The organism is Nonomuraea guangzhouensis, from assembly GCF_019396345.1.
Taxonomy (GTDB): Bacteria; Actinomycetota; Actinomycetes; order Streptosporangiales; family Streptosporangiaceae; genus Nonomuraea; species Nonomuraea guangzhouensis.
Genome location: NZ_JAHKRM010000041.1, coordinates 57,217 through 111,751 on the forward strand (window position 1 = coordinate 57,217; position 54,535 = coordinate 111,751).

The window sequence follows — 54,535 nt, forward strand, 5'->3', positions numbered from 1 at the left end:
GGCCGGAGGCGCGCCGGCCTCTACGGTCACACCCCCCATCAGAAGCGCACGATGGACGCGGGCGACGGATCCGCACCGTCGGCCATCTTCCGCCGGTCGGCCGCGCTGAACAGCAGCGCCCGGGAGGCCGCCGGCCGGGCGCCGGGTCGCCGCATCATCAGCGGGTCCTCGGTCGGTGTCGTGAACTGCGGCGTCATACCCCGCGTCATTATGCGCACATATTTGACCATAGCGTCCTGCGCACCGTAGCCGATGCCCTGCATCAGGGCGGCGCGCAGCGGCGGGTGCGGCACTCAGTTGTGCGGAACGGTCATGGCCGTAGTCCGGCCAGGGTGACGGCGACCAGGCGGTGGATCGCGTCGTGGCCGGGGGCGGCGCCGGCCGCCGTGAGGGCGTGCAGGCAGTAGTCGGCCAGTTCATCGGCCGGTACGTCGTCGCGCACCTCACCCGCTCGGGCGGCCTCGGCGAGCAGGTCTTGGATGAAGTCGCGTAGTCGTCGCCGCGCGCGGTCGACGTGTTCGTCGCGGTGCAGCAGCGTGGCGAGTTCGCCGCCGTGGTGCGCCGCTGAGTGGTGCTGGATCCGCGCGTAGGTCCGCAGGACGGCTTGCAGGCGTACGAGTGCCGGGTCAGCGGGGTCGTCGGCGGCGGCGAGTTGGTCGAGGTGCGTGGTGATCTGACGTTCGTGCCAGGCGGTGAGGACGGCGTGGGCGTCGGGGAAGTATTTGTACAGCGTCGCCCGGCCGATGCCGGCCCGCTCGGCGATCTGCGACATCGTCAAGGCGACCAGGCCGTGCTCCGCCACCAGCGTGGCCATGGCGTCCAGGGCCGCGTCCCGCACCGCGGCGCGATGCTTGTCGATCGTCTCGTTCCACAACTTGGGCACGGCCTCGATCATACATGCCGTTGATGCTCGAAACATAATGACGTTGACAGAGACAGTATGTATCGATAAATCTGATGTCGACAGAACGCCACCCCGGCGACCAGAAGGAATGCGATGCCGACCCTGACAGCCCAGATCGAGACCGAGCGTGCGAGCCGGTACCTCGTCCAGTTCTGCAAGCACGCCGCCGCCATGGGCCGTGGCGGCGGCGGCCACACGCCGCGCATGCACCTGCGCGGCATGATGGACCGCCGCGAGCTGCGGGTAACCGCCGAATGGTCCGACACCGACGGGACGGTCACCTTCACCCCGTGGGGCCGGTGCACGCTCACCGCCGAGGACGACGCCCTTACGCTGCTCATCGAGGCCGCCGACGAAGACGGCCTGCGTCAGATCCGGGACGTCGTCAGCCGGGACTTCGAGCGCTTCAGCCAGCGCGATCCGCTGACCGTGACCTGGCATCGGACCGAGACCTCCGACGCCGACGCTCCGGAGAAGGGCGCGTTGACACCCGCACCCCGGCGAGGCCGGCTGCGCTCCAACCTCCAGGCGATCCTGCTCGCGGCGGCCGTGGTCGTGATCATCGGCCTGCACGTCGGGCTGGCCGGCACCGTCGTGGCGAACTCGGCGTGGGCCGGCATGGCCGCCAACGTCGTCGTGGCGCTGGTGGTGCTGAAGGTCGCGTTCATCGCCCTGGCCCGCTTCGGCTTCCGGCGCCGCAAGGCCACCAAGACGCCCGACGACAGTTGAGGGAAAGCCGCGCCTGCGGTCACCTCAGCGTGGACACGCCCCACAGTTCGGCGATGCGTCCGTCTTGTACCCGGAAGATCTCCAGCATCGTCGGCGGACGCTGCCCGGCGGCATCGGCCGGGATCCCGCGCAGGGTGGTGCGGACGGCGACCTTGTCCCCGTCGACGAGCATGTCCTCGACGACCACCTCGACGTCGGGGAACCTCTCGTGGAACCGCGTCCATGATCGGGTGACGCTTTCGGCGCCGGTGGTGCCCAGGGGGTGGCTGACGAAATCCGCGGCGAAGATGCTCTCGGCGGCTCCGAAGTCATGGGTGTTGAACGCCTCGTACATGCGCCACCCAACAGCTCTGACGTCGTCGGTCATTTGCTCGCTCCTGTCTCAGGGCGGACGATCGGCCCGCCGGCCGGGTCGATCCCGGCCATGGCGGCGCGCAGGCGCTCCAGGGCACTCAGGACGATCTCCCGCTCGTGCGCGGAGATGCCGTCGAGCAGCCGCACCTGGTAGTCCTGGTGAGACCGCTCGAGGTCGGTGGCCGCCCGCTCACCGGCGGGTGTCAGGCTGGCCAGGGTGTAGCGGTTGTCCGCCGGATCGATGCGGCGGCCGACCATCCCCTCGGCCTCGAACTCTTTGATCAGCCGGGTGACGCTCGCCCCGTCCAGAGACAGGGCCTGACGCAGGTCGCTGTGACTGGTCTCCCCGTTCCTCCACAGTCGCATCAGCAACTGAAGCCTGGACGAACTCATCCCCACATGCCGCGCGAACGCCTGCCGCATCTCGGCGCAGGCACCGCCCAACTCACGGAAGAACCGGTCCTCAGAAGTCTCCACGCCTGATCTTTCTGCCGTCGGAGCGATCACCTCTACTCTTTCTAGCAACAACTCTTGATGGCATCAAGAGTATGTGACATCAAGAATTCCGGCACGCACTCAGATGGCCACCGAAACGGCGTGGCGCACCGACGCGGGATCAGCGGCCAGCGCGAGCAGGCAGTGGGCCAGGTCGGCGCGGGTCGTACTGAGACCGCCCCTGAGGTTGACGTCCCACGCCGTGCGGTAACGGCCCGTCAGCCCGCTGTCGGTGAGACGACTCGGCCGCACGATGGTCCAGTCGAGGTTCGTTGCCCGTAGCCGCCGTTCGGCTTCGCGCAGGTCGGCGTAGGAGTGCTTGAAGAGCCGCTGCACGATGAGCGGCTTGATGACGTACCGGACGAACACCCCGTCGCCCGCGTCGGTCACGAGGCCGCCGGCGCTGGTCATGAGCAGGCGCCGCGTGCGCCCACGCGCCATCGCCGTGGCGATGGCGCTGATGCTGTCGGCGCACACCGTGGTGGGCGCCCGATCGCGGGAGCCCATCGCGGACAGTACGGCATCGCGGTCCTTGACGGCGGGCGCGATGGCGTCGGGATCCATCAGGTCGGCCTGGCGGATGTCGAGGCCGGAGGGCAGGTCGGCGGGCAGCCGCCGGGGGTCGCGTACCACCGCTGTCACCTCGTGTCCGGCGGCGAGCGCCTGACGGAGCAGCTCGACACCGGTGCCTCCGGTAGCTCCGAAGATCGTCAGCTTCATGGCGCCTCCTCATCAGCCCACTGCCTATCGTGAGTGAGGACTCACTAACCCGTCAAGTCCGGACATGTTGGTACGCGACCGCGACCCTCGCCTGCGCGGGGTACGCCGACAGGAGACCTTCGGTGCGCGGGGGCGCGTCCCTCTCACGCGCGGATACGCCGTCAGGACACGTACGGCACGCGTGCCCTCGCGTCATGCAGCGCGGCGGCCCACCAGGCGAGCTGGTCGAGCAGCGTCTTGGCCGCGCCGTTCACCCCGTCGAGGTCCAGGGGGCGGCCGTCGGCGTCGAAGCGCTGCCAATGGTTGTCGAACGTGACCATGTCCCGGATGGTCGTCGCATGCACCTCCGCGAACACCTGCCGCAAGTGCTCGACGGCTCGCACCCCGCCACCGAACCCGCCATATGAGACGAACGCGACAGGCTTGGCCTGCCACTCGGTGTAGTGCCAATCGATGAAGCTCTTGAGCGAGGCCGGGAAGCTGTGGTTGTACTCGGGCGTCACCACGACGAACGCGTCCGCCGCGCCCACCCTTCTGGCCAGCTCGGCCATCGCGGGCGGGCGCGTCTCCGTGGCCACGAGATCCTCCAGACCGGCGGGCAGTGCTGCGGGGAGGGGCGTCTCGGCCAGATCGATCACATCGATGTCGAACCCGTCATGCAACCGCGCCTGCTCCGTGAACCACCGCGCGATCACCGGGCCGAACCGGCCCTCCCTGACACTGCCGATCAGCACAGCGAGCTTGAGAGTCTGTGTTCTTGTCATGCCCTCGACCCTGCCGCGCCGTCCACGACCGAGGAAGGCCGGGCTCAGACTGGCACTGACAGGGCCACGATCCGCCGGAGCCGGGCCGGTAGTGTCCGAGGCGTGAGTACGAACGAGCTGGGCGCCTTCCTGCGTGCCCGACGCGAGGCCATCACGCCTGCCGAGGCCGGGCTGCCCAGCGGCACCCGGCGGCGCACGCCCGGCCTGCGCCGCTCGGAGCTGGCCACGCTGTCCGGGATCAGCGTCGAATACCTCTCGCGCCTGGAGCAGGGCCGCGACCGCCACCCTTCGAGCCAGGTGCTCGGCGCGCTCGCCGACGCCCTGCGTCTCGGCTCGGCCGAACGCCTCCACCTGCGCCGGCTCTCCAAGGTCGTCGACGGCGACTCCCTCTGCCCGTCCGCCATCCCGCCGGCCCGCGTCGTCCGTCCGACCGTACGAGCCCTGCTCGACCGGCTCGAGCCGACGCCCGCCATTCTCGTCAACCGGCTGAGCGAGATACTCGCCCACACCACCGGCTACGAACGTCTCGCCGCCCCCGTCGGCCTGCTCGACGGGGTGCCGCCCAGCCTTGTCCGGTTCGTGTTCACCGATGTCCGGGCGCGGGCGGTGTACCCCGACTGGGAGCGGGTGGCGGATGAGCAGGTGGCCAGCCTCAAGATCGAATCGTCCCGCGCCGATCCGCATGTCCGTCACCTGTCGGAGGAGCTGACCGTCCTCGCGGGCGCCCCGTTCGCCACCCGCCTGTCGAAAGCGGCCGGCCTGCCCCAGCGCGCGGGGACGGAACGGCTGGTGCATCCCCTGGCGGGCGAGCTGCGGCTGTCGTACGAGACGCTCGACCTGCCGGACATCGAGGGCCAGCGCCTGATCGTCTACCTACCGGCCGACGAGACCACCTCGACCGCCCTCGACCGCCTCACCGGCCGCCAACCGGGAGCCCTCCGCGCGGTCACCGGCTGACGAAGGCTGCCTGATGCCAGCACGCTCCTCGATCTCCTGGGGTGACGCCCGCCCTCGCAGCCGGCGGACACCGGGCGGCTTCACGGACGCCGGCACGCTCCTCGCCCCCCGGGACGACGCCCGCCCCCACAGCCGGCGGACACCGGGCGGTTTCGCGGACGTTCGTGCGCTCCTCGACCTCATCGGACGTTCCACAGGCCCCGCGCGGCAATGTGATCATCGGTGAGGCCACGAGGGCGACCGAAGCGGCACAACCCTCCTATGCGCGGACGTCGAAGCCCAGTGCGGTGGCCACCACGGTCGCCTGGAAGGAGTCGATGATCGCCTTCTTCAACGTGACCGTCGACGGGTCCAGGTCGGACAGGTCGCTGCCCCGCAGATCGCAGCCCGTGAGGTCGGCGCCGTTCAGCCACGCCCCCGAAAGGTCGCAGCGCAACACCTCGGCCTTCTCCAACCGGGCGCCCGTCAGGTCGGCCTCGCGTAGACGTACCCCGTGAAAAGCGCTGCCCCGCAGGTCGGCGCCGGGCAGACCGGTGAACGACCAGTCGCCGCCCTCGACCTTCAGCAGCCCGTAGGAGCAGCCGTCGAACATGCTGCCCGTCATCTTGCACGCCTTGAACGTCGCGTCGAAGAACGAGCAGCGCGAGAACGTGCAGTTGAGGAACAGCGCGTCCTCGTGCTCGGACACGTTGAACCGGACACTGCTGAAGGTGCACTCCTCGAAGACGGAGCCACTGTTCGTCAACTCCGTCATGTCCACGTCGACGAACAGCACCTGATGGTAGGTCTCCTGCGCCAGGTCCCGGCCGTCCCAGTCAGCCGACCGGACCGCCGTGCGGGTTGGAAACGCGGGACGGCCCTGCCTGCGGTCGGCCGTCATCCGGCGACCTCCGTTCGGTCGATGACGACCACGGGCAGCCTCCACTGTGCCTTGCGCTGGTAGCGGTGCCCGGAAGCGCCGTCGATTTCGACGTATTTCTGGATATGCCCGGCCACCCAGCCCACCGGGCTGTCCGTGATCCCCCGCACTTCCATAAGCCCTCCTCCCGCGTCCTCGCGAGCCTCCCATGCGCCACCGACAGAATCCGCGGGCAGGATGTGGCACGGGTTCACTCGGCCCGGAAGGCCGCACCTCCGCTGCTTGAGCGCGTCGGGGAGGTCTGTCACCGGGCAATCCCTCCGCGGCTATTACCTGGATGTCTCCTGGCAAGAGACACTCCGCAGGCACGACACGCGGCCCCAGCGCGCCCAGTTCGGCCCCGATGACATGCGGCCGTGGTACCTCGAGCAGGACGTCCTGCCCGACGCAATGGAGACGATCATCGACGAGAGCAGCACACTGGACGACACCGTGAGGCTGATTGTCCGGGACGCTGGTCTTCTGGTCAGCGAGGCGACCCGCCTGTGAGCAGCCGGGCTAGCTGACGTTGACTCCAACCTTCAGGCACGCCGGGTCGATCCACCCGGCTCCCCGCGTGGGCCACGCCCAGTCGATCAGTAGAGCGCGGCCCTCGGCGATGAGCATGTTGAGCGGGTTGTAGTCGGTGGTGGTGTAAGGGTGGTGTGCGCGGGACACCATCTCCCGAAGGCGTGATCTCTACGTGCCTTACACGGTCTTGGGGAACAGCGGTGCAACCCTGACCAGCGGCCATGCCCGCCATCAGCGTCGACACCGCCGACGGGTCGCCGCAGACCCCGCCAGGCTGTCGCCATCGCTCCTGGCACCGTCGGCCACCCCGCCTACGGGGCCACCCGTAGGTTCCAGCGAAAAACAACCCTTCCGGCGCGTCACGGTGCAGAACCGTGCTGTAGGACGTGCGGGGTTCGCCGGCTGTGTGAGATATCCCTCTCCCGTCATCGTGGCGCTGGTGGACTGGGACGATGACCATGTAGCGATGACCTCCTCGCCCCGCCCGCCGCACGTCGGTGACCGACCGGATCCGACAGGCGGGACTACCGCGCTCGGTGGAGAGCCCGCTCCCGCCCGCGGGTACCTGCTGGACAACGCGCGCGCAGAGGCGGGCGAGCGATTCGTTTGGCTGGCCGAGCTGTTCGACGGTGTGACGCGGGGGCACTTCGATCGGCTGGGGGTCAGGGTCGGCTCGCGCTGCTGGGAGGTGGGGGCCGGTGGCCGCAGTATCCCGGAGGCGCTCGCGGCGGCCGTCGGTCCGACCGGGCACGTGCTGGCCACGGACATCGACCCGTCGTGGCTGAAGGCAGGCGGCGGGTACGAGGTGCGCCGGCACGACGTCGCCGCTGATCCGCCCCCGGAGCCGGGGACGTTCGATCTGGTGCACGCCCGGCTCGTGCTGATCCATGTACCCGACCGGGCTTGGGCGTTGGCCACGATGGTGGCGGCGCTGCGGCCCGGCGGCTGGCTTCTGGTCGAGGACGCCGATACCGCTCTGCAGCCACTGGCATGCCTGGACGACAGCGGCCCGGCGCAGCGGCGAGCCAACCGGATGCGCGACGCGGTCCGGGAGCTGCTGACGCGCCGCGGCGCGGACCTGCGCTACGGCCGGACACTGCCGCGGGCATTGCGTGAGGCCGGCTTGATAGATGTCGCCGCGTCGGGCTCTTTCCCGGTCGGCGGGCTGGCCTGCGACCGGCTGGAGGCGGCGACCATCCGGCACGTGCGCGGCGAGCTGCTCGCGGCCGGCCTGGCCGACGACGCCGAGATCGACGCGCACTTGGCCGCCATCCACGCGGGCAAACTCGACCTGACACTCGCGCCGCTGATCTCGGCCTGGGGACGCCGTCCAGCCGAGCACCCGCCGGCACTCGGTTAAGTGCGGATCCAGGCGCTGCCCGACCTGCCCGCATGCGCACCGGCCGGTACATGGACGACTGGGAATCCTTCATCGAGGAGGTAGCCGGGCAACGCCTGGACCGGGGAGCCATCGTGCCGGTCCACCCCTGCATGTCGCCCTGCACCGCGTCACCTACCGCTACCCCGAAGCCGGCCACGACACCCTGCACGAGGTGGACTTCGAGGTCCGCCGAGGGGAGATCGTCGCCGTGGTGGGCGAGAACGGCTCCGGCAAGATCACGCTCATGAAACTGCTGTCCGGGCTCAACCTGCCCACCCAAGGCGTGGTCACCTGGGACGGCATCAGTACGCGTGATCTGGATACGCACGCCCTTGACGGTCCTCCACTAGTGGACCGCGTCTAGGCGGACCCGCTGCTCCTCGGTCAGTTCAAGGTCCACCGCAGCGAGGTTCTCCTCCAACTGCGCCACCGACGACGCACCAGCCAGCGGGATCACCGGGAACCGGCCGCCGATCTGCCAGGCCAGCACCACCTGGTTCACGCTCGCCCCGCTCTCATTGGCGACCTGGCGCAGCACCGCCATCCGGGCAGGAGTTCCGGGGTGGTCGTAGTCCGGCGGCACCGGCTTATCCTCCCTGGTGTAGGCGCCACCTAGCAGCGGCGAGTAGGCGACCAGGGTCAGGCCAGGCTCAGCGCGTAGGTAGCTGAGCAGTTCGGCTCCGGCATGCCCGAGGCTACCGTCCTCGAAGATCGATTCGGGCATGTCGAAGCGAGGGCGCAGATGGCTGTGCTGGTACTGCAGCACCTCGTACCCGGCCACCCCCGCCGCAGCGGCCAGGGCACGGGCCCGCTCCACCCGCCAGATCGCATGGTTGCTCACCCCGAGTAGCCCAACCGTGCCCTCCGCCACCAACTCGCCGAAGCCCTCGACGGTGTTGCCGAGCGGCACTGTTCGATCCTCGATGTGCGCATAAAGCAGGTCGATCTTGTCCACGCCGAGCCGTTCCCGGCTGCGCTCGGCCGACTCCCGGATCGTCATTGCGGACAACCCCTCGGCGTTGCCGTCGTAGCTGGTGCCGGGTGCGAGCGGCCGCGCCCCCAGCTTGGTGGCGATCACGATCTCCTCGCCGATGCCCCGGCTGCGACGCCAGCGACCGAGGAGTTCCTCGCTCTGCCCGCCTTGGCTGCCGTCGGTCCAGAAAGCGTAATTGTTGGACGTGTCGATGAACGTCCCGCCGGCCTCGACATAGCGGTCGAGGATGGCGAAAGACGTCTTCTCATCGGTCACCGAGCCGAACAGCATCGCGCCGAGGGCGAGCACGCTTACCTCACGGCGAGTCGTCGAGTCGGTGCCAATCGTCCGATATTTCATGCCGTCTCTCCAGTCCGGCCCGCCGTATCCGGGCCCGAGGGAGAGTCTGGCTGCTGGAGCGAACTCCAGGTCAAGTTAGATAGGCGTAGTGGGATCCGACTGCAGCGCCGTCAGCCGCCCTGAACTCATTACCGGCAAGCAGCGCGCCAAGAACGGCCACGTTGACCACGCGCCGGGCGCCGAACCGGTCTGATTCTCAATGATATTTCCTGGCCTGACCGGCTCCCAAGTGCTGTCCAAACTGACTGGCAAACGTTGCTGCGACTCACGCAGAATCACGAGCCGAATGGTTTCGCGCAGAAGGGCTTTTTTTTCGCGCACGGTGAGCGCCGCCGTTGGTGTTCGGTTGTGATGTGCCAGCATGAGTTGGTGACCGAGCCATTGCCGCGGCCTCGTGAGGCCAGTCTTCTGGAAGTTCGCCGGCTCCGCCTGATCGAGGACGCCGCGCCGCGGGTGCCGCCTGCTGAGCGGGTGGCCATGGATCGCCTGTGGGAGGAGGCGGTCCAGGCCAACCCCTGTCTCTTCGACGGGCCGGTGGCAGCGTGCGCGGGGCTGGATCAGGATGGGCCGCACAGCGTGGTTCTCACCTGGGCGAGGACGACCTACCGCCACCGCGCTCTGCGCTGGGTTCCGGGGGCCACCTCGTGGCTGCCGTCTCTTTTCGTCGCCGTCGCGCAACCGGCGACTGATGACGGGAGCCTGCTGGTGGGGCGGATGTCGGCGTCGACGGCCACCCCTGGTCGCTGGCAGCTACCTGGTGGAGCGGTCGAACCGCCCGCCGAGGGTGCGGGCCTCGATACGGCCGCCCTGCGCTCGCACGCCGCTCGGGAGCTGGCCGAGGAGACCGGCCTCGGCACGGCGCCGAGTGACCTGTCGCTGTGGCTGGTCACGCGCGGCGAGAACGGGAGCGTGGGCGTGGTGTTCCTGGCCCCGCACCAGCCGACATCGCTGCTGCGCGAGCGGTTCGCCGCTCTGACGTCCGCCGAGGCGGCACAGGGGCGCGATCCGGAGCTGGAGCGGATCGCTTTCATCCGCTCCCCGGCCGAGGTAGCAGGACTCAAGGACGCGTGCGTGGACTACCTGGCGCCGCTCGTCCGCCACTACGTCAACTCGGGCTCCTAGAAGCGATCACTGCGGTACACCGCCATCCACGGCCTCCTGTCCATCGACCTGCCTGGCCAGTCCCCCGGAGTCCGGGCGCGCCCGGCGGAGGTTGAGGGGCTCAGGTGAAGTTGACGTCGCTGCAGAAGTAGAACGTCTGGTCCATGTGCGACGCTTTCCAGATCGTGTAGATGACGTGGCGGCCCGTGCGTCCGGCACTGGTCAGGTTATTGATCATGTACGTCTGGCCCGGCGCGTACTTGGCGGTCTCGCGGACAAGTTCCAGGTGGTTCCAGCCCAGGGCGGTGGTCGTGGCGTTGTAGCCCTGGCGGGTGATGTAGACCCTGATGTAGTCGGCGCCATGGCTGGCCTGGTCGTTCAGGCGGATGTTGAAGGTGCCGCCGAGGTTCGTCATCGTCCAGGCGCCTGGTGTGTCCATGGATCGGTAGCGGCCGTCCTGGGTCCGGCCCGCGCTGCACAGTTGGCCGTTGGGGATGACCGCCTGGTGGTTGCCGCCGACGTTGTCGCGGTAGAGGCCGTTCCAGTTCCACATGGCGTTCGTGTTGTCCTGCCATGCCTGCCAGCACATGGGGTCTTTCTGCTGCATGGTGGGGTTCTGGAAGTCGTTGCCCCAGCGTAGCCAGCAGCCGTAGTTGCGGGATGCCGGGTCGACGACGGATCCGTGGGCCGAAGCGGTGCCGGTCGGCGAGATGGCGTAGAGCGTCGCCGCGGCCAGCAGCAGGACCAGGGCGCGGAGCGCCCAGCGGGATGTACGGACTTGGGCGTGGGCCATGGTGCGGTCTCCATGTTCCGGTGGGGGTCTCGGATAGTGGGAGCGCTCCCGCGTGGCGCGACCGTATCTGACCGCATGAGTGAAGACAATGACAGGCGAGAGTCAACGCGTGCGCCAGCGCATGCGTGCCGTGGTCGATTCAGGGGGCGAGCAGCGAAAAGCAGTTCGGCGACCGAGCCGGTGATGTTACCGAGTCAGGTGAAAGTTTCAGCCGCCGATCGACGTATTTCCTTTTACCAGGTTCCACGTGAAAGTTTCACCCGATCTCGGCTGTTTCCGCTGGTACTGCGGACTGGCCGGGATGGCATGGTGAGCGGCCAGAGAAATGGCGGAGCGGTGACTTAGAGTCGAGCTTGGGAGCGCTCCCAACTTCGATCAACCAAGAATGGCGGGCCATGAGAAACGCGAGCCTGAATTGGCCGACGCGGGCGGCCGTGACGCTGCTGGTCGCCGCCCTGCTGGGCGTTCCCGGGGTGTCCAGCACGGTCGCCGGGCCGGCCGTTTTCGCGTCGGCCGCCTACCCGTACCAGGATCCGACCCTGCCCGTGCCGACCCGGGTGGCCGACCTGATGGGCCGGATGTCGCTGGAGGAGAAGCTCGGCCAGATGACGCAGGCCGAGCGCGGCTCGGTCAGCGCCGCCGACGTCACGACGTACCGGCTCGGCTCGGTGCTGTCGGGCGGCGGCTCCGGGCCGTCCCCGAACACGGCCGCGTCTTGGGCGGACATGTACGACAATTTCCAGAACGCGGCCCTGGCCACGCCGCTGGGCATCCCCCTCCTTTACGGCGTCGACGCCGTACACGGCCACAACAACGTCGTCGGCGCCACGATCTTCCCGCACAACATCGGGCTCGGCGCGACCCGGGACCCCGCGCTGGCGCAGCGGGTCGGCCGGGCCGTGGCCGAGGAGGTCTCCGGCACCGGCGTGGACTGGGATTTCGCGCCCTGCCTGTGCGTGGCACGCAACGACCGGTGGGGCCGCACGTACGAGTCCTTCGGCGAGACGCCCGAGCTGGCCTCGTCCATGGCCACGATCGTGACCGGCCTGCAGGGCGCCGTGCTGAACGGCCCGGCCTCCGTACTGGCCACGGCCAAGCACTACCTCGGCGACGGCGGCACCACGGGCGGCGTGGACCAGGGCGACACCCAGCTGTCCGAGGCCGACCTGCGGGCGATCCACCTGCCACCGTTCAGGGCCGCGGTGGAGCGCGGGGTGGGCTCGGTGATGATCTCGTTCAGCAGCTGGAACGGCGCCAAGCTGCACGGGCACCAGTACCTGATCACCACCGTGCTCAAGGGCGAGCTGGGCTTCTCCGGCCTCGTGGTCTCCGACTGGGACGGCATCGACCAGATCGACGGCGCCGCCGGCACCTCCGCGCTCGACGTGCGCACGGCCGTGAACGCCGGCATCGACATGGTGATGGTGCCCACGGCCTGGCGGCGGTTCATCGACCTGCTACGGGCCGAGGTGCAGGCGGGCCGGGTGACCACGGCCCGGGTCGACGACGCGGTCCGGCGCGTCCTGACGAAGAAGTTCGAGCTCGGCCTGTTCGAGAAACCGCTGACCGACCGGTCCTACACCGCGACCGTCGGCAGCTCGGCGCACCGCGCCCTGGCCCGCGAGGCGGTGGCCAAGTCGCAGGTCGTGCTGAAGAACGCCGGGAACATCCTGCCGCTCGCCCGGGGTGGCAAGATCTTCGTGGCGGGCAAGAGCGCGGACGACATCGGCAATCAGAGCGGCGGCTGGACGATCTCCTGGCAGGGCTCGTCCGGCGCCATCACCCCCGGCACCACCATCCTGCAGGGCATCAGGAACACCGCCGGCTCGGCCACGACCGTCACCTACAGCCGCGACGGCAGCGGCATCGACGGCTCCTATCGCGTGGCGATCGCCGTGGTCGGCGAAACGCCGTACGCCGAGGGCCAGGGTGACCGCCCAGGCGGCCTGGGCCTGGACACCACCGACCTGAACACCATCGCCACCCTGCGCGCGGCCGGGGTGCCCGTCGTGGTCGTGCTGGTCTCGGGGCGCCCCCTCGACATCGCGGCCCAGCTGCCCGGCTGGAACGCCCTGATGGCCGCCTGGCTGCCGGGCACCGAGGGCCAGGGCGTGGCCGATGTGCTGTTCGGCACGGTACAGCCCACCGGCAAGCTGCCCATGACCTGGATGAGCAGCGCCTCCCAGCAGCCGATCAACGCGGGCGACGGCAAGACACCGCTGTTTCCGTACGGCTCCGGCCTGACGTACGGGCAGTCGCAGGACGACACCAGCCCGCCCACCGCGCCCGGCACGCCGGTCGCGTCCGAGACCACCTCCTCGTCCACGAGCCTGTCGTGGTCCGCCTCGTCCGACAACGTGGGCGTGACCGGCTACGACGTGGTCCGCGTGCAGCCGGCGGGCGAGACGACGGTGGCCACGGCCACGACCGCCACGGCCACCGTCACCGGCCTGGCCGCGAATACGTCCTACACCTTCGCCGTCTACGCCAAGGACGCCGCCGGCAACCGCTCGCCGCGCTCGGGGACGGTCACCGTGACCACGCGCGCCGACGGCGGGACGGGCGGCTGCTCGGTCACCGCGACGGTGCAGAGCCAGTGGAGCACCGGGTACGTCATCCAGGTGGCGGTGACCAACACCGGCACGAGCGCCGCGAACGGCTGGGGCGTCACCTTCACCCTGCCGTCCGGCCATCAGATCACCGGGTCGTGGAACGTCTCCCTCACGGTAAGCGGCCAGGCCGCCACGGCGGGCAACGCCGCGCACAACGGGACGCTCGCGCCCGGCGCGAGCACCTCCTTCGGCTTCCAGGCCAGTCGGCCGGCCGGCGACACCCGCCTGCCATCCGGCTACGCCTGCGCGTGGAGAACCGGACCTTGAAAATTACATCGTCGAAAGCGGCCGAACGCGCAGCTCGCGGGGCCGGAGCCGCGACAGGTGACGGATCAGCTCATTGTTGACGCGTCGAAAACTGCATAGGGTGCCGTTGACGATGATCTCGACAAATCGGTCAAGGAGCCCGCCATGCGCGTGCGAACGACCCCGTCCCTGATCATGATTCTCTTAGCCGCCGTGGGGCTCGTGGTCACGATCCCCACCGCCGCGCAGGCGATCGGCGGCTTCGACTACTCCCGGGCGCAGGTGTCCACCACCGGCCTGCAGGTGCCGTGGGGGCTGGCCTTCCTGCCCGACGGCAGCGCGCTGGTCTCCGAGCGCGGCACCGCCAGGATTCTCCAAGTACGCCCGGGACAGACCCCGGTCCGGGTGGCCACCGTCAACGGGGTCTCCGCCTCCGGCGAGGGCGGGCTGCTCGGCATCGCCGTGTCGCCGACGTACGCCCAGGACCAGTGGGTCTACGCCTACTTCTCCACGAGCAGCGACAACCGGCTGGTACGGTTCCGGCTGACCGCGCCGCAGACCCAGAACGTCCTCTTCTCCGGCGTGCCGCGGGCCTCCATCCACAACGGCGGCCGCATCGCCTTCGGCCCCGACGGCCAGCTGTACCTGTCCACCGGCGACGCCGGAAACACCGCCAACGCCCAGAACCTGAACACCCCGGCGGGCAAGATCCTGCGCATGACGCCGAGCGGCGGCGTCCCGACGGACAATCCCTTCGCCGGCTCCAGGGTGTACAGCTACGGCCACCGCAACGTGCAGGGCCTGGCCTGGGACGCGCAGGGCAGGATGTACGCCTCCGAGTTCGGCCAGAACACCCGGGACGAGGTCAACCGGATCGTCGCGGGCGGCAACTACGGCTGGCCCACCTGCGAGGGCGTCTGCGGCAACCCGTCCTTCCGCGACCCGATCGCCACGTGGTCGACGGCCGAGGCGTCGCCGAGCGGGCTCGCGTACGCCAACGGCACGCTGTTCGCCGGCGCCTTGGGCGGGACCCGGCTGTGGACCGTCCCGCTGACGAGCAGCGGCGGGGCCGGGACCCCGGTCGCCGAGCTGCGGGGCGCCTACGGGCGGCTGCGCGCGGTCGCGGTGGGGCCGGACGGATGGCTGTGGGTGACGACCAGCAACCGCGACGGGCGCGGCGCCCCGGTGGCCCAGGACGACCGCATCATCCGCATCCCGCCCACCGGCACCCCCTGACGAAGGGGTCAGTGGCCGGCGTGCTCGTGGGGCTTGGCCACCACCCAGGCCCGGGCGGAGCCCACCTGCCGCTCCAGGTCGGACAGGAGGGCGGCCAGGTTCTCGTGGTCCATGTACGCGGTCTGCTCGATGCTCGATCGGTGTGTCTCCACCTGCCCCGCCAGGCTGTTGATCTTGCTCAGGGTATCGTTGAGGTCCCGACTTTCCTGCTGACTCAGATCGCACATGCCTTCACAGTAAAGAGTGTCCTTCAGGCCGTACATATGTCTGACAAGTAGGTTGTGCGTGTCCGAAGGCTGCGAGGATGGGCCTATGCGCCTCGCCCGAGCCATCGTCTTCGCGGTGGTGTGTGCCGCCGTGACGGCGGCCGGGCATGCCTTCGCGGGCGGCGCGGCGGTCGCGCCCGGCGTCATGGTGACGGGCGGGTTCGGCGCGCTCGCCCTGGCATACGTCCTGAGCGGGCGTGAGCGCGGCCCCGAGGTGGTGCTCGGCGCCACGGTGGGGGCACAGGCAGCGCTGCACAAGCTGTTCGAGCTGACCGCGCCCGGCACCGGGCACGCGCATTTCGCCGTGGGCATGGCGCTGGTCCACCTGACGATCGCCGTGCTGACGGGCTGGTGGCTGCATCGGGGTGAGAGCGCGTTCTGGCTCATGCTGCGCCTGTCGGGGCGGCCCCGGCTCGCCCTGCCGCGGCCGTTCCGAGCGATTCCCGCGATCGACCCGGCTCCGTCACGGCCGGCGCCGGCTTGGCGGGCGCCGCTCAGGCCGTCGATCACGGGTCGGATCGCGACCGCGGAGCCACGGAGAGGGCCTCCCACGAGGGGAGACACCGCATCGCCAACAATGCTTCCCTCGTCATGGAGTTCACCTTGTCTACCTTTCTTCGCAGAACCCTCGTGGCGGTGATCGGGTGCGGGCTGTTCCTGGCCGTCACCGCGCCCGCCGCCCTCGCTCACGACAGTCTCAAGAGCAGTTCGCCCGCCAAGGGCGCCACCGTGTCCAGCGTGGAGACGATCGAGCTGGAGTACTCCTCTCGCATCCGCTTCCCGCTGGTGGTGCTGCGCACCGCCGCCGGGCAGATGATCAAGCTCGGCGAGCCGCAGGCCGACGGGCCCAAGGTGCGCACCGCCGTGCCCGGCCCGCTGGCGGGCGGCTCGTACGTCATCGCCTGGCGGGTCGTCTCGTCCGACGGCCACCCGATCGAGGGCGAGATCCCCTTCACCGTGAAGGGGACCTCGTCCGGCACGACAGCGCCCGCGACGGCGGCTGCGGCCACGACCGCGCCCGCCGCCGCGGCGCAGACCTCCCGACCTGCCGCTGCGGCGCAGGGCGGGGGCGGCATCCCCGGCTGGCTCTGGGCCGGACTCGCTGCGCTGGTCGTGCTCGGTCTGGCGATCTGGCTGCTGTCCAGGCGGACGGGCGGCCCCGGCGAACCCGCCGGGCAGCCGGACGCACCGGTCGAGCAGCCGGGCGCTCCAACGGCGCCCTAGCGGCATCAGGGCACCAGCCACCCCAGCACGGGCGTCGACTGCAGGAACACCAGCACGCACAGGATGAGCAGCAACACCGCGCTCCAGCCGATCACCCGGCGGAACAGGTTGCCCTCCTCCCCCACCAGGCCGACCGCGGCCGTGCCGATGGCCAGGTTCTGGGGCGAGATCATCTTGCCCATCACCCCGCCCGCGCTGTTGGCCGCGCCGAACAGCTCCGGCGGGATGTTCAGCTGGCCCGCCGCGGTGGTCTGGAGCTTGGCGAACAGCGCGTTGGCGCCGGCGTCCGTACCGGTGATCGCGACGCCGAACCAGCCGACGACCGGTGACAGGAACGCGAAGAACGCGCCCGCGCCCGCCAGGAACAGGCCGAGCGTCTGGATCTGCCCCGAGAACTGCATGACGAAGGCCAGGGCGAAGACCGACAGGATGGTGACGATGGCCCAGCCGAACTGCCGGATCGTCGCCCCATAGGTGGCCAGCGCCGAGGCCGGGCTGATCCGCAGCACCAGGAGCGTGAGCAGCCCAGAGACGAACAGCAGCGTCCCGGGGTGCGCGGCCCACGGCAGCTCGTAGACCACGGGCACCGCCTTGCCCGCCGGGTTCACCAGGTCGAGCCCGGGCCAGGCGGGCTTGACGGTGAAACCGGCGAGGAAGGTCTTGATCGCGGGGATCTGCGCGATGGAGAACAACGCGATGATGATCGCGTACGGGGCGAAGGCCGTGAGCTTGTCTCCGGTGGTGTCGCCGCCGGGGCGGCCGTGGACGCGGACGAACGCGGGGTCGTCCACGGACCCGCCCGCGATCGGGGTGGGGCTCGGTGTGAACCCGACCGTCTCGGCCGGCTTCCAGATCTTGCCGAACGCGACCAGCACGATCGCCGAGACCAGGGCCGCCGCGATGTCCGTGAGCAGGTAGTTGACCTGCGACATCAGGATCTGCGTGGCGCCGAAGCTGATCCCGGCGACGAGCGCGGCGGGCCACGCCTGGCGCAGGCCGCGCCGCCCGTCGGCGACGTAGATCAGGATGAACGGCACGAGCAGCGCGATGAACGCGGTCTGGCGGCCCGCCATCGCGCCGAACGGCTCGGGCGGCAGTTCGGTGACGCTGCCCAGGATCGTGATCGGGTTGCCCATGCCGCCGAAGGCGACGGGCGCGGTGTTGGCGATGAGCGCGATGACCGCGGCGCGCATCGGCTCGAAGCCGAGCGCGATGAGCATGACCGCGCAGATGGCGATCGGCGAGCCACCGCCGGCCAGGGCCTCGATGAGCGCGCCGAAGGAGAACGCGATGACGATCGCGGTGATCCGCTTGTCGTCGCTGATGCCCTGGAAGGCCCGGCGCAGTACGGCGAAGTGGCCGCTGCGCTCGGTCATCTTGTAGATCCAGATGGCGTTGAAGGTGATCCACAGGATCAGCAGCACCGCCCTGGCCGCGCCGTACACGGCGGAGTCGAGTGCCTGGGCGATCGGCATGCCGTACGCGAACGGCAGGACCGCGATCAGGAAGCCGACGACCAGGCCGGAGATGCCCGCCCAGTGCGCCTTCCACTTGAAGACGCCCAGCAGCACCAGCACCGCGAGCAGGGGCAGGGCGGCAAGGAGGGCGGACAGCCATAAGGAGCCGGTGGGGTTGAAGTTCTGCTGGTACACCGTGCGCCTCCGAGGGTTAGGCGTTCCATTGGATAGAACAGTGTTCCGTGTCTAGGATCGTAGGACGCGGAACAACCGGAGGGAAGAGATGGAAATACGGCATGCCACCGCACCCGACCAGATCCACCACTTCGGCACCGCGGAGCTCCGCGCCCGCCACCTCGTCGAGGGCCTGTTCGGGCCGGAGGTGGACGGCGTCTACACCCATCAGGACCGGATGGTCGTCGCCGGGGTGCGGCCGAGCGGGAAGGCGCGGCTGACGGCGTTCGACCCGCTGCGCTCGGAGCACTTCCTGGAGCGCCGCGAGCTGGGCGTGATCAACATCGGGGAGACGGGCACCGTGGAGGTCGACGGCGTGCCGTACGAGCTGGACCCCAAGGACTGCCTGTACGTCGGCCGGGGCGCGCGCGAGGTCACGTTCGAGCGCGGCACGTTCTACCTGGTCTCCGCCCCCGCGCACGAGACGTTCCCGACCACGCACGCGCGGCTGAAGGACGTGGATCCGGTACGGCTCGGCAGCGCCGGCGGCTCGAACGACCGGACCATCTACAAGTACATCCACCTCGACGGCATCCGCAGCTGCCAGCTCGTCATGGGAGTGACCGTGCTGGAGCCGGGCAGCATGTGGAACACCATGCCGTGCCACACCCACGACCGCCGTACCGAGGTCTACCTGTACTTCGACCTGCCGCGCGAGGAGCGGGTCGTGCACCTGATGGGCCGCCCCGACGAGACCCGCAACCTGATCGTGGCCAACGAGCAGGCGGTGATCTCGCCGAGCTGGTCGGTGCACTGCGGGTTCGGCACCCGCAGCTACGCGTTCGTGTGGGCGATGGCCGGGGAGAACCAGGCGTTCGACGACATGGACCAGGTCGCGATCACCGAGATGCGGTGACGGATGGAGCTGTTCTCTTTGACCGGCCGCACGGCGCTGGTCACCGGGGCGCGCTCGGGAATCGGCCGGGCGATCGCGGTCGGCCTCGCGCGGGCCGGGGCCGACCTGATCCTGCACGGCCACCGCGACGACCTCGACGAGACCGAGCGCCAGGTGAAGCGACTCGGGAGCGACGTGGGCAAGCTCGTCCTCGATCTGGGCGACCCGGCCGCGATCAGGCCAGCGCTGGCGCCGGTCCTGGCCCGGCGCGAGGTGGACATCCTGGTCAACAACGCGGGCACGATCAGCCGGGGCTCGACCAGCCTGGACGACTGGCGCCGGGTGCTGGCCGTCAACCTGGACGCCGTGTACGTGCTCAGCCAGGCGCTGCTGGAGCACGGCGCCACGAAGGTGATCTCGATCGCGTCGCTGCTGTCGTTCCAGGGCGGCATCAACGTGGCGTCCTACGCGGCGGCCAAGCACGCGGTGGCCGGGCTGACCAAGGCGCTGTCCAACGAGTGGGCGCCGCACGGCGCGCAGGTCAACGCCATCGCCCCCGGCTACATCGCCACCGACAACACCACGGCCCTGCGGGAGGACGCGCGGCGCGAGCAGGAGATCAGGTCGCGGATCCCGGCCGGGCGCTGGGGCGACCCCGCGGACCTTGCGGGCGCGGCCGTCTTCCTCGCCTCGCGCGCCTCCGACTACGTCACGGGCCACGTGCTGGTCGTGGACGGCGGCTGGCTGGCCCGCTGAGTATGCTTGCTCGGGTGGACAACCGGCCGAGCACCGCCATCGACAAGGCGCTCTGGGTGCTGGAGGCCCTCGCCGAGCACGAGAGCGTGACCAAGATCGCGACGGCGACGGGCCTGCCCAAGTCGACGACCCACCGCATCCTGCAGTCGCTGGCCGAGCACGGCTTCGCCCGGCCCGACGGCACCGGCGGCTACCTGCCGGGCCCCAAGATCCTCACCCTGGCCGGCCGGATGCTGGCCCGCTTCGATCCGGTACGCCAGGCGTCGCCGGTGCTGCAGCGCCTGCACGACCAGACCGGCTACACCGTGCACCTGGCCGTGCTCAACGGCGACGAGGCCGTCTACGCCGCCAAGCTGGAGGGGCGCAAGCCCTACCAGATGCCCTCACGCGTCGGCATGTCGCTGTGGCTGCACACCAGCGCGATCGGCAAGGCGATGCTCGCGGCCATGTCCGACGACGAGGTGGCGGGCATCACCACCCGCACCGGGCTGACCAGGCGCACACCCGCCACGATCACCACCCAGGCCGCGCTCCGCCGCCACCTGGCGCGGGTGCGGGAGTGCGGCTTCGCGATCGACGACGAGGAGAACGAGGCGGGCATCCGCTGCGTCGGCGCGGCCGTGTTCGACCACACCGGGCACGTGGTGGCCGGGGTGAGCATCTCGACGCTGACCCACGAGCTGTCGGTCGACGACGCACAGGAGCTGGGACCGCTGGTCGCGAGCACCGCCCACGAGGTCTCCCGCACCCTGGGCGCGCCCCTGGAGCTCCCGACCGGCTAGGTCGGCCGGGCCGCTTCAGGCGGCCCGATGCTGTTCGTACAGCTGGCCGAGGCGGTCGATGCGCCAGAGCTGGCCGAGCACGACCAGCGTCGCGCCGAACACGGCGGGCCACACCTCCAGCGCGACCAGCCCCCAGGCCAGCAGCGCGAACCCGGCCGAGCCCACGCCGATGAGCAGGCGCTGCACCTTACGGTGGTCGCCGGACACCAGCGACCGGTCCTGCAGCCACATCTTCTCGCCGTAGATGCCCTTGGCCGTCCAGCTCGACGGATGCTCGATCGCCGGGAAGGCGTGCGGGTTGACGATCAGCCAGACGACGACCAGCGCCACAGGCACCAGCGACCACCAGCCGATCCACGCCCTGCTCCAGATGGCCAGCATCATGAGCGGGATCGCGGCGAACCTGGTCCAGACGCTCCACGGGTTGGCGTGCCGCTTCCACGCCTCGTCGGTCATGCCCACGGCCCGCGCGTATCTCTTCAGCCCGCTCATACGATGAGCCCCCTTGCCAGAGCGTTGATGGTGGCGTCGAGCACCTGCTCGAAGTCGGGTCCGTACCTGTCGCGGTTGACCACCAGCAGGCCCGCGGTGCGCAGCACGCCCATCAGCACCTCCGGCGGGACGTCCGCGACGATGACGCCGTCGCTCTGCCCCTGGGCGAGGTAGTCGATCAGCGGCGTCATCAGGTGCGGGGTGACCCGGGCGATCTCCTCGGGCCCGACCCTGCGGGCCACCGCCTCCAGCTCGTCGGGGCGGGTGAGCAGCCGCCGGTAGAACGGGTCGGTGGTGAGCGCCTCGACCATGCCCCGCATGAGGCCGGCCAGCGCCGCCACGCTGGGCGGCCGGTCGAGCGCGGCGGCGAGCAGCTTGCCCATCAGCGGCGCCCGGCGGACCATGACCTCCTTGTAGAGCTCCTCCTTCGACTCGAAGAACGCGTAGAAGCTGCCTTTCGCGATGCCCGAGGGGGCGACCAGCTCGTCGAGCGAGGTCTTCTTCAGCCCCTGGGTGGCGAAGAGCTCTTCGGCGGTGTCGAGCAGCCGCGCGGTGATGCGCGCCCGATCCTCCGCCGTGAACGCCACGGCCATGTGAATCCCTATGACTGGTTCGGATATTCAGTCATAGCTTAGCACCAGGCGCGTGTGCCGCTTGGTGATGACGGCCACGCCGTCCGGCGCGGGGCCGGGGTAGGCGTCTATGCGCAGGTCGCCGGCCTCCGGGCGGCCCGCCGCGTGCCACGCCTGGACGTGCGCGGCCAGCTCCGCCGCCAGCGCGGCCCCGTCCGGCCCGTATCCGCGGACGAGCAGTTCCTGCCCGGCCGGCCCGGCCCCGGGCAGCTCCGGCCCTGCCGCCGATGCGGCCCCGCCTGGCGCGTGTCCGCGAGCGAGCAGCTCCTGCCCCGCCGCCAGTACGGCCAGGCCGTCGGGGCCGGCGAGGCCCACCGTCATGCCGTACCCCTGAGTGGCCACCGGAGCCCACTCCAGCCGTCCGGCCAACGCGCACCAGCGGGGCTCGTACATCGCCAGCCACAGGCCGATCCCGCCGCCCATCAGCGACAGCCGTGGCAGCGGCGGCACGCCGGCGGCCACCTCGACGGCGGGGCCGGCCAGCATCGCCACGACGTCGCCCACCTCGCGCGGCTCCGGCAGTGTGAGCACCAGGTCGGCCTCGCCGTCCAGCATCAGCGTGACCTCGGGCCCGGCGGAGGGGCCGCGCATGCGCATGAAGCCGCACGGCTCCACCGACCGGCTGGACCAGTGGTCGCCCGCGTACTCCATGGCCACCGACACCTGCACGCCGCGCAGGTCGAGCGGCACCACGAGCCGGCCGCCCGGCGCCAGCTGCGCCAGCCAGGCCGGGGACAGGTCCCACACGCCGACGGTGGCGATCACCCGGTCGTACGGCGCCGCCTGCGGGAAGCCGGCCGCGCCGTCGGCGCACGCGACGACCACCTCGGGACAGCCGGCGTCGTCGAGATGCCGCCGGGCCGCCGCGACGACGTCGGCGTCGATGTCGACGCTGACCACATGGCCCTCCGGCCCGGTCAGGTGCGCGAGCAGGGCGGCGTTGTAGCCGGTGCCCGCGCCGATCTCCAGCACCCGGTCGCCGGGCCGGACGTCGAGCTGGTCGAGCATGATGCCCATGATCGCGGGCTGCGAGGAGGAGCTGATCGGCCGGCCCTCCTCGTCCCGTTTGGTGACGATGGGCTCGTCCCGGTAGGCCTCCGCCGGGTCGAACTCCGGCAGGAACAGATGGCGCGGGACCAGGCGGAAGCCCTCCGCCACCCGCCCGCTCACCTCCCCGCGCTCCAGCAGCTGGGCGACCATGGCCTCGCGGTGCTCGTCGAACTCCATATCCGACATGATCCCCGCGACCAGCACAGAATGCCGGTAAAGATTTCGAGTCAGAGGGTTTGACCCGCTCGATGAGGGAAGGGCGGGGAGTTCATGTACGTCGATCGTGAGGAGGAGCCGTAGTGCTCACCCTGACAACTAACGCAGCTCAGGCGATTCGTGATTTGACCGCGTCCGCTCCTGAGCCTGCCCAGAGCGGCATCCGCATCTCGTCCCAGGGAGAGGGCGCGAATTCGCTGACCCTGTCGCTGGCGAACGCGCCGGAGCCGGCCGACGAGGTCGTCGAGGCCGAGGGCGCGCGTGTGTACCTCGACCCGGTGGCCGCCACAGTCCTGGAGGACAAGTCTCTGGACGCGGGAGCGGACGACCAGGGCTCCGTGTCCTTCCTGGTGACCGACCAGCCCGTCTAGACGGGCCGCATCGGCCTGGCGGCCGGCCAGGCCGACCTGAACGGACCACCACTGGTCCGGTATGACCAGACGTATCGGACGTACCGGACCAGTGGTCTGTCAACCGTCGGTGAGCAGCTTGTGGAGGTAGTGGATCTGCTCCTCGCTCTGGAAGCCGCCACCGCCCTCGTGCCCGTTCCACGGCCAGACGCTGATCTCCTTGGGCCCGCGCCAGTGGTTGTAGGCCGCGAAGACCGTGGACGGCGGGCAGACCTGGTCCATCAGCGCCACCGAGTAGAGCGCCGGCACCTGTCCGCGGGCGGCGAAGTTCACGCCGTCGAAGTACGACAGCGTCCGGAACACCTGCTCGGCGCTGTCCCGCCGGGTGGACAGGAAGCGGACGATCTCCTGGTACGGGTCCCTGTCGGTGATCTCCACGGCCCGGCGGAAGTGGGTCAGGAACGGCACGTCGATCAGCGCCGCCTTGATCGACGGGTGCAGCGCGGCCGCCGCCTGGGCGATGCCGCCACCCTGGCTGCCGCCCGAGGCGACGATCCGCGAGGCGTCCACGGCCGGGTGCGCGGCGGCCACGTCGACCGCCCGGACCGCGTCGGTGAAGACCCGCCGGTAGTAGTACTGGTCGGGGTCGAGGATGCCGCGGGTCATCATGCCGGGGGCCTGGGCGTTGTCGCCGCCGTACGGGTCGCCGGTGACGCCGGGGCTGCCCGGGTTGGCGCCGCCGTGGCCCCGGGTCTCCATCACGAACACCGCGTAGCCCACGGCGGGCCAGCCCAGGTGATCCTTCGGGAAGCCGCGGCCGCCGCTGTAGCCGATGTAGTGCATCACGCACGGCACCGGCCCCTCCGCGCCACGCGGCACCAGGAACCAGCCATTGATCCGATGACCGCCCCAGCCCGCGAAGGAGACGTCGTACACGTCGACCGAGGCGAGCGGCAGGTCGTAGCGGGTGAACTCGGCCGCCGAGTCGAACTCGCGCGCCTCTGCCAGCGTGCGCGTCCAGAACTCGTCGAAGTCGGCGGGCTCGTCACGGTCGGGGAGATAGGAACGGAGCTGCTCAAGCGGCAGGTCGAACAGGGCCACGTAGGTCTCCAGCCTTGGTAGAGGGTGGTGCTATTTCATCGCATTGATAGGCGTTCGCGCTATTTGGGCCCCTCTACGGGGTTGACTGTGCTTTGACGGAGTGGTCCCATCTCCAGTTGTTAGGAAGCCTTCCTAACGAATTCGGATGAAGGGCCAGCCGTGCACTCTCCAGCCCGGGCTCGCTTACGCCCGCTGATCCTGCTTCCCCTCCTCACCCTCCTCGCCGCCGGCCTGACCGCGCTGCCCGCGCGGGCGGCCACGGTCCGCTACGAGGCCGAGAACGCCACCATCAGCCAAGGCGTCGTCGAGGCCAACCACACCGGCTTCTCCGGCACCGGCTTCGTCAACGGCGACAACGTCGTGGGCCCGTACACCGAGTGGACGGTCAACGCCCCCTCGGCGGGCACCGCGACGCTGGCCATCCGCTACTCCAACGGCACCACCTCGGCCCGCACCGCGGACGTCTCGGTGAACGGCACCGTCGTCTCGGCCGCCCGCTCCTTCGGCACCACCGCCAACTGGAACACCTGGGCCACCTCCACGCTGACCGCGACGCTGAACGCGGGTGACAACAAGATCCGCGTCACCTCGACGAACGCCGGCGGCAACCCGAACCTCGACTTCCTGGAGGCCACGGTCGCCGACGCCCCCGCCACCGAGTACCAGGCGGAGGCGGCCACCCTGTCGGAGGCCAGCGTGGCGACCAACCACACCGGCTACACCGGCACCGGCTTCGTCGACTACGTCAACGCCGTCGGCGGGTACATCGAGTGGAGCGTCAGCGTGGCCGACGCCGGCACCCACACCCTGACCTTCCGCTACGCCAACGGCACCGCGGTGACGCGGCCGATGGACATCGCCGTCAACGGCTCCGTGGCCGCCGCCGGCGTGAACTTCGCCAGTACCACCAACTGGGACACCTGGGCCGACGGCCAGGTCACGGTCACCCTGAACGCCGGAGTCAACACGATCCGCGCCACCGGCACCTCCGCCAACGGCGGCCCGAACGTGGACCGGCTGTCCGTCAGCGGCTCCGGCGGTCCGGACGGGCAGGCGCCGAGCGTGCCCGCGAGCCCTCGCGTCACCGGCACCTCGGCCAGCAGCATCTCGCTGGCCTGGAACGACTCCTCCGACAACGTCGGCGTGACCGGCTACAAGGTCTACGAGGGCACCACCGTGGTGGCCACCTCGCCCACGGCCAGCGCCACGATCAACGGCCTGACCTCCGGCTCCACGCACAGCTACACGGTCACCGCCGTCGACGCGGCCGGCAACGAGTCCGGCCACAGCGCCACGGTCACCGGCACCGCCACCGGCGGCACCACCGGGCCCACGGCCGACCAGCTGCTGGCCAAGGTCACGGCGTGCAGTCAGATCTCCAACGGCAAGTACAAGACCGACTCCGACGTCAGCACGGCGACGGTGGCGGTGTGCGAGAAGACCGGCGCGGTGTTCTGGAAGGGGGACATGGACATCGACTGCGACGGCGTCCGTACGACGCAGTGCAACGAGGACACCGACTGCTGCTTCCAGAACGAGACGTTCTGCCAGACCACCTCCGACGGCCCGCTCAACGCGGCGCAGCTCGCCTACATGGTGGTGCCCAGCCCCAGCAGCACCTGGGACTACCGGACCAAGGGCATCGGCTGCGGGACGGTGGTGGCGATCGTCTACAACGGCCAAGTGGAGTACGCCGTCATGGGTGATACCGGGCCGACGGGCATCATCGGCGAGGCGTCGTACCGTACGGCGGCCGACCTGGGCATCAACCCGGACCCGAGCAACGGCGGCACCGACTCCGGCGTCACCTACATCGTGTTCACCGGGTCGGGCACCAAGGTGTCGACGATCGAGAACCACACCCAGGCCGTGAACCTGGGCAGGACGCTCGCCCAGCAGTTCCTCAACAACAACTGAAACCGCTCAGCCGGGGTAGGGGCGTCCGGGTGAACGACCACGTGATCCGGATCCCGGACTCCCACCTCCGTCCCGGCCTCATCCTCGACACCCCGGCCGATCCCGCCGACTTCCTGCTGATCTTCGCCGACGGCTCGGAGTCGCGGGTGCAGCTCGTCCACGACGACACCGGACGTCCGGTGCTCCGGGTGGGCGGATACGTGACCACCCGGGGCGACGTCGTACAGGAGCGGGTGTGGACGGTGCGGGAGATGGCGCCCCGCGACGGCCACCTCCGGCTCCGGCTGGGGCACTCGATTTCCCCTTCCCACCCGGGTGGTTTGAGCTAGTTTCGGCCTGTGCGTACTTTTGCCCGACGAGCCGGCCGGCTGCTGACCGGGCTCGTGATCCTGGCGCTCTCCCCGATCCCGGGCCTGGCGGCGCTGGCCGGCATGGCGATGCTCGGCGCCGGGCCGGACGTCTTCACCGTGACGGGGCTCGCGGTGTTCGCGTCGGTGTTCTTCCTCGGCCTGCTGCTGTGCGTGCCGAGACCGCGCCCGGTCTGGGGGCGCTGGCTGCGGGCCCTGGTCATCCTGTCGGTGGAGGCCGCCGTGGTCTGGCAGGTCGCGGCCATGACCCTGCACGCGCCGCCGGGCGGGCCCGCGCCGCTGAAGCCGGTGGCCGGTCAGCGGGAGTGGCGGCTGACGACGGGCTCCGAGCTGGCCTACGTACGGCTGGCGCCCAAGCGGGACACGCGGCCGGAGCCGGTGGTGTTCCTGCACGGCGGGCCCGGACTGGCCGACCTGGCGGGCGACTCGGCCTTCTTCGCCAAGCTGGCCGCCGACGGCTACACCGTCTACGTCTACGACCAGCTCGGCACAGGCCGGTCCGGCCGGCTGGCGGACCCGCGCGGGTACGGCCTGCCCCGCGACGTGGCCGACCTGGAGGCGGTACGGCAGGAGATCGGCGCCCAACGGCTGATCCTCGTCGGCCAGGACTACGGCGCCCGGCTGGCCGCGGCCTACCTGGCGGAGCATCCCGAGCAGGTCGCCAAGGCCGTCTTCGCCGCCCCCGCCGCCCTCGACCGGCCGCAGACCGCCTCTTTCTTCACCGGCCCGGACGTTCTCTCCTCACCCCGCCTGCTCGCGGTCTACACGCTCCTGAGATCCAATCCGCAGGCCGCCCACGCCTTCGCCGGAGACCGCGAACTCGAGCACGACCACGCCGGCGGCTACGCCCGGCTGGCCCAGCGCACCGCCCCCACCGGCCTGCGGCAGGGTCTGGCCGCCTCGACGGCCCCGGCCCTGATCGTCAAAGGCGCCCGCGACCGGCAGGAGTGGTCGGCCGTGGCCGACTACCGCGCCGCCCTCCCCCGGGCCGGGGTCGCCTATCTGGCGGACGGCTCGTACCGGGGCAAGCCCTACCTGAGCACCCTGCGTGCCTTCCTGGCCGGCCGCCCGGTGCGTACGTACGACGGCGGGGGCCCGCCACCCGGCTACCTGGGCCCCCGCTGACGGCTCAGGCTTTGGGCTGCCCTGTGGTGGCGCAGTGTCCGGCCTTGGCCCCCGCCACCTTCCACTCGGCGCCGGGGAACGGCGACATGAAGTGCGTCAGCAGGTCCACCGCGTAGTCGGGCACCTGCCCGCCGGGGTCGATCAGCGAGACCATCTGCGGGCCGTCCGCGCCGCGCAGCGTGATCGAGTTCGCACCCTTGGCGGCGAAGCCCGGCTTCGCGTCAACGGTCAGGCAGGCCAGCTGCACGCCCGCCGCGCTGATCGCCTGCTTGGCGCCGATCCGGCGCATCCGCTGGTCGTATCGGCGCATGGCGAGCGAGGTGGCCGGGCCGATGCGGACGGCGTCGCTGAAGATGTCGTTGCCGAGCTTCCTGCTCAGCTTGACGTTCAGCTTGACGTCGGGGCGCAGGTTCACCCCGCTCGCGGCGAGGGCGAGGCGCCCGTAGTTGCCCTCGAAGCCGGGGGCGACGTAGCCCAGCGCGGGCGGCGCCTTCATGCCGAACGGGATCTTGCCCGGTCTGACGCGCAGCCACGCCATGCGGCGGACGTCCAGCGACACGTCCTTGATCGTGCTCCTGCCGAGCCCGAAGGCGCCGCCGACCTGGTAGGACAGGAAGCCCGTGGTGTACGGGATCTCCTTGCTGACCGCGATCCGCTGCGGTGCGACCGGGTCGATGGCGAGCCCGGCGTGCACCTGGATCCGCCCTGTCGGCACCGGCTTGGACACCAGGTCGAGCGACTGGTCGGGGTTGAGCCGCACGGTGGTGTCGGCGGCCAGGTCGGTGACGGCGAGCGACACGTCGCCGAGCTTCCCCTTCGGGTCGATCAGCCCGCCTTCCACGCCGAGGTAGCCGTCGAGCGTGTTGACGCCGCCCAGCGCCTTGTAGGTGACGGCGGGCATCCGCAGGTTCGCGCCGGAGGCGTCCGCGTCCACGCCGAACCTGGCGGGCACGTCGCCGAAGCGCAGCTCGCCGGTGCCCGCCCCGTCCACGGTGACCTTCGCGCTGAGGCGCTTGACGGCCGCGGAGTTCGTCACCCGGATGCGGGTCTGCGCGCCATAACTGCCCTGTACGGCGACGGCGGCCGGGACCGGGTCGATGGCCACGTGACCGCGGAGGTTGCCCGCCTCGGCCTGCAGGTCCAGCGAGCCGAGCGTGGCGGCCGGCTCGATCCGGTAGTTCGCCTGCACGGCGTTGCCCTGCGTCACGTCGAACGGGCCGACGGACATGCTGGTGATCTTGGATGGCAGCCCGGTGAGCCTGGCCCGTGCCTTGATCGGCATCGGCGCCAGGATCGTACTGGCCAGGTAGACGCCCAGCGAGCGGCGCTTGGGCGCGAATCCGGCGAACGTGAACGACTTCTTGGCCAGGTCCACCGTGACCTGGTCCGGCAGTCCCCGCACGTCGAGGTAGCCCTGGACGCCGAAGCAGCCGCGGTCCGTACAGAAGGCACCCGGCCGGCAGCCGGGAGACCCGGCGACGCAGCCGCCGTCCACCAGCGAGACGCCGCCGGGCATGGCCGGCGCGGCGGCCATGTTCTTGAGCGCGCCCGCCTTGCCGAGCCAGGCGCGGGCCGTCACGTCGAGCCGGGACCCCGAGTACGTCAGCGCGCCGCCGGTCGCCGAGACCGCGAGGCGGCCGGGCAGCGGTCCGATCCTGCCGAGCAGCCCGAAGCGCAGGTCGTCCTGGGTGACGTCGGTGTCGAGGGCGAGCGTCTGCCGGGCCGCCTTGAAGTCGGCGGTGAAGCCCTGCTCCCCCGGGCTGAACTCGACCGCCGACAGGCCCTTGACCCGCACGCTCGCGTCGAGGTCGCCGGTGGCCTGGTCGTAGTGGGCGGCCAGGTGCGGCCCGGCGGGCGCCTTGGCGCCGTCGTGGTTGGCGAACGCCACGGCCGCCGAGCCGACCGGGCCCGACAGGCCGCGGAAGCGGTAGGCGCCGCCGTTCCATGAGGCGTCGAAGCGGGCCGGCACGCCGGTCACCTCGGCGGCGGCGGTGATGTAGCGGCCCTGCGCGGTCGCGCGGGCCAGCGCGGAGACCGAGCGCACCGGGCCGTCCGAGGTCCAGGTCAGCGTCTTGGCGGCGGTGTCGGCCACCAGTTCGACGTGCTTGCGCACGCCGGACACCTCGGCCTGGACGTCCTCGCCCTGGGGCTTGGTGACGTACGCCTTGTTCGCGTAGATCTGCACCTTGCCCAGCGTGGAGGAGGAGCTGATGTCGACGGTCGAGCGCTCCCCCAGCTCCCAGGCGGCCTTGACGTCGTCGTGCACGCCCATGATGGTGCCGTCGATCGTCGGCCCCGACTTGGTGTCGGTGTAGGCGGCCCTGATCTTGTCGATCACGCCGCTGGCCTGGTAGACCGCCTTCCGGGCGGCCGGGTCGAGCGTCACGTCGACCTTGGCGGGCGTGTTGGAGATCTCCAGCCTGGCCAGGCGGGTGCCGTCGATGCTGGCCGCGCCGAGGAAGGACCGGCCGCCGGCGCCGACCTCCAGGCGGGCGTGGGGCACGGAGCCGTAGGTGACGTCGAAGCCGGACAGGCCTGTCAGCAGCCCGGACACGCCGACGGCGTCCCCGTTCTTGATCATCGTGACGTGGCCGCCGCGCGGGCTGGAGATGGCGCCTTCACCGCGCTGCAGCACGATCGCGAACCGGCCGAGCTTCGAGCTGGAGGTGTGCGTCACGCGGTGCTCGGCCAGGTCGTTCACCAGCCGGACCTTGGCGGGCAGGCCGCTGAGCTCGGCCCGCAGCACGGTCTTGGCGGCGGCCCGGTCGAAGTAGAGCAGCTTGGCCGAACCGGCCCGCGGCCGGCCCGAGTCGACGGTGAGGATCTGCTTGCCGTTCGCGGCGGTGTAGGCGGCGGTCATGGACGGCGGGACGTCGCGGGCCTCGACACTCGCCGCCCTGGCGAGAGCGCCGTCGTTGTAGATGTAGCTGTGCAGTTCGGCGTGGCGGATCGAGCTCGGGCTGCTGAAGCGGATCCGGGCGCCGTTCTCGCCCCGGGTCAGCGCGATCTTGGCCCTGGCCGGCATCTTGTCCAGCACCGCCTGGGTGTAGCGGCTGCCGCTGACGGCCAGCGCGTCGAGCTTGGCGGAACCCGAGCTGGTGACGTCCAGGGTGGTCGAGTCGAGGTTCACGTCGACCGAGAGCTTCTCGGTGGCCGGCGTCTGGCGCAGGCTCACCACGCTGCGGCCGGTCAGCCCGGCCACGATCGCGGCCGACGCGCCGGGGTCGGTACGCTCGACACTCGCCTTCACCCGCTTGCCCGTGAGGTCGACGGTGAAGGTGCCCCAGTCGAAGCCGGACAGCGACGCGCCCCGGTGCAACCCGTCGAAGCCGACCGACACGCGGCCGTCATACTCGGCCCAGACCTGCGCCTTGAGGTTCGTCTCGGCGCCGGGCAGCCGCCTGACCGCGAAGCCCAGCCCGACGGACGAGTCCTTGGGGCTGGCCGTGGGCACCAGGTCGGCTGCCAGGTCGGGCATGCCGTCGCCGGTGATGTCAGCGGCGGCGGGCACCGCCACGGGCCGGGAGACCGAGCAGGAGACCGGCACGTCCTCGCTCTCCACACAGAGCCGGTAGGACAGCGCCGACGCGACCTTCTGGGCGGCGAGCTTGTCGAACAGCCCCGCGACCGGATTCTTCACCGCCAGTGTGGCCGCCTGACCGGTATCGGGCAGCACCCGCTTCGGATCGGGCCGTTTCGCGCCGACGCGCTTGGCCGCCTCCGCGGTGATCTCGTTGACGAGCGTGGGCCCGGCGGGCGTCGTCACCTCGGGCGCCTGCGGGCCGACGGCCTCGGCGCCCGCGCCCCTGCGGGCCAGCGACGGCTCCAGCGGCACGTTGACGGCCGCGGGCGCCGGCTGCTGCACGGCGGGCAACGGACGGATCTTGGGCCTGGCCGCCTGTCTGCCCGAGGGCTGCTCGTACGACGGCGCGGCCGCCTGCGCGGCGACGGGCACGGCCACCAGGGCCGCGCTGGTCATGGAAGCGGAAACGAGCACGCGCGCGAGGGCGTGCCATGGATACCGCACGGAACACTTACCCCCGAAGCGGTGCGATTTATCCCAACAGCAACATAGGTCACAACCCGACCACACTTCATCACTTACCGTCAAATTGGGGCCGACATGGGACCCCAACCTCAAGATCAGGGCTTCTCGGCCACGCAGAGGTGCAGGCGGGGCGCATCAGCGGGGGTGTGCGACCCGCGCGACGTTGACCTGCGGACGCCGGCCAGCGTGCAGGTGGCCGGCTACGACCGTGCCATCGGGGAGCGCCCAGCGGCCAGAAAGGTGTGCGGCACAGGCGTGCCTGCTGCCGAAGCTCCGCAACGGGATGCCACTGCCACGATTCGGGCGTGGCTGGTCAGCTTTCAGGGGTTGATGGGGTGCGGAGGCAGCGATGCCTCCGCAAGGGTGACTATCCCTTGCAATGGGGCTTGTTCCACCTTGTCCAAGGCTGCTAGTGCTCTTCCTGGTGTGGAGCTGAGCGAAGGGTTCTGCATGAGGAAGTCGCGCTGAGCTGGGCTCAGCTCTCGAACCACCGGCACATTGTTGACCTTGGCTATCAACATGTTGCTGAAGGTAAGGAGCGCGTCCGAACTGCCCTGGAGCGAAGCAAGAAGCTGCGCGATAGCGTTGGCCTGCTGTTCCGTGACCTGTGCGTGCGCCGCGCCCAGGAATCGCGCCTTCGCTCCGGCGACAAGCTCGTCAGCGATCAGGTCAACGCTCTCGTCGGCCACCTGCCTCGTGGCAGCGCGTTTGAGGGAACTCCAGAGGGAACCTCGCCTGGCTTCACCTCTCATAGTCATCACTGCCTATGAGTTGCAGGCCGAAAGAGTCCAGGACGGCTTCGACCGCCGGCTTGCTACGTCCCAGGTCCTGCTTATCAGAGAGATAAAGCAATCCCATCGCAGCCGGTGCCAGACCAGCGGGGACTCCGGCAGGGCCATAAGTGATCGTTGCGATCTTCCCTGCCACTTTACCGGCGAGTTCGTCGAATTCCTTGTTCTTCTTTTTCTTCTTTCCCATACCCAGCCCTTCCGTATGGGAGTTGACGCGTCAGTTCCTCCAAAGTACGCCACCACGCACAATATGGCTCCCACGACGGAGCGATCGCCTTTGGAAACAGCGCTGACGGCACGGGAGGGGCCGGACGGCGTGTGCCCGCCCGGCCGCTCCGGCTGTGGTCTAAGCCCACTCCTCGTCTGTGATCTCGGTGACGTCGTCGTTGACGTTGATGTTGGGCATGCAGGGGTCCGGCTTGGGAACGATCTTCGAGAACTGGATCCAGATGAGCTTGATGGGCGTTCGCAGGCCGCCCCCGCTCACGACGGACGTCGAGGCCTGCAGGGCCTCACCGGTCGGAACCGCTGTCACGGGAGCGCAGGGATCCCCATTGGGCGTGTTCGTGGCCCCACCGGTGCCACCTGTACCGCCGGTACCGCCCTCACCTCCCGTGCCGCCCTCGCCACCTGTACCGCCTGTACCACCGGAGCCGCCCGTGCCGCCGGAGCCACCCGTACCGCCGGAGCCGCCGGAGCCGCCGGAGCCGCCCGTGCCGCCGGAGCCGCCTGTACCGCCCGAGCCACCCGTACCGCCGGTCGGGTAGGTGTACGTGGCGGGAATCCAGCTGTACCCCGGATCGCTGCCATAGCCGCCACCGCTGCCGCCACCCACCACCGGTGCCCCTGGGATCGCCGGCCACGGGATCGGATCGGTCACCACGGTCACCGGGAAGTTGGTCGTACCGTTCGGGCCGATGTAGTGGCAGACGCTGTCCACGTCGGTCCCGTCACACATCTGCTCCGGGTGAGCGTGTGCCCATTCTTCGAACGCGTGCTCGCCCTCCGGGTCCTCCACCCATGCCTGCGGATTGGTGTTGACGTGCGTGAAGTCGGGCCCGTCCGGGAAGAGGTCGGGGAACTCGCGGGCCATGAAGCTCGCCAGCGCCTTGCCGATCGCCACGGCACCCGGTTCGTTGGGGTGGAAGCTCTCCTGATTGATCTTGAAAAGCTTGTTCACCCCCAAGAGCGTGTAGCGGGTCTTCAGCCCGTTGAAGTACGCATCCGGCTGGCCGAGCTCGTGACCGGCCACCGCGCTGGGGAGGTTCGGTCCCGGCGCGTTCGGGTCGAACACGTGCACCTTGATCTGCGGGAACCGGGCGCGGAACCGCTCGACCGCGTCCGTGACCGCCTTGTTCACCGCGACCGCGAACGGATACATCTCGTCCAGGGCGGCGCCGGTGATCTGCTTCGTGTCGGCGTTGCCGGACGCCTTGACGGCCAACGGGTAGAGCGCCACGACGATCTCCGCCTTGGTCGCCTTCGCGCTCGTGTCCACCAGGGCCTGTTCGATGTTCTGCGAGACCTGCGGCATCCGCTTCAGCAGCTTGTGCACCTCGAGCTTGACGTCGCGCGCCTGGTGCTTGTAGGCGTTCGGGTCGTGGATGTCCTCATCCGCACCGCCTATGTAGTGGGCCGTGATCGCGGTCGCCAGCAGTGATCCGAAGCTGGCGTCGTTGCCGCCGAGCCCGAAATAGACGATGTCGGAGTCCTGGGGAACGCCGTCGAGCTGGCTCGGGTTACGCACCACGGCGCAGTTCCGGTCTTCGCACTGCGGGTTCTTGAGATGTCTGGTCTCGGCCCCCGACGACGCGTTGAAGTGCAGCTCGTCAGAGGCCCAGGTGGAGCGGATCTCGACGGGCCGGATCGTGTACGTGCCGAAGGGATAACGGCCCTGCTGCAGATAGGCCCATGCCAGGTGAGCCGGCGCGTAGCCGGACTGATGCCGCCAGTCCTCGGGGCCCGGGTACCCGACGTAGACGCTGTCATGGCTCGCGCCTTCACCACTCGTGTAGCTGTCGCCGACCACCGCCATCTTGTACTTCCGCTTCGTCGGTGTCGGCGTCGGCGTGGGTGTGGGTGTGGGTGTGGGTGTCGGCAGGAAGGTCGGAGGGGGTGTGGGGAACGTCGGGACGGGCGTGAACGTCGGCTTGGTCGGCGGCGGCGCCACGATCGGTGGCCCGGCAATCGCCGGAGAGCTGATCAGCATGATCGCGACAAGGGCGGCCACAAGCGCGGTCAGGCCCTGCCACCATCGCGGTAACCGGCGGGGAGGTCGCATGGACGAGCCTTCCTGTCCTGGGGTCGAAACGGGCGTGCCTTGCCGCACGATCATCCGCCGCCACGCGACCGCTAACATCAGGTGCTTCCCACCCGACCACCCCTACATCCACCGACATCCACCGACGGTGTTTCTCGCCGACTCCCCCGGCCTGTCCTTCGCCGCCGCCAAGGGCGACGATGCAGGCTCACTCCCAGGGTGGGCTACAGGTGCGAGATGTCGTGGTGACGCCGGATGTGCTCCGTGAAGGCCCGCATGTAGCCGGTCAGAAATTCGGCGGTGGCCGGCACCTGGATGGCTCCCTCGTCGTCGATCAGTCCCTTGGTGAAGTGGATGTAGGCCTCGGGCTGGCCCAGCACCGGGGCGTTGGTAAAGGACAGGATGGTCTTGAGGTGCTGCTGTGCGACCGCGGTGGAGATCGGGCCGGGCGAGGTTCCGATGATCGCGGACGGCTTGCCGTTCAGCACGTTGGCCCCATAAGGCCGGGTCGCCCAGTCGATGGCGTTCTTCAGCGCGCCCGGGATGGATCGGTTGTACTCCGGGGTGATGAACAGGAGGGCGTCGGAGGCCTTGATCGCGTCCTTGAACTCCTGGGCCACGGCGGGGTAGTCGTGGTCGTGGTCGTGGCTGTACAAGGGCAGCTCGCCGATGGGGATCTCCGTGAGGTGGAGCTCCGGCGGCGCGAGACGGGTCAACGCCAGAGCGAGCTTCCTGTTGATCGACTTCTGGGACAGGCTCCCGACGATGTAACCAACGGTGTAAGTCACTGCATTTTCCTCTCAAGGTATGAACATGCCGCCGCCAACGTGGACGGCCTGGCTGGTGATGAAGTCGGCGTTGGAAGAGTCGACCGTGCCGACGTGGTCTTCGGGCACCTGGTCGCGTCGCAGGGCCCGGGTGTCGCGCGGCGTTCCCGGCAGCGCCGCTGGGAACGTCTTACGCGCCTGTTCGGTCTTGGTGCGGCCGGGGATGATCATGTGATGGCCGCCCAGTTCACGGGCGGGCGAACCCGGCGACACCAGCCTTGGCCGCGACGTAATGCGTCTGGCCGTGATGGATCAGCCCTCGACGAACGTGACCGTCTCGTCGAGGGGCGCCCGGCCCGTACGGATGTAACTCGCCGTAGGGTCCTCGAACCCGATGGACATGCCGCAGAAGAGGATGAGCTCGTCCGGAGGTGACACGACCTCGGCGACGGTCTTGCGATACATCGACCACGCCATCTGCGGGCAACTGTGCAGCCCTTCGGCGCGGAGCAGCAGCATGACGGTCTGCAGGTACATGCCGAGGTCGGACCATTGGGGCAGGCCCAGGTCGCGGTCGATGTAGCAGAACAGGGCGGCGGGCGCGCCGTAACAGTCCCAGTTCGCGGAAGCGGCCCGCTGGCGCGCCTCCAAGTCGTCACGCGCAATACCGAGTGCGCCGTAATGCTCCTGGCCGAAGGCGAATCGGTGCTCGCGATACGGGGACTTCAGTACGGGCGGGTACGTCTCGTACTCCCGCTCGTCCCAGGGGTCACCCGCGGCCAGGCGCTCGCCGGCGCGTTTCTTGAGCTCGGCCAGCGGCTCACCGGTCAGCACATAGGCGCGCCATGGCTGGAGGTTCGATGCGGACGGCGACCAAGCCGCGGCGGACAGCACGCGCTCCAGCACCTCCCTTGGGACAGGGCGGTCGGTGAATGCGCGCACCGCTCGTCGGCTCGTCACCGCCTCATAGACGTCCAAGATCGCCAGCTCCCTCTGGTCGGTTCGTCTAACTTAGCTACGTTCACGACCATATCATTCGCAATAGTATCACTCAATACTATCTGGTGAGAGATGTATGTCTCACTCATCGCAAGGAAGCCGGCTCGCGAAGGAACCGACCATGAACGTCGCCGTCGCCCACTACTGCGCTACTGGACCGACTTCACGCCGGCGCAGGCGGTTGGGTGCGCCTACGCCTCACCGTCTGCGGGATAGGCGAACCGGGTCAACAGATCTCTCAGCTGCTCGAGCCCGCCGGGCTCCAGGCCGGCAACCAGGCGCTCAGCCAGCGGCTCCGCCGCCACATGGGCCGCGTCGAAAAGCTCGACGCCCTGGGGCGTGATCTCCACTGCCCGCGCCCGCCGGTCCCCCGGAACGGGCTTGCGCACAGCCAGCCCCTTACGCTCCAGGTCGTCCACGACCCGCATGATTCCCGCCTTGTCCGACCCCGTCGCCGCCGCCAGGTCCCGCTGCATCGTGGGCCCGCGGTCGACCAGCACGATCAGCACGGCGAAATGCCGCAACTCAATGCCGAGCGGCCGAAGCGCGTCTGCCATCACCGTGGCCGCGCGCCAGTGCGCCTGGCGCAGCAGCAAGCCGAGAGCGAAAGGCGAGGCATCCCCGGGGCGGTCGGTCGCCCGCGAGACGGTGGTCGCGTCAGGAACGTCAGCGCTCATGAACCCAGTTTACCAGGCATAATTTCATTCGATACGGTATCATTTGATATTAAAGTGCGATGCGCCAGGACTGCCGGGCACGCTAGATGAGCGCGTCGAGAAGGCGTTCGGCCTGGGCGAGGACGGCGGTGAGCGTCGCGGCCGGATCGCCGGCGCGGGCGATGAGCATCCCGCCCTCGCACAGCGCCCCGAAGATCAGGTGCGCGCGGACCGTCACGTCGCCGGGCGCGATGCCGCCCTGGGATGCTGCCACCTCCAGGCCGGCGCGCAGCAGCTTGAGCGTGTGCTCGTACTCGATCTCCCGTACCCCGTCCCAGCCCAGGACGGCGGGCCCGTCGAGCAGGACGATCCGCCGCACCTCGGGGCCGGCGCAGGCCAGCAGGAAGGCCAGCGCGCCCAGCCGGACCGCCTCCCGGGGATCGTCGGTCCCGGTGGAGGCGGCGGCGATCAGCTCGGCCAGCCGCTCCTCCTGCCGGACGAACACGGCCCTGAACACATCGGCCTTCCCGGCGAAGTGATGATAGACCGCGCCCTTGGTCATGCCGCTCTCGCGCGCGATGTCGTCGATCGAGGTCGCCGCGTAGCCGTCCCTGCCGAACAGCCGCAGCGCGGTCTCGATCAGCTCGCCGGTCGTCACCCTGGTCCGCTCGGCCTGCGTCCGCCGCCCCACGCCCACGCCCACCTCTTTCGCCGTTCACCGCACTCAATCACACGGAAAACGGGTCGAGGAGCGGTGGGGCCGCTGGCTAGCGTGGGCGCGTGCACAGCTATCTGGAGACCGACCGCATGACCCTGCGCCGCTTCACCGAGGCCGACGCGGACGACCTCGTCGAGCTGCACAACGACCCCGACGTGATGCGCTACCTCAACGGCGGCAAGGCCACCCCGCGCGAGGTGATCGTCGGCGAGACCCTGCCCGCCTTCATCCGCGGCGGCTACTTCGCCGCCGTCGAGCGGGAGTCGGGCGAGTTCCTGGGCTGGTTCCACCTGCGGGCGCCCAAGGGCGGCACCGAGGACGAGCCCGAGCTGGGCTACCGGCTGCGCAAGTCGTCCTGGGGCAAGGGCTACGCCACGGAAGGCTCGCTGGCCCTCATCGACAAGGCGTTCGCCGAGCTGGGCGCCCGCCGGGTCTTCGCCCAGACGATGTCGGTGAACCGCGGCTCCCGGCGGGTGATGGAGAAGTGCGGACTGCGCTTCGTGCGCACGTTCTTCGCGGACTGGCCGGACGTCATCGACGGCTCCGACCAGGGTGAGGTGGAGTACGAGCTCCTCAGGCCGGATTGGGCGGCCCAGGCGAAGCGCTAGGCGCTGAGCGCGGGCGCGCCGGGGCCCCGGCCGAGCAGCAGCGCGCCCAGCCACAGCACCGCCATCCCCACCGCGACCAGCGCCGAGTCGCGGCCGACCCCGAAGACCGCCACGGCCATCACCACGACCCCGGCCGCGAGCACCACGGCGCTGAGCGAGGTGGCCCGCCGCAGCACCGCCATGATCCCGGCCAGCACCAGGAGCGCCACGAAGAACAGCTGGGCGCCCACCGAGTACACGACCAGGTCCACCCCCGGATAACCCCGCACCTGGTCGAAGAACACCCGCATCGCCGCCCCGTCCGCCGAGGTGAACCCGGCCACCAGGTCGATGACGAGCTGGGCCACGTTGGCCAGGACGCTGAACAGCGCCACCCCGGTCGCCGCCCCCACGGCCGCCTTCTGCCGGCCGGTCGCGGGCGCCGCCATCCGCCGCAGCTCCAGCACCATGACGCCGAACAGCAGGAATCCCAGCAGCCACACGGCGTGCGCCGCCGTCCACCACGGACCGGGCACGAGATCGCCCCCGATGGGACGCATGAGGAGCCAGCCGCCGAGGAACGCGGCGGGCCCGGCCGTGAAAGAGGCCCTGGCGAGGTTGTTGGTGGGGGTCATGACACCACGATCCCGCGCCACCCCCGCCCGCCTCATCGGTGATCACCCCTGACCTGTCCCTGGGAATCGCCGACGCCACCTCAGGGCAGACCTGGTGCACTGGTCAGACCAGTCGATAGGCTGGTCGGCATGACGGCATACGACGCGTTGTTCCGCCTCGATGGGCGGCGCGCTGTGGTGATCGGGTCCGGAAGCGGGATCGGGCGGGAGTCGGCGCTGGCGCTGGCCGCGCACGGAGCCGAGGTGGTCTGCGCGGACCTCGACCTCGCCGCCGCCGAGGAGACCGCGCGACGGTGCGGCGGGGCGGCGCGCGCGGTGGACGTCCTCGACGCCGAGGCCGTGCGGGCGCTCGCCGCCGAGGTGCCGGCCGACGTGGTGGTCTTCACCGCCGCCACGAACGTGCGCAAGCGGCTGCTCGACTACTCCGGCGAGGAGTTCGAGCGGGTCGTACGGCTGAACCTGCGGGCCTCCTTCGACGTGATCCGGGCGTTCGGGGCGGGGATGGTGGAGCGCGGACGTGGGTCGATCATCGGGTTCGCGTCGATCCGGGCGTCGGTGACGGAGCCCGGCCAGGGCGTCTACTCCGCCACGAAGGCGGGGCTGGTGCAGTTGCTGCGTACCGCCGCCGCCGAGTTCGGCCCGCATGGCGTGCGGGTCAACGCGGTCGCGCCCGGCGTGGTCGAGACGCCGCTGACCAGGCAGATCAAGGACAACCCCGCCTGGTACGACGCCTACGCCGCCAAGAGCGCGCTCGGCCGGTGGGCCCGGGCGGAGGAGATGGCGGGCGCCGTGGTCTACCTGGCGAGCGACGCGGCGAGCTTCGTCACCGGCTCCGTCCTGTACGTGGACGGCGGCTGGACCGCCGTGGACGGCCGCTTCGACCCGCCCAACTAAGAGCTATCCCGTAAGTCGGGATAGTCCGGGTTGCGGGGACGTCTGTCCGGCGTGGTCCCCGGGTCGGGGGTCTCATCCGGGTCGGCGTCCCGTACTCTCCGGCACTTCGCCGCGCAGAGGCCAGCGGGGTGGTGGCTGCCGCGTGGTCCGTTCCCGCGAGTGGGGCGGGCGGGGGACACGATGCGGTTGACGCGGACAGGACTTCTTGCAGCCCTGCAATGGTGTAGGTCTCGATGAGCTGGGCGGCCCGGGTGTAGTCGACCCGGGCCGTGGCGGGGTCGCTGGGATCGGTGAGGGTGACGCAGGAGGCCAGCGCGGCTGAGACCAGGTCCCGGGGCGCCCTCAGCCCGCACTGGTCGCAGTGGTGCACCCGGACCGACAGGGTTTTGGTCACCCGGGACCCGCACAGGCAGTGCTGGGACATCGCGGTGGGGGTGGTGGCGGCGCGCAGGACGAGTGGCCGCCGACGCGTATCTGGCGTCCAGGATCAGCAGCGCGACGCTCAGGAGTCGCGGCGGGCATTCCTTCGCGGTGCGATGAAGACGGCCCAGGCGGCCACGCCCAGGGCCGGACCGAAGGACATACCTAGCCCGACACCGTAGGTGAAGTTGTCGAAAAAACCCCCGACGACGACGCCGACGAGGAGGCCGAAGGCAGCGCCAAATGCGATCCAGATCCCGAGATTTGCCCAGATCCCGAGACCTGCGGCGGGTGGGGGCGTGTTGTTGTTGTTCGTCATTGCATCTCTCCCAAGGACGCGGGCGGACAGGGCTGACAATCTGGCGGCCCATCACGGGCGGATGTTGGTGTTCGCGTTGTCCGGTGTCCGGAGCGGCCGAGTGCCCGCCGCGCCTACGCCGTGGCACGGCGGATGAGCCTGTACCCGCCGACCGCGAACGCGGCGGCCACCAGGACCGGCCAGCCGGCGAGCAGCGCCATGGGGGACTGGTCGAGCAACCAGCGGCCGATCGCGTGCCATTGCCGGGTCCACGTGATCAGCGCGGCGGCCAGCCCGAGCGCTGTGAACGCCAGGGTGAGGCTGGCGAGGACGCCGGTGGTGCCCCAGCGCAGGTACAACGTGCCGAGCAGGATCCCGAGGTGGGTCACGACCAGTATGGGTACCGCGTACCCGAGCAGGAGCAGCATCGGGTTGGCGTCATCCATGGACGGCAGGCCGAAGAAGCGCATCCCCACCCCCCAGTAGCCGGTGGCCTGTTCCACGGCGCGCAGCAGGCAGAGCACCAGCGCGTAGAGCACCGACTGGACGACCGCGAGCAGCGACCAGGCCAGGTAGAACTCCCGGCGGGTCACGCTCATGCCCAGCGCGTACGGGAAGATCTGGGTGACCGAGACGGCGGCCATCCCGATCGCGACGCCGCACAGGCTGACCAGACCGCCGGTGTTCGTCACGCCGTCGCCCGGGTCGTAGTTCGCCATGAAGGTCAACAGGTTGATGCCGAACGCGACGGCCGTCATGCCCCACGTCCAGCCCACGATCTGCGGCCAGGCCGGCATCTGGAGACGAGCCACCTGACGGATGCGGTTCATCGGGCGGCCTCCCGGTCCGCCGGCGCCGTTGTCGTCGGCGGTACGGTCAGGCGGACCACGAGTTGCTGCAACGACAGCGGCTCCAGCTCGACGTTCAGCGCCTGCGCGAGCGTCTTCGCGTGCGGTCCGAGCCCACCGAGGATGGTCGACCGGACCTGGCCGCTCAACCGCTCGCGGTGCAACTCGGTGCGTCCGGCGGCGAACCCGTCCACGGCCTCCGCCCGTCCGGTGGCCGCCACCGCCCGCCCGCGCAGGTCGTCGGCGTCCTCGTCGAGCAGCAGCCGGCCACGGTCGATGAGCAGCACCCGCTCGACCAGATCGCTCACCTCGGCGATGAGGTGGGTGGACAGCACCACGGTGCGGGGATGCCCGGCGTAGTCGGCGAGCAGGCGGTCGTAGAAAAGCTGCCGGGCGGCCGGGTCGAGCCCGAGGTACGGCTCGTCGAAGAACGTCAGGGGCGCCCGCGCGGCCAGCCCGACGGTCACGCCGAGGGCCGACAGCATGCCCCGCGAGAGCCTGCGGACCAGCCGCCCGGCCGGTAGCTGGAAGTCCGCGGCGAGGCCGTGCGCGAACGTGTCGTCCCAGTTCGCAAACAGCCGGCGTGCGGTGCGAAAGACGTGGCGCACGGTGTAGAAGTGGGGGTAGCGCTGGCTCTCCCGGACGAAACAGACCTTCGACAGGACGGCCGGGTTCTCCACCGGTGGCGCGTCGAAGACCGACACGTTCCCCGACGACGCGAACGCCTGCCCGGTGAGGATCTGCATCAGGGTGGTCTTGCCCGCCCCGTTGCGCCCGAGCAGGCCGTAGATCGTGTGCTCGGCCAGCGCGAAGCTCACGTCGTCGAGCGCCGTGACGTCACCAAAGCGCTTGGTCACCCCGTGTGCGGTTACCACCGCCGTCATCCCAGGTCCCTCCCGACAACCGCACCGAATGAATCGATCATCTTCATCAGCTCGTCGTGGCCGATGCCGAGCTTGCGCGCCTCGGCGAGCAGGGGTTCCACGTACTGTTCGGTGAACCGTTCCCGTCGCCGCTCGCGCAGCCTGGCCCGGGCGCCACCGGCGACGAACATGCCGATGCCGCGTCGCTTGTAGAGCGTTCCCTCCGACACGAGCTGGTTGACGCCCTTGGCCGCGGTGGCCGGGTTGATCCGGTGAAAGGCGGCAAGCTCGTTGGTGGACGGGACCTGGGCCTCCTCCACCAGCGACCCGTCGATGATCGAGTTCTCGATCAGCTCGGCGATCTGAAGGAAGATCGGTCGGTCGTCGTCCATCGTTGGCTTAGCCGCCCAACTGGTTAGCTACATGTGTAAGTAACCATGCAACCTTGCGCCGCGGCTGTCAAGCCACCCGGCGTCCCGCGACCTCAGCCGGCGGCGGCTCCGGGACCCGTTTCCCGCTCAAGAAAGGCAGCCGGGGATGCGTGGGCAGCGTCGTCTCGACGCAAGTGGCCATCTCGAAGTCCATGCCGCGCAACACACGCAGTTCCTTGTACGACTTCTCCAGGCCTGCACGTGGATCGCCGGCCCTTCGACCCGGCGCCGTCCTCCAGGGGCGCGCACGCCCTACCACGATCATGAAGCTAGTCCGGGTTGCCCGCCTCCGGAGCTTGCGCAGCGCCGCCGAGCGAAAGGCGCTTGGCCACATCCAGCCGTACCTCGCCGTAGGGCTGGACATGCTGCCAGAACAGCGGGGTCAGCCCGCGCTGGTCGGCAGGTTTGAGCATGGTGGCCCATTCGAGGTCGGCCAGGACATCTTGGAGCATCAGGGTGTTGATGTACACGAGCGCGGCCTGCAGGATGCGCAGGCACAACACGCTCATCTCCAACTCCTCGCGCCGGTTGGTGGCGATGTCGCCGCCCTTGCCGTAGAAGATGACCGAGTTCGCTCCGTTGGAGGATTCCACCACGTTGAGCCCTTCCTGGATCTCCCGCTGCAGCTCGTGCAGGCGCAGATAGCGGGCCACAAAAATGGTCTTCTGCGCCCGGCCCACCTCCAGCATGGCCTGGTAGGTCGGATGGGAGGCGGACTCGGTGAAGCGGCGCAAGATCGCCTCGGTGGAGGCGGTGCCCTAAACTCGACCTGATCGCAGGACCCCGGGAAACCGGGGCCTCTCTGTAGAGAAAAACACGCTCTGACGTGTATTAAGGGATATCTCTTAGCGCCTCAAGGGCGGATGATCGCCATCCGGGTGACGGTGAGCTCCTCGATGGCGAACCTGGGCCCTTCCCGGCCGGCACCCGAGTCCTTGACGCCGCCATAGGGCATGTTGTCCGCCCGGAACCCCGGCACCTCGTTGACCACCACGCCTCCGGCCTCGATCCGGTCGATCGCGGCGAAGGCCGTGGCCAGCGAGCGGGTGAACACCGCGGCGTGCAGGCCGTACCTGGAGGCGTTGACGGCGGCGAACGCGGCGTCCATGCCGGGCACCGAGCGTACGCACACCACCGGGCCGAAGATCTCCTCGTCCCAGGCGACGGCCCCGTCGGGCACGTCGGCGAGCACGGTGGGCGCGATGGCCCGCCCGTCGAGTTCGCCGCCGGTGACGAGCGTGGCGCCCGAGTCGCGTACCCAGCCGAGCACCCGTTCGGTCGCGGCCGGGTCGATCAGCGGCGCGACCCGGGTCCGCGGGTCGCGGGGGTCGCCCACCACCACGCCCTTCATCCGCCCGGCCAGCAGCGACAGGAACTCCTCGCGTACCGGCTCCTCCACCAGCACCCGCTGCACCGAGATGCACGCCTGCCCGGAGGCGTAGTAGCCGCCCCGCACCACCGCCGCGGCGGCGGCGTCCAGGTCGGCGTCGGCCGCCACCACGAGCGCGGCGTTCGAGCCCAGCTCCAGCAGCACCTTGGTGGGGGCCGCGCTCTTCGCGATGGCGTGCCCGGCCGCCGCCGAGCCGGTGAACGACACGGCCCCGATCCGCCGGTCCTCGACCAGCGTCCGGCCCACCTCGACGTCGCCGGTGACGAGCTGTACCCCCGCCGGAGGCAGCGCGCCGGATTCGCGGAGCAGGTGGACGAGCCAGAGCGTCGCCAGGGGCGTCGCGGGCGCGGGTTTGACGATGACCGGGCAGCCCGCGGCCACCGCCGGGGCGATCTTGTGCGCGGCCAGCAGCAGCGGGTAGTTGAAGCCGGTGATCCCGACCACCACCCCGATCGGCCGCCGCGTCCAGAACCCGATCAGCCCCTCCCCCGACGGCAGCAGGTCCAGCGGCACGGTCTCGCCGTGCAGCCGGGCCACCTCCTCGGCGGCGGTGAGCAGCGTGACGAGCGTCCGCGCCACCTCGACCTGGCAGTCCACCAGCGGTTTTCCGGTCTCGAGTACGAGCAGGCGCTCGAACTCCGCGCGCCGCGCGGCCAGGGCGTCATGGGCGGCCATGAGCGCGGCGCGGCGGGCGTGCGAGGGGAGCGCGGCCATGCCGGGAGCGGCCGCCAGCGCCGCCTCCACGGCCTGCCGGGCCAGCGCGACCGTGCCGACGGGCGCGGACGTCACCACCGAGCCGTCGTACGGGAAGATCACGTCGGTGGTGTCCGGGACCTCGACCCACCCGTCACCCACGGGCAGCCCGGCGGGCCAATCCTGAAAAGTCACGCTAGTTCCCCCAAGCGCTTGGAAACACGTCTCGATAGGCGGGCGCGCCGTCGCGGCCGGTGGCGGCGAGCATGGCGTGCGCCACGGCCCGGCTGAACACGTCGGCCCCGGCGGCGAGCACGTCATGCAGCCCGGCGGCTCCGGGCGCGTTACGCCCGGCACCCACCGGCGCGGGGGCGCTCCCAGCGGCGCCTTCAGCGGAGGTGCTCCTTACGGCGCCGTCAAAGGCGGTGGCGCCCCTTTCGGGGCTGCCGGGTGCGGTGGCCCCGGGGAAGGGGAGGGCGCAGGTGGAGAGGCCGAAGATGGTGTCGCCGTCGACCATGGTGTGGGCGGGTCTGATCGCCCGGGCCAGCCCGTCGTGCGCCACACCGGCCAGTTTGCCGCACTGCGCCTTGGTGAGCGTCAGATCGGTGGCCACCACGCCGATCGTCGTGTTGAACGAGGTCACCGTGGCGCCCTGCCAGGCCGCCACCTCCTCCTCGCGGGGCTCGCGGAGGTGGTCGAACTCGCCGGGCAGCCCGTACCGGGTGCCGGACAGCCGTCCGCCCGCCGGGTCGAGCACCGATCCGACGGCGTTGACGACGGCCATCGCGGCCACGGTGACACCCGAGGGCAGCACGACACTGGCCGTACCGATGCCGCCGGCCAGCCCACCGGCGACGGCGCCGGTGCCCGCCCCGACCGACCCGTTCACCCACGAATCAGGTGACCAGGTGGCGGCGTCGTACGCCTCGGCGCCCAACCGGCCGTCCGGGACCGCGCGGAACACGCCGCCGCGGCCCAGGTCGTAGATGACGGCGGCGGGCACGATCGGCACCACGCCGCCCTCCACCGGGAAGCCGATCCCGGCGTCCGCCAGCCGCTCCATGACCCCGCAGGCCGCGCTGAGCCCGTACGCGCTGCCGCCCGTCAGGACGATGGCGTGCACCCGCTCCACCAGGTTGCGCGGGTCGAGGAGCTCGGTCTCCCGGGTGCCCGGCGCGGCTCCCCGCACGTCCACCCCGGCCACCATGCCGCCGGGCGGCGCGAGCACGACGGTGGTCCCCGTGCGGTAGCCGTCGCCCACCCGCTGGGCATGCCCGACCCGCAGCCCGGCGACGTCGACCAGCGAGTTCGTCGCTCCGGCAGTCACAACGCCGACCGGGTCCGTCACGACGCCGGCCGGGTGAGGAAGATCCGGGCCGCCTCGGCGAACACGCGGGTGCAGCGGACGATCTCCGCCACCTCGACGTACTCGTCCGCCTGGTGCGCGATCCACTTGCCGCCGGGCCCGTACACGACCGACGGGATCCCACCCCAGTGCGTCAGCACGGTGCCGTCGGTGGACCCGGGTACGCCGCCGTAGACGGGCTCGGAGCCCGTCACCCGCTGGTGCGCGGCGGCGAGCGCCACCACCACGGGGTCGGAGACGGGCACGTCCACCGGCGGCCGGTCCACCAGGATCGACACCTCGGCGGAGATCCCGTCGAAGGCGGCCAGCGCGGCCACCCGCTCGGCCACCACTTTGTGCTCCAGGCCGGGGATCGTCCGCACGTCGATGAACACCGACGCCGTCGCCGGGATGACGTTCACCTGCTCCTCGGTCCCGGCTCGTACCACGGTCGGCGTCACGTACACCTCGCCGAGGTGCTCGTGCGCGGGGTGCAGCCCCTGCAGCTCCGTTTCCAGCGCCCGCAGCGCCACCAGCAGCGCCCCCACCGCCTGGATGGGGTTGCGGCCGTGCTGCGGCATCGCGCCGTGCGCCATCTTGCCGGTGAAGTCGGCCCGCAGCCGCAGCGCGCCCTTGGCGACCGCGCAGATCTCCCCGGCCTCGGGCTCGGCGACGATGGCGCCGTCCACGTCGGCGGCCAGGCCGGAGGCGACGAAGTGGTGGGCGCCGAGCATCAGCCCCTCCTCGTCGGCCAGCGCGCACACCTTGATCCGGCCGGGGAACGGGCCGGCCAGCTGCAGGGCGCGGGTGGCGTAGAGGGTGGCGGCCAGCCCCGACTTCATGTCCGCGCTGCCGCGACCCCACAGCCGCCCGTCGCGGATCTCCCCGCCGAACGGGTCCACGGTCCACGTCGACAGGTCGCCCTCGGTGACCACGTCGGTGTGTCCCTCGAACATCAGCGTCGGCCCGTCGCCCCCGCCGCCCTCGACCACGGCCACCACGTTGGGCCGGCCGGGCGCGGCCTCGTCCACCACCGGCGCCCAGCCCCACTCGCGCATCTTGGCCGCGACCAGCTCGGCGGCGGGCCGCTCGGCCCGGCCGCGCGCCGGGTCGTTGGTGCTCGGGATGCGGACCAGCGCCTGGGTGAACTCCACAACACCCAGTTCATCGACCTCGATCACAGCAATCCCTCCAATGTCGGTACGGCCTGCAGCAGCGTCCGCGTGTAGGGATGCCGCGGCGCGGCCCAGACCTCGTCCACGGGCCCGGTCTCCACGATCGAGCCGTTGTTCATGACCGCGACGGTCTCGCAGACATGCCGTACGACGGACAGGTCGTGCGAGACGAAGACCAGCGTGAGGCCGAGTTCGTCGACCAGGTCGGCCAGCAGGTTGAGGATCTGGCCGCGGACCGACACGTCGAGGGCGCTGACCGGCTCGTCGGCGACCAGCACCTTGGGCCTGGGCGCGAGCGCGCGGGCGATGGCGATGCGCTGCCGCTGCCCGCCGGAGAACTGGTGCGGGTAGCGGTCGGCGGCCGAGGCGGGCAGGCCGACCGCGTCGAGCAGCTCGCTCACCCGGCCGCCGACCAGCTCGCCGAGCGCGACCAGGGGCTCGGCGACGAGGTCGCGCACCCGCATCCGGGGGTCGAGCGAACTCATCGGGTCCTGGAAGACGATCTGGAGACTCTGCCGCAGGAACTTCAGCGCCCGCTCCGGCCGGCCGGTGATCTCCTGGCCGTCGAACCGGATCGACCCGCTGGTGGGCTGGTCGAGCGCGCACAGCAGGCGCAGCAGCGTCGACTTGCCGGAGCCCGACTCGCCGACGATGCCGAACCGCTCGCCCCGCCCCACGGTGAGCGACACCTCGCGCAGCGCGTGCACGGCCTCGCCCTGCCGGGCGAGCGAGGTGCGGGGACGGCGGTAGACGCGGCTGAGGTCGCGGGCCTCAATCAGCGGGGTGCCAGCATGCGTGGGCATGGCCGTCTCCTGTCAGCGCCGGTTCGGTCTCGCACTTCTCCGAGGCGTACGGGCAGCGGTTCCTGAACACGCACCCGTCGGGGAAGCGCCCGGCGGCCGGGACGCTGCCCTTGATGGTGGGCAGCCGGGTGCCGCGCGGCGTCAGCTTCGAGGCGGCCAGCAGGCCCTCGGTGTAGCGGTGTCGGGGCCTGGTGAAGACCTCGCGGATCGGGCCGCTCTCGACGACCCGCCCGCCGTACATGACCAGGACCCGCTCGCACACGGCGGCGACCACCGCGAGGTCATGGGTGATGAACAGCAGCGCGGGGGCGACCTCGGCGATGAGCTCCAGCATCTGCTTCTGCACGGTGACGTCGAGCGCGGTGGTGGGCTCGTCGCAGATGAGCAGGCCGGGCTCGTTGGCCAGGGCGATGGCGAGCATGACGCGCTGCCGCTGGCCGCCGGAGAGCTGGTGGGGGTAGGAGCGGGCGAGCTGTTCCGGGCGCGGGAGGCGGACCCGATCGAGGAGTTCGACCGCGCGGGCGCGGGCCTCGGCGCGTGGCCTGCCGTGCAGCGTCATGACCTCGGCGACCTGCGCGCCGACGCGCATGAGCGGGTTGAGCGCGGTCATCGGCTCCTGGAAGACCATCGACACCTCGCGCCCGCGCAGGTCCTTGAGCCGCCCTTCCGGCACGCCGACCAGGTCGCGCTCGCCCAGCCGGGCCGTGCCCGAGGCCCGCACGCCTTCGGGCAGCAGGCCCATCAGCGACAGCGCGGTCAGCGACTTGCCCGAGCCGGACTCCCCGATCAGGCCGACCCGCTCGCCGGGCGCGATGTCGAAGGAGACCTCCCGGACCAGCTCCACCGAGTCGGCGCGGACGGTGAGCCCCTCAACGCTCAGCACGGATCCTCCTGAGCTTGGGGTCGAGGTAATCACGCAGGCCGTCGCCGAGGAGGTTGAACCCGAGTACGGCCAGCGCGATCGCCAGGCCCGGCCACAGGGCCAGGCGCGGGGTGGAGAAGAGCAGTTCCTGCGACTCCTGCAGCATCCGGCCCCACGACGGGATCGGCGGCCGGGTGCCGAAGCCGAGGAACGACAGCGCGGCCTCGGCCAGGATCGCGATGGCGAACGACACCGACGCCTGCACGATCAGCATCGAGCCGATGTTGGGCAGCACGTGCCGTACGGCTATCGCGGCGCGCCGGCGCCCGGCGGCCCTGGCGGCGAGGATGTAGTCGGTCACCATGACCTGCATCGTGGCAGCCCTGGCCACCCGGGCGAAGGCAGGCACGGTGGCCACGCCGATCGCGATCATGGCGGTGAGCGTCCCGGCCCCGTAGACGGCGCCGAGCATGACGGCCAGCAGCAGCGCCGGGAAGGCGAACACGAGGTCGTTGACCCGCATGATCAGCTCCGACAGCCAGCCGCGCGGCGTCATCCCGGCGATCATGCCGAGGGGCGTGCCGATCACCGCCGCGATGCCGACGGCGACGATGCCCACGTAGAGCGTGGTGCGGGCGCCGACCATGAGCTGGCTGAGGGTGTCGCGGCCGAACTTGTCGGCGCCGAGGAGGTAGCCACCACCGGGTTCGCGCAGCTTGTTCGAGGCGTCGACGAGCGTGGGGTCGTGCGGCGTCCACACGAACGACACCAGCGCGGCCAGGACGACGATCCCGACCAGCACGCCCCCGGCGACCAGCCCGGCGTTGACCCGGCCCCTCATCGCAGCCTCGGATCGAGCACGGCGTAGGTCACGTCGACCACGAAGTTGATCAGCAGTACGGCCACCACCAGCACCATCACCACACCTTGGACGAGCAGCAGGTCACGCCCGGCGACGCCGTTCAGCAGCAGGTCGCCCAGCCCCGGGATGACGAACACCCGCTCGACCACGACCGCGCCGACGAGCAGGGTGGCCAGTTGCAGGCCGAGCACGGTGACCACGGGGATGGAGGCGTTGCGCAGGCCGTGCCGCCACAGGGCGCCCATCCGGCCCCGGCCCTTGGCGCGGGCGGTGCGCAGGTAGTCCTCGCGCATCACGTCGAGCACGGCGCTGCGGACGTACCGGGTCAGGACCGCGCCCTGCACCAGGCCGAGCGAGAGCCAGGGCAGCAGCAGACCGAGCAGCCACGCCTGGGGGTCCTCGTCGATCGGCACGTAGCCGCCCGACGGCAGCGCCTGCGCCTTCACCGCGAAGACGAACACCAGCAGAATGCCGGCCAGGAACGCGGGGATCGCGATGCCGACCTGGCTGGCCGCGCTGATGGCCACACCGAGGGGGTTGCGGTGGTGGACGGCGGCGAACGTGCCCGCGGGCACCGCGATGAGCAGCGCGATCACCATGCCGCCGAGCACCAGCACCGCCGTCACGCCCAGGCGGTCGCCGATCTGCGGGCCGATGGGCGAGCTGGTCACGTAGGAGGTGCCGAAGTCGCCCTGGATCAGCCCGCCGAACCAGTCGGCGAACTGGGCCAGCGGCGGCCGGTCGGTGCCGAACCGCTCGCGCAGCGCGGCCACCGCCTCGGGCGTCGCGTTGACGCCCAGCGCGATCTCGGCCGGGTCGCCGGGCAGCAGCGCCATGAAGGCGAAGACGGCCACCCCGGCGACGGCGGTGCTCGCGATGAGCACCGCCAGCCGCTTCAGCAGGTAAAGGATCACTGCTTGGCGAGGGCCGTGAAGTCGAAGGCCTCCGCGATACCGTTCTTCGGCAGCCCGGTGACGCCCTTCTTCGCCACGATCAGGTTGGGGAAGCCGAACAACCAGTCGGCCGCGGCGTCGTCGGACAGCAGCTTGGCGGCCTGCTTGAGGTCGTCGACCTGCTGCTGCTCGGTGCCCTCGTCGGCGGCGGCGAGCAGTTTGCCGTACTCCGGATTGTCGTAACGGAAGTAGTACGACTTGTCCGCAAAAATCCCCATATCGCGGGGTTCTACGTGGTTGATTATGGACATGTCGTAGTCGCCCTGCTTGAACACCACGTCCAGCCACCGGGCCGGGAACTCCAGCGGCTCGATGTCGGCCGTGATGCCCACCTGGGCGAGCTGGGACTTGACCACCTGCGCGCTCGCGACCGCGTAGGGCAGGTTCGGGATACGCATCTTGACGTTGTACGTCTTGCCGCCGAGCAGTGCCTTGGCCTTGGCCGCGTCAAAGGGGTAGTCGCCGGTGCGGTCCTCGTACCAGGGGTCGGTGGGCGGCACCATCGAGCCGATCAGCTGGCCGCGGCCCGCCCAGGCGGTGTCGAGCAGCGCCTTGTGGTCGATGGCGTAGCGGACGGCCTGCCGCACCTTCTTGTCGTTGAACGGCGGGCGGCCGTTGTTCATCGACAGCACCACCTCGCCGTTCGTGGTGCCCTCGACCGTCTCGAAGCGGTTGGGGTCGGCGAACTGCTGCAGCGACTCGGGCGCCTGGACGCTGGAGATGACGTCGATGCCGCCGGTCAGCAGCGCGTTGTTCATCGCCGTGGCGTCCTTGAAGTACTTCAGCGTGACGGCCGAGAGCTTCGGCTTGGTGCCCCAGTACTTGGCGTTGGCGGCGAGCTGGATGGAGTCGCCGCGCTTCCACGAACCGAGCTGGTAGGGGCCGGTGCCGACGGGCTTGTTGGCCAGGTCGGCGACGCCGGTGCGGCTGAACATCGCGCCCAGCCTGGTCGCCATCGAATAGAGGAAGCCGTTGCTCGGGTGCTTGAGCGTCACGATGACAGTGGACTCGTCCTCCTTCTCGACCTTGTCCACCACGTCGAGCTGCGCCTTGATCTTGAGCTGCCAGTCCTTCTTCACCCGGTCCAGCGAGAAGATCACGTCGTCGGCGGTGAACGGGGCGCCGTTGGTGAACGTGACGCCCTTGCGCAGGGTGAAGGTATAGGTCTTGCGGTCGCCCGAGACGTCCCACTTCTCGGCGAGCAGCGGCTGGATCTTGCCGTCCTGGTCCAGCTTGACCAGGCCCTCATAGACGTTGACCAGCAGGGCCTGCGGGATCGCGGCGCCCTCGGTGGAGGTGAAGTCGAGGTTGGCCGGCTCGGCCACGAACCCGACCGCCAGTGACTCGCTCTTGGCGGCCTGCCCGCCCGTGCCGCTCTTCGATCCACCACCGCCGCCGCACGCGGCCGTGGCCAGCAGGAGACCGCCCACGGCGATCCAGGTGCCGATTCGCCTCATGTCTTACAGCCTCCTGGCTAGTGCACTGGTCGGACCAGTAGGCTACGCAGATTGCCAGTCCACGACGGCTCAGGTCAAGGGGGCTTCATGAGTGGTCCACGGTTCGAGCCGGTGCGTACCGTACGTGCCTACGAGCGCATCGTGGAGCAGGTCGAGGAGGCCATCGAGAGCGGCGCGCTGTGTCCCGGCGAGCGGTTGCCGAGCGAGCGTGACCTCATGGTCCAGTTCTCGGTGAGCCGCTCGACCGTCCGTGAGGCGCTGCGGGTGCTGCAGGCCCGCGGCCTGGTCAGGTCGCGGCCCGGCGACCCGCACGGCGCCGAGGTGCAGCCCTTCTCCCCCGCCGCACTGCACAAGTCGATGACCACGCTGGCCCGGGTGGACGAGCTGTCGCTCGGGGAGCTGGTGCAGTTCCGCATGGTGCTCGACGCCTCGGCCAACCTGCTGGCGGCCCGGCTGCGTACCGACGAGCAGCTCGCGGAGATGGACGCCGCCATCGCGGGCATGCGCGCGGCCGTGGAGGTGGGCTACGACGCGTTCAGCGCCGCCGACATCGCCTTCCACGACGCGGTGGCGCGGGCCAGCCGCAACAAGCTCATCCAGATCTGCACGGACGTGGTCCGCTCGATCGTCCTCGGCCTGGTCTCCGGCAAGATCGCCGCCGCCGCCGACCGGGAGGCGCTGATGCGGCAGAGCATCGCGCATCACGAGGAGGTGCTGGCCGCCGTCCGCGCCGGCGACGGCCCGCTGGCCGCCCGGCTGTCCCGGCAGACGATGTACGACTATTACCTGGGATATGTCCCGGTAGATGAGCGGCCCGCGCTGCGCGCACTGCTGGAGTAGCCGGGAGTGTTATGTTGCGGTCGTGGCGCGCGAGGACCCGGACGGGCTGACGGAGGCGTTCCTCCGCGAGCCCCGTCGCTACACCAGCCACCAGGTCGCCGACATGGCCGGCGTCCCCGTTTACCGTGCCCGCAGGTTCTGGCGCGCGCTGGGTTTCGCGAACGTCGCCGACGACGCCCTCGAGTTCACCGACTCCGACGTGGAGGCCCTGCGGACGCTGCTCGGCATGGTGAGCGACGGCGTCTACGACGAGGAGCACGTGCTCCTGATGGCCAGATCCCTGGGCAGGGCGACGGCCCGGCTCGCCGAGTCGCAGGCCGAGCTGGGCGCCGAGGCGCTCGACCAGGCGGGCGTGCCGCTGAGCGAGCGGCCCAGGGCGTGGCGCAGGCGGGCGGATCGGGTGCTGCCCGACCTGGCCCGGCTGCTGGTCTACGCGTGGCGCCGCCAGCTGGCGGCCTCCGCCCACCGGCTGGTCGAGCAGGAGACGAGCGCGGCCCGGCTGGCGGTGGGGTTCGCCGACTTGGTCGGGTTCACCCGGCTGAGCAGGCAGATCTCCGAGACGGAGCTGGCCGGGCTGGTCGACAGGTTCGAGGGCCGCTCGGCCGACGTGGTGACCTCGGGCGGCGGGCGGATCGTCAAGACGCTGGGCGACTCGGTGCTGTTCGTCTCGGGCAAGGCGCACGAGACGGCGGAGATCGGCCTGCGCCTGATCGAGAGCCACGCCAAGGACAAGGGCATGCCGCAGTTGCGCGTGGGCCTGGCCGTGGGGCCGGTGCTCGGCCGGATGGGCGACGTGTTCGGCACCCCCGTCAACCTGGCCAGCAGGCTGACCGCGCTGGCCCATCCGGGCACGATCCTGGCCGGCCCCGAGATGGCCGAGGAGCTGGAGGGCGACCGGGCCTTCGAGCTGCGACCGGTCGACCGGCTGTCCGTACGGGGGCTGGGCGAGCTGGTCCCCTTCACGCTCATCCGCCACACCGACCGGGCAACCTGACTCCGCACTGGATGCGTCACTGTCGTCGACAGGCGACAACAGGAGGCGGTACGTGGCGGACCGGGGGATATATCAGGACTTCGTGGT

Annotated in this window: 62 protein-coding genes and 1 pseudogene (2 of these 63 running past the window's edge); 22 read left to right on the forward strand and 41 right to left on the reverse strand. The window is 70.4% G+C overall.

All coding sequences use genetic code 11. The annotated features are described in order from the left end of the window. From KME78_RS53950 to KME78_RS53960, 3 genes are all read right to left on the reverse strand, one after another. A protein-coding gene (locus tag KME78_RS53950) for an MFS transporter (RefSeq protein WP_219537833.1) crosses the window boundary here: on the reverse strand, positions 1–30 show its start. It extends 1,170 nt beyond the left edge of the window; only the first 30 of its 1,200 coding nucleotides appear in the window; the start codon lies at positions 28–30; the stop codon falls past the left edge of the window. A gap of 8 nt (positions 31–38) precedes the next feature. Further along, complete coding sequence (locus tag KME78_RS53955) at positions 39–197, reverse strand: hypothetical protein (protein ID WP_219537834.1); 159 nt, start codon at positions 195–197, stop codon at positions 39–41. Between the two features lie 113 nt (positions 198–310). Beyond that, positions 311–883 (reverse strand): TetR/AcrR family transcriptional regulator, encoded by a 573-nt coding sequence (locus KME78_RS53960; RefSeq protein WP_219537835.1) that lies wholly within the window; start codon positions 881–883, stop codon positions 311–313. Between the two features lie 114 nt (positions 884–997). On the opposite strand from KME78_RS53960, the gene KME78_RS53965 reads away from it, so the two are divergent. Then, complete coding sequence (locus KME78_RS53965; RefSeq protein ID WP_219537836.1) at positions 998–1,633, forward strand: DUF2218 domain-containing protein; 636 nt, start codon at positions 998–1,000, stop codon at positions 1,631–1,633. 19 nt (positions 1,634–1,652) lie between these two features. Here KME78_RS53965 and KME78_RS53970 read toward each other — a convergent pair whose 3' ends face one another. The 4 genes from KME78_RS53970 to KME78_RS53985 all read right to left on the reverse strand — a co-directional run bounded on the left by KME78_RS53970 (position 1,653) and on the right by KME78_RS53985 (position 3,966). Continuing rightward, positions 1,653–2,000, reverse strand: coding sequence for an ester cyclase (locus KME78_RS53970; RefSeq protein ID WP_219537837.1), 348 nt, complete (start codon positions 1,998–2,000; stop codon positions 1,653–1,655). Continuing rightward, a complete protein-coding gene (locus KME78_RS53975; RefSeq protein ID WP_219537838.1) occupies positions 1,997–2,464 on the reverse strand; it encodes a MarR family winged helix-turn-helix transcriptional regulator in 468 nt (155 codons plus the stop codon). The genes KME78_RS53970 and KME78_RS53975 overlap by 4 nt, the downstream gene beginning before the upstream one ends. Positions 2,465–2,563: 99 nt before the next feature. Next, positions 2,564–3,202: an NAD(P)-dependent oxidoreductase gene (locus KME78_RS53980; RefSeq protein WP_219537839.1), complete on the reverse strand. Its 639-nt coding sequence runs from the start codon at positions 3,200–3,202 to the stop codon at positions 2,564–2,566. A 161-nt stretch (positions 3,203–3,363) separates the two neighbouring features. Next, entirely contained in the window at positions 3,364–3,966 is a 603-nt protein-coding gene (locus KME78_RS53985; RefSeq protein ID WP_219537840.1) for an NADPH-dependent FMN reductase, read from the reverse strand. Between the two features lie 102 nt (positions 3,967–4,068). Between KME78_RS53985 and KME78_RS53990 the strand changes: the two genes are divergently transcribed. Next, positions 4,069–4,923: a helix-turn-helix transcriptional regulator gene (locus KME78_RS53990; protein ID WP_219537841.1), complete on the forward strand. Its 855-nt coding sequence runs from the start codon at positions 4,069–4,071 to the stop codon at positions 4,921–4,923. Positions 4,924–5,182: 259 nt separating this feature from the next. Here KME78_RS53990 and KME78_RS53995 read toward each other — a convergent pair whose 3' ends face one another. Then, the gene (locus KME78_RS53995; protein ID WP_219537842.1) at positions 5,183–5,803 is read right to left on the reverse strand and encodes a pentapeptide repeat-containing protein; all 621 of its coding nucleotides are present in this window, start codon (positions 5,801–5,803) and stop codon (positions 5,183–5,185) included. Continuing rightward, positions 5,800–5,958, reverse strand: a complete 159-nt coding sequence (locus tag KME78_RS54000) for a hypothetical protein (protein WP_219537843.1) — start codon at positions 5,956–5,958, stop codon at positions 5,800–5,802. Before KME78_RS54000 ends, KME78_RS53995 begins: the two co-directional genes overlap by 4 nt. A 106-nt stretch (positions 5,959–6,064) precedes the next feature. Between KME78_RS54000 and KME78_RS54005 the strand changes: the two genes are divergently transcribed. Continuing rightward, a complete protein-coding gene (locus KME78_RS54005) occupies positions 6,065–6,331 on the forward strand; it encodes a P-loop NTPase family protein (protein WP_219537844.1) in 267 nt (88 codons plus the stop codon). A 9-nt stretch (positions 6,332–6,340) separates the two neighbouring features. Here KME78_RS54005 and KME78_RS54010 read toward each other — a convergent pair whose 3' ends face one another. Next, positions 6,341–6,502, reverse strand: coding sequence for a hypothetical protein (locus KME78_RS54010; protein ID WP_219537845.1), 162 nt, complete (start codon positions 6,500–6,502; stop codon positions 6,341–6,343). A gap of 316 nt (positions 6,503–6,818) precedes the next feature. Between KME78_RS54010 and KME78_RS54015 the strand changes: the two genes are divergently transcribed. Then, on the forward strand, positions 6,819–7,712 hold the full coding sequence (locus KME78_RS54015) for a methyltransferase domain-containing protein (RefSeq protein ID WP_219537846.1): 894 nt from the start codon (positions 6,819–6,821) through the stop codon (positions 7,710–7,712). A 193-nt stretch (positions 7,713–7,905) separates the two neighbouring features. Then, entirely contained in the window at positions 7,906–8,097 is a 192-nt protein-coding gene (locus KME78_RS65545) for an ATP-binding cassette domain-containing protein (RefSeq protein WP_308127488.1), read from the forward strand. Here the strand turns inward: KME78_RS65545 and KME78_RS54025 are convergent. Further along, the gene (locus tag KME78_RS54025; RefSeq protein WP_219537847.1) at positions 8,080–9,066 is read right to left on the reverse strand and encodes an aldo/keto reductase; all 987 of its coding nucleotides are present in this window, start codon (positions 9,064–9,066) and stop codon (positions 8,080–8,082) included. The two genes, KME78_RS65545 and KME78_RS54025, sit on opposite strands and share 18 nt — an antisense overlap. A 369-nt stretch (positions 9,067–9,435) precedes the next feature. Between KME78_RS54025 and KME78_RS66805 the strand changes: the two genes are divergently transcribed. Next, positions 9,436–10,188, forward strand: coding sequence for an NUDIX hydrolase (locus tag KME78_RS66805; protein ID WP_219537848.1), 753 nt, complete (start codon positions 9,436–9,438; stop codon positions 10,186–10,188). A gap of 100 nt (positions 10,189–10,288) precedes the next feature. On the opposite strand, the gene KME78_RS54035 is transcribed toward KME78_RS66805, so the two are convergent. Further along, on the reverse strand, positions 10,289–10,960 hold the full coding sequence (locus KME78_RS54035; RefSeq protein ID WP_219537849.1) for a lytic polysaccharide monooxygenase auxiliary activity family 9 protein: 672 nt from the start codon (positions 10,958–10,960) through the stop codon (positions 10,289–10,291). 395 nt (positions 10,961–11,355) lie between these two features. Here KME78_RS54035 and KME78_RS54040 point away from each other — a divergent pair, with 395 nt between their 5' ends. Then, the gene (locus tag KME78_RS54040) at positions 11,356–13,839 is read left to right on the forward strand and encodes a glycoside hydrolase family 3 N-terminal domain-containing protein (RefSeq protein ID WP_219537850.1); all 2,484 of its coding nucleotides are present in this window, start codon (positions 11,356–11,358) and stop codon (positions 13,837–13,839) included. A gap of 144 nt (positions 13,840–13,983) precedes the next feature. Further along, on the forward strand, positions 13,984–15,054 hold the full coding sequence (locus KME78_RS54045; protein WP_219537851.1) for a PQQ-dependent sugar dehydrogenase: 1,071 nt from the start codon (positions 13,984–13,986) through the stop codon (positions 15,052–15,054). 8 nt (positions 15,055–15,062) lie between these two features. On the opposite strand, the gene KME78_RS54050 is transcribed toward KME78_RS54045, so the two are convergent. After that, a complete protein-coding gene (locus KME78_RS54050) occupies positions 15,063–15,281 on the reverse strand; it encodes a hypothetical protein (protein ID WP_219537852.1) in 219 nt (72 codons plus the stop codon). An 85-nt stretch (positions 15,282–15,366) separates the two neighbouring features. On the opposite strand from KME78_RS54050, the gene KME78_RS54055 reads away from it, so the two are divergent. Both KME78_RS54055 and KME78_RS54060 read left to right on the forward strand, forming a co-directional pair. Continuing rightward, complete coding sequence (locus tag KME78_RS54055; RefSeq protein WP_219537853.1) at positions 15,367–15,960, forward strand: MFS transporter; 594 nt, start codon at positions 15,367–15,369, stop codon at positions 15,958–15,960. Further along, entirely contained in the window at positions 15,924–16,544 is a 621-nt protein-coding gene (locus KME78_RS54060; RefSeq protein ID WP_219537854.1) for a copper resistance CopC family protein, read from the forward strand. The genes KME78_RS54055 and KME78_RS54060 overlap by 37 nt, the downstream gene beginning before the upstream one ends. A gap of 5 nt (positions 16,545–16,549) precedes the next feature. Here KME78_RS54060 and KME78_RS54065 read toward each other — a convergent pair whose 3' ends face one another. Then, the gene (locus KME78_RS54065; protein ID WP_219537855.1) at positions 16,550–18,196 is read right to left on the reverse strand and encodes an L-lactate permease; all 1,647 of its coding nucleotides are present in this window, start codon (positions 18,194–18,196) and stop codon (positions 16,550–16,552) included. Between the two features lie 88 nt (positions 18,197–18,284). Here KME78_RS54065 and kduI point away from each other — a divergent pair, with 88 nt between their 5' ends. Genes kduI through KME78_RS54080 form a run of 3 tightly spaced genes read left to right on the forward strand, consistent with a single transcriptional unit; the run spans position 18,285 to position 20,608 of the window. Then, complete coding sequence (gene kduI, locus KME78_RS54070; protein WP_219537856.1) at positions 18,285–19,091, forward strand: 5-dehydro-4-deoxy-D-glucuronate isomerase; 807 nt, start codon at positions 18,285–18,287, stop codon at positions 19,089–19,091. A gap of 18 nt (positions 19,092–19,109) precedes the next feature. Then, complete coding sequence (locus KME78_RS54075) at positions 19,110–19,826, forward strand: SDR family oxidoreductase (RefSeq protein WP_281429149.1); 717 nt, start codon at positions 19,110–19,112, stop codon at positions 19,824–19,826. A gap of 14 nt (positions 19,827–19,840) precedes the next feature. Beyond that, on the forward strand, positions 19,841–20,608 hold the full coding sequence (locus KME78_RS54080) for an IclR family transcriptional regulator (protein ID WP_219537858.1): 768 nt from the start codon (positions 19,841–19,843) through the stop codon (positions 20,606–20,608). Between the two features lie 15 nt (positions 20,609–20,623). Here KME78_RS54080 and KME78_RS54085 read toward each other — a convergent pair whose 3' ends face one another. The 3 genes from KME78_RS54085 to fxlM are packed head-to-tail and all read right to left on the reverse strand — an operon-like array spanning position 20,624 to position 22,959. Then, positions 20,624–21,100: a DUF6653 family protein gene (locus KME78_RS54085; protein WP_219537859.1), complete on the reverse strand. Its 477-nt coding sequence runs from the start codon at positions 21,098–21,100 to the stop codon at positions 20,624–20,626. Beyond that, entirely contained in the window at positions 21,097–21,693 is a 597-nt protein-coding gene (locus tag KME78_RS54090; protein WP_219537860.1) for a TetR/AcrR family transcriptional regulator, read from the reverse strand. Before KME78_RS54090 ends, KME78_RS54085 begins: the two co-directional genes overlap by 4 nt. 27 nt (positions 21,694–21,720) lie before the next feature. Continuing rightward, on the reverse strand, positions 21,721–22,959 hold the full coding sequence (fxlM, locus tag KME78_RS54095) for a methyltransferase, FxLD system (RefSeq protein WP_219537861.1): 1,239 nt from the start codon (positions 22,957–22,959) through the stop codon (positions 21,721–21,723). Between the two features lie 164 nt (positions 22,960–23,123). On the opposite strand from fxlM, the gene KME78_RS54100 reads away from it, so the two are divergent. Beyond that, positions 23,124–23,369 carry a Fe-S cluster assembly protein HesB gene (locus KME78_RS54100; protein WP_246654486.1) on the forward strand — a complete coding sequence of 82 codons (246 nt, stop codon included), beginning with the start codon at positions 23,124–23,126 and terminating at the stop codon, positions 23,367–23,369. A gap of 99 nt (positions 23,370–23,468) precedes the next feature. Here the strand turns inward: KME78_RS54100 and KME78_RS54105 are convergent, their stop codons facing one another. Next, complete coding sequence (locus KME78_RS54105) at positions 23,469–24,449, reverse strand: acetylxylan esterase (protein WP_219537863.1); 981 nt, start codon at positions 24,447–24,449, stop codon at positions 23,469–23,471. 159 nt (positions 24,450–24,608) lie between these two features. On the opposite strand from KME78_RS54105, the gene KME78_RS54110 reads away from it, so the two are divergent. From KME78_RS54110 to KME78_RS54120, 3 genes are read left to right on the forward strand one after another with little or no spacing between them, the layout of a single operon-like run. Beyond that, on the forward strand, positions 24,609–26,366 hold the full coding sequence (locus KME78_RS54110) for a glycoside hydrolase family 75 protein (protein ID WP_219537864.1): 1,758 nt from the start codon (positions 24,609–24,611) through the stop codon (positions 26,364–26,366). Positions 26,367–26,395: 29 nt separating this feature from the next. Then, positions 26,396–26,695, forward strand: coding sequence for a hypothetical protein (locus tag KME78_RS54115; RefSeq protein WP_219537865.1), 300 nt, complete (start codon positions 26,396–26,398; stop codon positions 26,693–26,695). A gap of 9 nt (positions 26,696–26,704) precedes the next feature. Further along, positions 26,705–27,859 carry an alpha/beta fold hydrolase gene (locus tag KME78_RS54120; protein ID WP_219537866.1) on the forward strand — a complete coding sequence of 385 codons (1,155 nt, stop codon included), beginning with the start codon at positions 26,705–26,707 and terminating at the stop codon, positions 27,857–27,859. Between the two features lie 4 nt (positions 27,860–27,863). On the opposite strand, the gene KME78_RS54125 is transcribed toward KME78_RS54120, so the two are convergent. From KME78_RS54125 to KME78_RS54165, 9 genes are all read right to left on the reverse strand, one after another. Continuing rightward, complete coding sequence (locus KME78_RS54125; protein WP_219537867.1) at positions 27,864–31,856, reverse strand: hypothetical protein; 3,993 nt, start codon at positions 31,854–31,856, stop codon at positions 27,864–27,866. 371 nt (positions 31,857–32,227) lie between these two features. After that, the gene (locus tag KME78_RS54130; RefSeq protein WP_219537868.1) at positions 32,228–32,596 is read right to left on the reverse strand and encodes a hypothetical protein; all 369 of its coding nucleotides are present in this window, start codon (positions 32,594–32,596) and stop codon (positions 32,228–32,230) included. A 52-nt stretch (positions 32,597–32,648) separates the two neighbouring features. After that, complete coding sequence (locus KME78_RS54135; RefSeq protein ID WP_219537869.1) at positions 32,649–32,885, reverse strand: hypothetical protein; 237 nt, start codon at positions 32,883–32,885, stop codon at positions 32,649–32,651. Positions 32,886–33,044: 159 nt separating this feature from the next. Beyond that, positions 33,045–34,979 carry an SGNH/GDSL hydrolase family protein gene (locus KME78_RS54140; protein WP_219537870.1) on the reverse strand — a complete coding sequence of 645 codons (1,935 nt, stop codon included), beginning with the start codon at positions 34,977–34,979 and terminating at the stop codon, positions 33,045–33,047. Between the two features lie 203 nt (positions 34,980–35,182). Next, positions 35,183–35,746 (reverse strand): NADPH-dependent FMN reductase, encoded by a 564-nt coding sequence (locus KME78_RS54145; protein WP_219537871.1) that lies wholly within the window; start codon positions 35,744–35,746, stop codon positions 35,183–35,185. 12 nt (positions 35,747–35,758) lie between these two features. Continuing rightward, positions 35,759–35,956, reverse strand: coding sequence for a hypothetical protein (locus KME78_RS54150; protein WP_219537872.1), 198 nt, complete (start codon positions 35,954–35,956; stop codon positions 35,759–35,761). Between the two features lie 81 nt (positions 35,957–36,037). Then, positions 36,038–36,703, reverse strand: coding sequence for a nitroreductase (locus KME78_RS54155; RefSeq protein ID WP_219537873.1), 666 nt, complete (start codon positions 36,701–36,703; stop codon positions 36,038–36,040). A gap of 212 nt (positions 36,704–36,915) precedes the next feature. Then, a complete protein-coding gene (locus tag KME78_RS54160) occupies positions 36,916–37,401 on the reverse strand; it encodes a MarR family winged helix-turn-helix transcriptional regulator (protein ID WP_219537874.1) in 486 nt (161 codons plus the stop codon). Positions 37,402–37,483: 82 nt separating this feature from the next. Further along, positions 37,484–38,077 carry a TetR/AcrR family transcriptional regulator gene (locus KME78_RS54165; protein ID WP_219537875.1) on the reverse strand — a complete coding sequence of 198 codons (594 nt, stop codon included), beginning with the start codon at positions 38,075–38,077 and terminating at the stop codon, positions 37,484–37,486. An 83-nt stretch (positions 38,078–38,160) separates the two neighbouring features. On the opposite strand from KME78_RS54165, the gene KME78_RS54170 reads away from it, so the two are divergent. Continuing rightward, complete coding sequence (locus tag KME78_RS54170) at positions 38,161–38,706, forward strand: GNAT family N-acetyltransferase (RefSeq protein WP_219537876.1); 546 nt, start codon at positions 38,161–38,163, stop codon at positions 38,704–38,706. Here the strand turns inward: KME78_RS54170 and KME78_RS54175 are convergent. Further along, positions 38,703–39,320 (reverse strand): hypothetical protein, encoded by a 618-nt coding sequence (locus KME78_RS54175; protein ID WP_219537877.1) that lies wholly within the window; start codon positions 39,318–39,320, stop codon positions 38,703–38,705. The genes KME78_RS54170 and KME78_RS54175 overlap by 4 nt on opposite strands. A gap of 129 nt (positions 39,321–39,449) precedes the next feature. Between KME78_RS54175 and KME78_RS54180 the strand changes: the two genes are divergently transcribed. Then, entirely contained in the window at positions 39,450–40,214 is a 765-nt protein-coding gene (locus KME78_RS54180; RefSeq protein ID WP_219537878.1) for an SDR family NAD(P)-dependent oxidoreductase, read from the forward strand. Between the two features lie 502 nt (positions 40,215–40,716). Here the strand turns inward: KME78_RS54180 and KME78_RS54185 are convergent. From KME78_RS54185 to KME78_RS54245, 13 genes and pseudogenes are all read right to left on the reverse strand, one after another. After that, positions 40,717–40,953, reverse strand: coding sequence for a hypothetical protein (locus KME78_RS54185; protein WP_219537879.1), 237 nt, complete (start codon positions 40,951–40,953; stop codon positions 40,717–40,719). Between the two features lie 113 nt (positions 40,954–41,066). Beyond that, the gene (locus KME78_RS54190) at positions 41,067–41,762 is read right to left on the reverse strand and encodes a hypothetical protein (RefSeq protein WP_219537880.1); all 696 of its coding nucleotides are present in this window, start codon (positions 41,760–41,762) and stop codon (positions 41,067–41,069) included. Continuing rightward, positions 41,759–42,664, reverse strand: coding sequence for an ABC transporter ATP-binding protein (locus KME78_RS54195; RefSeq protein WP_219537881.1), 906 nt, complete (start codon positions 42,662–42,664; stop codon positions 41,759–41,761). Before KME78_RS54195 ends, KME78_RS54190 begins: the two co-directional genes overlap by 4 nt. Beyond that, positions 42,661–43,035: a GntR family transcriptional regulator gene (locus KME78_RS54200; RefSeq protein ID WP_189140698.1), complete on the reverse strand. Its 375-nt coding sequence runs from the start codon at positions 43,033–43,035 to the stop codon at positions 42,661–42,663. The genes KME78_RS54195 and KME78_RS54200 overlap by 4 nt, the downstream gene beginning before the upstream one ends. Before the next feature lie 308 nt (positions 43,036–43,343). Then, positions 43,344–43,832 (reverse strand): annotated as a pseudogene (locus tag KME78_RS54205) (Tn3 family transposase); the annotation flags it as partial. Positions 43,833–43,927: 95 nt separating this feature from the next. Then, positions 43,928–45,352: an aldehyde dehydrogenase family protein gene (locus tag KME78_RS54210; RefSeq protein ID WP_219537883.1), complete on the reverse strand. Its 1,425-nt coding sequence runs from the start codon at positions 45,350–45,352 to the stop codon at positions 43,928–43,930. A 1-nt stretch (position 45,353) separates the two neighbouring features. After that, entirely contained in the window at positions 45,354–46,484 is a 1,131-nt protein-coding gene (locus KME78_RS54215) for a P1 family peptidase (RefSeq protein WP_219537884.1), read from the reverse strand. A 17-nt stretch (positions 46,485–46,501) separates the two neighbouring features. Then, positions 46,502–47,683, reverse strand: coding sequence for a M20 family metallopeptidase (locus tag KME78_RS54220; RefSeq protein WP_308127489.1), 1,182 nt, complete (start codon positions 47,681–47,683; stop codon positions 46,502–46,504). Next, positions 47,680–48,480 (reverse strand): ATP-binding cassette domain-containing protein, encoded by an 801-nt coding sequence (locus tag KME78_RS54225; protein ID WP_219537885.1) that lies wholly within the window; start codon positions 48,478–48,480, stop codon positions 47,680–47,682. The genes KME78_RS54220 and KME78_RS54225 overlap by 4 nt, the downstream gene beginning before the upstream one ends. Then, positions 48,449–49,363 carry an ABC transporter ATP-binding protein gene (locus KME78_RS54230; RefSeq protein WP_219537886.1) on the reverse strand — a complete coding sequence of 305 codons (915 nt, stop codon included), beginning with the start codon at positions 49,361–49,363 and terminating at the stop codon, positions 48,449–48,451. Before KME78_RS54230 ends, KME78_RS54225 begins: the two co-directional genes overlap by 32 nt. Then, entirely contained in the window at positions 49,350–50,183 is an 834-nt protein-coding gene (locus KME78_RS54235) for an ABC transporter permease (protein ID WP_219537887.1), read from the reverse strand. The genes KME78_RS54230 and KME78_RS54235 overlap by 14 nt, the downstream gene beginning before the upstream one ends. After that, positions 50,180–51,118: an ABC transporter permease gene (locus KME78_RS54240; RefSeq protein WP_219537888.1), complete on the reverse strand. Its 939-nt coding sequence runs from the start codon at positions 51,116–51,118 to the stop codon at positions 50,180–50,182. Before KME78_RS54240 ends, KME78_RS54235 begins: the two co-directional genes overlap by 4 nt. After that, positions 51,115–52,614: an ABC transporter substrate-binding protein gene (locus KME78_RS54245; RefSeq protein WP_219537889.1), complete on the reverse strand. Its 1,500-nt coding sequence runs from the start codon at positions 52,612–52,614 to the stop codon at positions 51,115–51,117. The genes KME78_RS54240 and KME78_RS54245 overlap by 4 nt, the downstream gene beginning before the upstream one ends. A gap of 87 nt (positions 52,615–52,701) precedes the next feature. Between KME78_RS54245 and KME78_RS54250 the strand changes: the two genes are divergently transcribed. The 3 genes in view from KME78_RS54250 to KME78_RS54260 are tightly spaced (at most 52 nt apart) and all read left to right on the forward strand, a layout consistent with a single transcriptional unit that may run on beyond the window. Next, positions 52,702–53,454 (forward strand): FadR/GntR family transcriptional regulator, encoded by a 753-nt coding sequence (locus tag KME78_RS54250; RefSeq protein WP_219537890.1) that lies wholly within the window; start codon positions 52,702–52,704, stop codon positions 53,452–53,454. A 22-nt stretch (positions 53,455–53,476) separates the two neighbouring features. Further along, positions 53,477–54,448, forward strand: coding sequence for an adenylate/guanylate cyclase domain-containing protein (locus KME78_RS54255; protein ID WP_308127490.1), 972 nt, complete (start codon positions 53,477–53,479; stop codon positions 54,446–54,448). Between the two features lie 52 nt (positions 54,449–54,500). Next, positions 54,501–54,535 carry the 5' end (the start) of a SigE family RNA polymerase sigma factor gene (locus KME78_RS54260; RefSeq protein WP_219537892.1) on the forward strand. The gene runs 448 nt beyond the window's last position, so the window shows 35 of its 483 coding nt (coding positions 1–35); the start codon lies at positions 54,501–54,503; the stop codon falls past the right edge of the window.

What these genes read in the sequence shown, in the direction of transcription:
- KME78_RS54245 (WP_219537889.1), bottom strand. Translation starts at nt 52,614, where the DNA reads ATGAGGCGAATCGGCACCTGGATCGCCGTGGGCGGTCTCCTGCTGGCC.
- KME78_RS54090 (WP_219537860.1), bottom strand. Translation starts at nt 21,693, where the DNA reads ATGGCCGTGGCGTTCACGGCGGAGGATCGGGCGCGCATCACCGCGCGG.
- KME78_RS54150 (WP_219537872.1), bottom strand. Translation starts at nt 35,956, where the DNA reads ATGATCATCCCCGGCCGCACCAAGACCGAACAGGCGCGTAAGACGTTC.
- KME78_RS54040 (WP_219537850.1), top strand. Translation starts at nt 11,356, where the DNA reads ATGAGAAACGCGAGCCTGAATTGGCCGACGCGGGCGGCCGTGACGCTG.
- KME78_RS53955 (WP_219537834.1), bottom strand. Translation starts at nt 197, where the DNA reads ATGACGCCGCAGTTCACGACACCGACCGAGGACCCGCTGATGATGCGG.
- KME78_RS54190 (WP_219537880.1), bottom strand. Translation starts at nt 41,762, where the DNA reads ATGAACCGCATCCGTCAGGTGGCTCGTCTCCAGATGCCGGCCTGGCCG.
- KME78_RS54025 (WP_219537847.1), bottom strand. Translation starts at nt 9,066, where the DNA reads ATGAAATATCGGACGATTGGCACCGACTCGACGACTCGCCGTGAGGTA.
- fxlM (WP_219537861.1), bottom strand. Translation starts at nt 22,959, where the DNA reads ATGGAGTTCGACGAGCACCGCGAGGCCATGGTCGCCCAGCTGCTGGAG.
- KME78_RS54195 (WP_219537881.1), bottom strand. Translation starts at nt 42,664, where the DNA reads ATGACGGCGGTGGTAACCGCACACGGGGTGACCAAGCGCTTTGGTGAC.
- KME78_RS54225 (WP_219537885.1), bottom strand. Translation starts at nt 48,480, where the DNA reads ATGCCCACGCATGCTGGCACCCCGCTGATTGAGGCCCGCGACCTCAGC.
- KME78_RS54085 (WP_219537859.1), bottom strand. Translation starts at nt 21,100, where the DNA reads ATGAGCGGGCTGAAGAGATACGCGCGGGCCGTGGGCATGACCGACGAG.
- KME78_RS54035 (WP_219537849.1), bottom strand. Translation starts at nt 10,960, where the DNA reads ATGGCCCACGCCCAAGTCCGTACATCCCGCTGGGCGCTCCGCGCCCTG.
- KME78_RS54185 (WP_219537879.1), bottom strand. Translation starts at nt 40,953, where the DNA reads ATGACGAACAACAACAACACGCCCCCACCCGCCGCAGGTCTCGGGATC.
- KME78_RS53965 (WP_219537836.1), top strand. Translation starts at nt 998, where the DNA reads ATGCCGACCCTGACAGCCCAGATCGAGACCGAGCGTGCGAGCCGGTAC.
- KME78_RS54250 (WP_219537890.1), top strand. Translation starts at nt 52,702, where the DNA reads ATGAGTGGTCCACGGTTCGAGCCGGTGCGTACCGTACGTGCCTACGAG.
- KME78_RS54140 (WP_219537870.1), bottom strand. Translation starts at nt 34,979, where the DNA reads ATGCGACCTCCCCGCCGGTTACCGCGATGGTGGCAGGGCCTGACCGCG.
- KME78_RS54160 (WP_219537874.1), bottom strand. Translation starts at nt 37,401, where the DNA reads ATGAGCGCTGACGTTCCTGACGCGACCACCGTCTCGCGGGCGACCGAC.
- KME78_RS54045 (WP_219537851.1), top strand. Translation starts at nt 13,984, where the DNA reads ATGCGCGTGCGAACGACCCCGTCCCTGATCATGATTCTCTTAGCCGCC.
- KME78_RS54015 (WP_219537846.1), top strand. Translation starts at nt 6,819, where the DNA reads ATGACCTCCTCGCCCCGCCCGCCGCACGTCGGTGACCGACCGGATCCG.
- KME78_RS54200 (WP_189140698.1), bottom strand. Translation starts at nt 43,035, where the DNA reads ATGGACGACGACCGACCGATCTTCCTTCAGATCGCCGAGCTGATCGAG.
- KME78_RS54235 (WP_219537887.1), bottom strand. Translation starts at nt 50,183, where the DNA reads ATGAGGGGCCGGGTCAACGCCGGGCTGGTCGCCGGGGGCGTGCTGGTC.
- KME78_RS53985 (WP_219537840.1), bottom strand. Translation starts at nt 3,966, where the DNA reads ATGACAAGAACACAGACTCTCAAGCTCGCTGTGCTGATCGGCAGTGTC.
- kduI (WP_219537856.1), top strand. Translation starts at nt 18,285, where the DNA reads ATGGAAATACGGCATGCCACCGCACCCGACCAGATCCACCACTTCGGC.
- KME78_RS54055 (WP_219537853.1), top strand. Translation starts at nt 15,367, where the DNA reads ATGCGCCTCGCCCGAGCCATCGTCTTCGCGGTGGTGTGTGCCGCCGTG.
- KME78_RS54000 (WP_219537843.1), bottom strand. Translation starts at nt 5,958, where the DNA reads ATGGAAGTGCGGGGGATCACGGACAGCCCGGTGGGCTGGGTGGCCGGG.
- KME78_RS54135 (WP_219537869.1), bottom strand. Translation starts at nt 32,885, where the DNA reads ATGGGAAAGAAGAAAAAGAAGAACAAGGAATTCGACGAACTCGCCGGT.
- KME78_RS54180 (WP_219537878.1), top strand. Translation starts at nt 39,450, where the DNA reads ATGACGGCATACGACGCGTTGTTCCGCCTCGATGGGCGGCGCGCTGTG.
- KME78_RS53980 (WP_219537839.1), bottom strand. Translation starts at nt 3,202, where the DNA reads ATGAAGCTGACGATCTTCGGAGCTACCGGAGGCACCGGTGTCGAGCTG.
- KME78_RS54010 (WP_219537845.1), bottom strand. Translation starts at nt 6,502, where the DNA reads ATGGTGTCCCGCGCACACCACCCTTACACCACCACCGACTACAACCCG.
- KME78_RS54050 (WP_219537852.1), bottom strand. Translation starts at nt 15,281, where the DNA reads ATGTGCGATCTGAGTCAGCAGGAAAGTCGGGACCTCAACGATACCCTG.
- KME78_RS54175 (WP_219537877.1), bottom strand. Translation starts at nt 39,320, where the DNA reads ATGACCCCCACCAACAACCTCGCCAGGGCCTCTTTCACGGCCGGGCCC.
- KME78_RS53970 (WP_219537837.1), bottom strand. Translation starts at nt 2,000, where the DNA reads ATGACCGACGACGTCAGAGCTGTTGGGTGGCGCATGTACGAGGCGTTC.
- KME78_RS53995 (WP_219537842.1), bottom strand. Translation starts at nt 5,803, where the DNA reads ATGACGGCCGACCGCAGGCAGGGCCGTCCCGCGTTTCCAACCCGCACG.